55 protein-coding genes and 1 pseudogene (2 of these 56 only partly in view) are annotated in these 57671 nt (G+C 55.0%); 31 read left to right on the top strand and 25 right to left on the bottom strand.

Features of this window, described 5'->3' with window-relative positions; translation table 11 throughout:
• The 4 genes in view from atpD to HF685_RS06585 are tightly spaced (at most 34 nt apart) and all read right to left on the bottom strand, a layout consistent with a single transcriptional unit that may run on beyond the window.
• On the bottom strand, window positions 1-724 hold the 5' portion of the coding sequence (gene atpD / locus HF685_RS06600; RefSeq protein ID WP_168818832.1) for a F0F1 ATP synthase subunit beta. The gene continues 722 nt to the left of window position 1, outside the view; only the first 724 of its 1446 coding nucleotides appear in the window; its start codon is at window positions 722-724; its stop codon lies off the left edge, out of view.
• A 25-nt stretch (window positions 725-749) separates the two neighbouring features.
• Window positions 750-1625, bottom strand: coding sequence for a F0F1 ATP synthase subunit gamma (locus HF685_RS06595; protein ID WP_168818831.1), 876 nt, complete (start codon window positions 1623-1625; stop codon window positions 750-752).
• A 30-nt stretch (window positions 1626-1655) separates the two neighbouring features.
• Entirely contained in the window at window positions 1656-3185 is a 1530-nt protein-coding gene (gene atpA / locus HF685_RS06590; RefSeq protein WP_168818830.1) for a F0F1 ATP synthase subunit alpha, read from the bottom strand.
• Between the two features lie 34 nt (window positions 3186-3219).
• The gene (locus HF685_RS06585) at window positions 3220-3774 is read right to left on the bottom strand and encodes a F0F1 ATP synthase subunit delta (protein WP_168818829.1); all 555 of its coding nucleotides are present in this window, start codon (window positions 3772-3774) and stop codon (window positions 3220-3222) included.
• Window positions 3775-4237: 463 nt separating this feature from the next.
• Between HF685_RS06585 and ada the strand changes: the two genes are divergently transcribed.
• Window positions 4238-5257: a bifunctional DNA-binding transcriptional regulator/O6-methylguanine-DNA methyltransferase Ada gene (gene ada, locus HF685_RS06580; protein ID WP_168818828.1), complete on the top strand. Its 1020-nt coding sequence runs from the start codon at window positions 4238-4240 to the stop codon at window positions 5255-5257.
• Window positions 5258-5279: 22 nt separating this feature from the next.
• On the opposite strand, the gene HF685_RS06575 is transcribed toward ada, so the two are convergent.
• Together HF685_RS06575 and HF685_RS06570 are read right to left on the bottom strand one after the other, a co-directional pair.
• Window positions 5280-6062, bottom strand: a complete 783-nt coding sequence (locus HF685_RS06575; protein WP_168818827.1) for a DUF2189 domain-containing protein — start codon at window positions 6060-6062, stop codon at window positions 5280-5282.
• A 239-nt stretch (window positions 6063-6301) separates the two neighbouring features.
• Complete coding sequence (locus tag HF685_RS06570; protein ID WP_168818826.1) at window positions 6302-6475, bottom strand: hypothetical protein; 174 nt, start codon at window positions 6473-6475, stop codon at window positions 6302-6304.
• 182 nt (window positions 6476-6657) lie between these two features.
• Between HF685_RS06570 and HF685_RS06565 the strand changes: the two genes are divergently transcribed.
• On the top strand, window positions 6658-7329 hold the full coding sequence (locus tag HF685_RS06565; RefSeq protein WP_168818825.1) for a nitroreductase: 672 nt from the start codon (window positions 6658-6660) through the stop codon (window positions 7327-7329).
• Between the two features lie 48 nt (window positions 7330-7377).
• Here HF685_RS06565 and HF685_RS06560 read toward each other — a convergent pair whose 3' ends face one another.
• Both HF685_RS06560 and HF685_RS06555 read right to left on the bottom strand, forming a co-directional pair.
• Window positions 7378-8919: a trypsin-like peptidase domain-containing protein gene (locus tag HF685_RS06560; RefSeq protein ID WP_168818824.1), complete on the bottom strand. Its 1542-nt coding sequence runs from the start codon at window positions 8917-8919 to the stop codon at window positions 7378-7380.
• A gap of 146 nt (window positions 8920-9065) precedes the next feature.
• Window positions 9066-11243, bottom strand: a complete 2178-nt coding sequence (locus HF685_RS06555; RefSeq protein WP_168818823.1) for a primosomal protein N' — start codon at window positions 11241-11243, stop codon at window positions 9066-9068.
• A gap of 76 nt (window positions 11244-11319) precedes the next feature.
• Between HF685_RS06555 and HF685_RS06550 the strand changes: the two genes are divergently transcribed.
• Together HF685_RS06550 and fsa are read left to right on the top strand one after the other, a co-directional pair.
• Entirely contained in the window at window positions 11320-11997 is a 678-nt protein-coding gene (locus tag HF685_RS06550; RefSeq protein WP_168818822.1) for a DUF4197 domain-containing protein, read from the top strand.
• A gap of 124 nt (window positions 11998-12121) precedes the next feature.
• Window positions 12122-12775: a fructose-6-phosphate aldolase gene (gene fsa, locus HF685_RS06545; protein ID WP_168818821.1), complete on the top strand. Its 654-nt coding sequence runs from the start codon at window positions 12122-12124 to the stop codon at window positions 12773-12775.
• Window positions 12776-12869: 94 nt separating this feature from the next.
• On the opposite strand, the gene HF685_RS06540 is transcribed toward fsa, so the two are convergent.
• Entirely contained in the window at window positions 12870-14060 is a 1191-nt protein-coding gene (locus HF685_RS06540; RefSeq protein ID WP_168818820.1) for a penicillin-binding protein activator, read from the bottom strand.
• Between the two features lie 9 nt (window positions 14061-14069).
• Between HF685_RS06540 and rsmI the strand changes: the two genes are divergently transcribed.
• From rsmI to HF685_RS06520, 4 genes are all read left to right on the top strand, one after another.
• Complete coding sequence (gene rsmI / locus HF685_RS06535) at window positions 14070-14909, top strand: 16S rRNA (cytidine(1402)-2'-O)-methyltransferase (protein ID WP_168818819.1); 840 nt, start codon at window positions 14070-14072, stop codon at window positions 14907-14909.
• 37 nt (window positions 14910-14946) lie between these two features.
• Window positions 14947-15300, top strand: coding sequence for a YraN family protein (locus HF685_RS06530; RefSeq protein WP_168818818.1), 354 nt, complete (start codon window positions 14947-14949; stop codon window positions 15298-15300).
• A gap of 117 nt (window positions 15301-15417) precedes the next feature.
• Window positions 15418-16368 (top strand): glutathione synthase, encoded by a 951-nt coding sequence (gene gshB, locus HF685_RS06525; protein WP_168818817.1) that lies wholly within the window; start codon window positions 15418-15420, stop codon window positions 16366-16368.
• Window positions 16368-16631, top strand: coding sequence for a hypothetical protein (locus HF685_RS06520; protein ID WP_168818816.1), 264 nt, complete (start codon window positions 16368-16370; stop codon window positions 16629-16631). The genes gshB and HF685_RS06520 overlap by 1 nt, the downstream gene beginning before the upstream one ends.
• A gap of 270 nt (window positions 16632-16901) precedes the next feature.
• Here the strand turns inward: HF685_RS06520 and HF685_RS06515 are convergent, their stop codons facing one another.
• The 4 genes from HF685_RS06515 to HF685_RS06500 all read right to left on the bottom strand — a co-directional run bounded on the left by HF685_RS06515 (window position 16902) and on the right by HF685_RS06500 (window position 19764).
• Entirely contained in the window at window positions 16902-17213 is a 312-nt protein-coding gene (locus tag HF685_RS06515; protein WP_168818815.1) for a GIY-YIG nuclease family protein, read from the bottom strand.
• Between the two features lie 74 nt (window positions 17214-17287).
• Window positions 17288-18187 carry a tyrosine recombinase XerC gene (locus HF685_RS06510; protein ID WP_168818814.1) on the bottom strand — a complete coding sequence of 300 codons (900 nt, stop codon included), beginning with the start codon at window positions 18185-18187 and terminating at the stop codon, window positions 17288-17290.
• Between the two features lie 195 nt (window positions 18188-18382).
• A complete protein-coding gene (hemW, locus tag HF685_RS06505; protein ID WP_168818813.1) occupies window positions 18383-19567 on the bottom strand; it encodes a radical SAM family heme chaperone HemW in 1185 nt (394 codons plus the stop codon).
• Window positions 19567-19764: a hypothetical protein gene (locus HF685_RS06500; protein WP_168818812.1), complete on the bottom strand. Its 198-nt coding sequence runs from the start codon at window positions 19762-19764 to the stop codon at window positions 19567-19569. Before HF685_RS06500 ends, hemW begins: the two co-directional genes overlap by 1 nt.
• A gap of 27 nt (window positions 19765-19791) precedes the next feature.
• On the opposite strand from HF685_RS06500, the gene HF685_RS06495 reads away from it, so the two are divergent.
• A complete protein-coding gene (locus HF685_RS06495; protein WP_168818811.1) occupies window positions 19792-20223 on the top strand; it encodes a CAP domain-containing protein in 432 nt (143 codons plus the stop codon).
• 134 nt (window positions 20224-20357) lie between these two features.
• Here the strand turns inward: HF685_RS06495 and rdgB are convergent, their stop codons facing one another.
• Both rdgB and rph read right to left on the bottom strand, forming a co-directional pair.
• Complete coding sequence (rdgB, locus tag HF685_RS06490) at window positions 20358-20987, bottom strand: RdgB/HAM1 family non-canonical purine NTP pyrophosphatase (RefSeq protein WP_168818810.1); 630 nt, start codon at window positions 20985-20987, stop codon at window positions 20358-20360.
• A 119-nt stretch (window positions 20988-21106) separates the two neighbouring features.
• Window positions 21107-21820 carry a ribonuclease PH gene (rph, locus tag HF685_RS06485; RefSeq protein ID WP_168818809.1) on the bottom strand — a complete coding sequence of 238 codons (714 nt, stop codon included), beginning with the start codon at window positions 21818-21820 and terminating at the stop codon, window positions 21107-21109.
• A 266-nt stretch (window positions 21821-22086) separates the two neighbouring features.
• On the opposite strand from rph, the gene hrcA reads away from it, so the two are divergent.
• The 5 genes from hrcA to HF685_RS06460 all read left to right on the top strand — a co-directional run bounded on the left by hrcA (window position 22087) and on the right by HF685_RS06460 (window position 25995).
• Window positions 22087-23133: a heat-inducible transcriptional repressor HrcA gene (gene hrcA / locus HF685_RS06480; RefSeq protein ID WP_168818808.1), complete on the top strand. Its 1047-nt coding sequence runs from the start codon at window positions 22087-22089 to the stop codon at window positions 23131-23133.
• 23 nt (window positions 23134-23156) lie between these two features.
• Window positions 23157-23759, top strand: a complete 603-nt coding sequence (grpE, locus tag HF685_RS06475; protein ID WP_168818807.1) for a nucleotide exchange factor GrpE — start codon at window positions 23157-23159, stop codon at window positions 23757-23759.
• An 8-nt stretch (window positions 23760-23767) separates the two neighbouring features.
• Window positions 23768-24547, top strand: a complete 780-nt coding sequence (locus HF685_RS06470; RefSeq protein ID WP_168818806.1) for an MBL fold metallo-hydrolase — start codon at window positions 23768-23770, stop codon at window positions 24545-24547.
• Between the two features lie 12 nt (window positions 24548-24559).
• Entirely contained in the window at window positions 24560-25219 is a 660-nt protein-coding gene (locus HF685_RS16090; protein WP_211051407.1) for a Rieske (2Fe-2S) protein, read from the top strand.
• 179 nt (window positions 25220-25398) lie between these two features.
• On the top strand, window positions 25399-25995 hold the full coding sequence (locus HF685_RS06460; protein WP_168818805.1) for a PadR family transcriptional regulator: 597 nt from the start codon (window positions 25399-25401) through the stop codon (window positions 25993-25995).
• Window positions 25996-26012: 17 nt separating this feature from the next.
• Here the strand turns inward: HF685_RS06460 and HF685_RS06455 are convergent, their stop codons facing one another.
• Entirely contained in the window at window positions 26013-27062 is a 1050-nt protein-coding gene (locus HF685_RS06455) for a zinc-dependent alcohol dehydrogenase (RefSeq protein ID WP_168818804.1), read from the bottom strand.
• 81 nt (window positions 27063-27143) lie between these two features.
• Here HF685_RS06455 and HF685_RS06450 point away from each other — a divergent pair, with 81 nt between their 5' ends.
• On the top strand, window positions 27144-27569 hold the full coding sequence (locus tag HF685_RS06450) for a MarR family winged helix-turn-helix transcriptional regulator (protein WP_168818803.1): 426 nt from the start codon (window positions 27144-27146) through the stop codon (window positions 27567-27569).
• Window positions 27570-27600: 31 nt separating this feature from the next.
• On the opposite strand, the gene HF685_RS06445 is transcribed toward HF685_RS06450, so the two are convergent.
• Together HF685_RS06445 and HF685_RS06440 are read right to left on the bottom strand one after the other, a co-directional pair.
• On the bottom strand, window positions 27601-28086 hold the full coding sequence (locus tag HF685_RS06445) for a GNAT family N-acetyltransferase (RefSeq protein ID WP_168818802.1): 486 nt from the start codon (window positions 28084-28086) through the stop codon (window positions 27601-27603).
• Window positions 28087-29442 (bottom strand): GntP family permease, encoded by a 1356-nt coding sequence (locus tag HF685_RS06440; protein ID WP_168818801.1) that lies wholly within the window; start codon window positions 29440-29442, stop codon window positions 28087-28089. It lies immediately after the preceding gene.
• 207 nt (window positions 29443-29649) lie between these two features.
• On the opposite strand from HF685_RS06440, the gene HF685_RS06435 reads away from it, so the two are divergent.
• Together HF685_RS06435 and HF685_RS06430 are read left to right on the top strand one after the other, a co-directional pair.
• Window positions 29650-29949 (top strand): YMGG-like glycine zipper-containing protein, encoded by a 300-nt coding sequence (locus tag HF685_RS06435; protein ID WP_168818800.1) that lies wholly within the window; start codon window positions 29650-29652, stop codon window positions 29947-29949.
• A gap of 61 nt (window positions 29950-30010) precedes the next feature.
• Entirely contained in the window at window positions 30011-31432 is a 1422-nt protein-coding gene (locus tag HF685_RS06430) for an MATE family efflux transporter (protein WP_168818799.1), read from the top strand.
• Here the strand turns inward: HF685_RS06430 and HF685_RS06425 are convergent.
• Together HF685_RS06425 and HF685_RS06420 are read right to left on the bottom strand one after the other, a co-directional pair.
• Window positions 31421-31873 carry a vgr related protein gene (locus HF685_RS06425; protein WP_168818798.1) on the bottom strand — a complete coding sequence of 151 codons (453 nt, stop codon included), beginning with the start codon at window positions 31871-31873 and terminating at the stop codon, window positions 31421-31423. The genes HF685_RS06430 and HF685_RS06425 overlap by 12 nt on opposite strands.
• On the bottom strand, window positions 31874-32338 hold the full coding sequence (locus HF685_RS06420; RefSeq protein WP_168818797.1) for a copper chaperone PCu(A)C: 465 nt from the start codon (window positions 32336-32338) through the stop codon (window positions 31874-31876).
• Between the two features lie 202 nt (window positions 32339-32540).
• Here HF685_RS06420 and dnaK point away from each other — a divergent pair, with 202 nt between their 5' ends.
• Both dnaK and dnaJ read left to right on the top strand, forming a co-directional pair.
• Complete coding sequence (gene dnaK, locus HF685_RS06415) at window positions 32541-34493, top strand: molecular chaperone DnaK (RefSeq protein ID WP_168818796.1); 1953 nt, start codon at window positions 32541-32543, stop codon at window positions 34491-34493.
• Window positions 34494-34580: 87 nt separating this feature from the next.
• On the top strand, window positions 34581-35735 hold the full coding sequence (dnaJ, locus tag HF685_RS06410; RefSeq protein WP_168818795.1) for a molecular chaperone DnaJ: 1155 nt from the start codon (window positions 34581-34583) through the stop codon (window positions 35733-35735).
• 7 nt (window positions 35736-35742) lie between these two features.
• On the opposite strand, the gene HF685_RS06405 is transcribed toward dnaJ, so the two are convergent.
• Both HF685_RS06405 and HF685_RS06400 read right to left on the bottom strand, forming a co-directional pair.
• Entirely contained in the window at window positions 35743-36189 is a 447-nt protein-coding gene (locus HF685_RS06405; protein ID WP_246218819.1) for a zinc-binding dehydrogenase, read from the bottom strand.
• Window positions 36186-36788, bottom strand: coding sequence for an MDR/zinc-dependent alcohol dehydrogenase-like family protein (locus tag HF685_RS06400; protein ID WP_168818793.1), 603 nt, complete (start codon window positions 36786-36788; stop codon window positions 36186-36188). Before HF685_RS06400 ends, HF685_RS06405 begins: the two co-directional genes overlap by 4 nt.
• Window positions 36789-36913: 125 nt before the next feature.
• Here HF685_RS06400 and HF685_RS16560 point away from each other — a divergent pair, with 125 nt between their 5' ends.
• The 7 genes from HF685_RS16560 to HF685_RS06370 all read left to right on the top strand — a co-directional run bounded on the left by HF685_RS16560 (window position 36914) and on the right by HF685_RS06370 (window position 49342).
• On the top strand, window positions 36914-37036 hold the full coding sequence (locus HF685_RS16560) for a hypothetical protein (protein ID WP_281352827.1): 123 nt from the start codon (window positions 36914-36916) through the stop codon (window positions 37034-37036).
• Between the two features lie 374 nt (window positions 37037-37410).
• A complete protein-coding gene (locus tag HF685_RS06395) occupies window positions 37411-39900 on the top strand; it encodes a beta strand repeat-containing protein (protein WP_168818792.1) in 2490 nt (829 codons plus the stop codon).
• Window positions 39855-44186, top strand: coding sequence for an autotransporter domain-containing protein (locus HF685_RS06390; protein ID WP_168818791.1), 4332 nt, complete (start codon window positions 39855-39857; stop codon window positions 44184-44186). Before HF685_RS06395 ends, HF685_RS06390 begins: the two co-directional genes overlap by 46 nt.
• Before the next feature lie 259 nt (window positions 44187-44445).
• Window positions 44446-44994 (top strand): ECF-type sigma factor, encoded by a 549-nt coding sequence (locus tag HF685_RS06385; RefSeq protein ID WP_246218786.1) that lies wholly within the window; start codon window positions 44446-44448, stop codon window positions 44992-44994.
• Window positions 44995-44997: 3 nt separating this feature from the next.
• Window positions 44998-47349, top strand: coding sequence for a serine/threonine protein kinase (locus HF685_RS06380; RefSeq protein ID WP_168818790.1), 2352 nt, complete (start codon window positions 44998-45000; stop codon window positions 47347-47349).
• A gap of 327 nt (window positions 47350-47676) precedes the next feature.
• A complete protein-coding gene (locus tag HF685_RS06375) occupies window positions 47677-48285 on the top strand; it encodes a DUF6445 family protein (RefSeq protein WP_168818789.1) in 609 nt (202 codons plus the stop codon).
• Window positions 48286-48403: 118 nt separating this feature from the next.
• Window positions 48404-49342 (top strand): MBL fold metallo-hydrolase, encoded by a 939-nt coding sequence (locus HF685_RS06370; protein ID WP_246218785.1) that lies wholly within the window; start codon window positions 48404-48406, stop codon window positions 49340-49342.
• Window positions 49343-49457: 115 nt separating this feature from the next.
• Here the strand turns inward: HF685_RS06370 and HF685_RS06365 are convergent, their stop codons facing one another.
• A complete protein-coding gene (locus HF685_RS06365; protein WP_168818788.1) occupies window positions 49458-51800 on the bottom strand; it encodes a patatin-like protein in 2343 nt (780 codons plus the stop codon).
• A gap of 122 nt (window positions 51801-51922) precedes the next feature.
• Window positions 51923-52519 (bottom strand): DUF1287 domain-containing protein, encoded by a 597-nt coding sequence (locus HF685_RS06360; protein WP_168818787.1) that lies wholly within the window; start codon window positions 52517-52519, stop codon window positions 51923-51925.
• A gap of 192 nt (window positions 52520-52711) precedes the next feature.
• On the opposite strand from HF685_RS06360, the gene HF685_RS06355 reads away from it, so the two are divergent.
• The 5 genes and pseudogenes from HF685_RS06355 (at window position 52712) to HF685_RS06335 (ending at window position 57387) form a co-directional block, all read left to right on the top strand.
• Window positions 52712-53170: a hypothetical protein gene (locus tag HF685_RS06355; RefSeq protein ID WP_168818786.1), complete on the top strand. Its 459-nt coding sequence runs from the start codon at window positions 52712-52714 to the stop codon at window positions 53168-53170.
• Between the two features lie 103 nt (window positions 53171-53273).
• Window positions 53274-54649: pseudogene (gene radA, locus HF685_RS06350) on the top strand (DNA repair protein RadA).
• A gap of 9 nt (window positions 54650-54658) precedes the next feature.
• Window positions 54659-55183, top strand: a complete 525-nt coding sequence (locus HF685_RS06345; RefSeq protein ID WP_168818785.1) for a CvpA family protein — start codon at window positions 54659-54661, stop codon at window positions 55181-55183.
• Entirely contained in the window at window positions 55180-55620 is a 441-nt protein-coding gene (locus tag HF685_RS06340) for an iron-sulfur cluster assembly scaffold protein (RefSeq protein ID WP_168818784.1), read from the top strand. The genes HF685_RS06345 and HF685_RS06340 overlap by 4 nt, the downstream gene beginning before the upstream one ends.
• Before the next feature lie 18 nt (window positions 55621-55638).
• A complete protein-coding gene (locus HF685_RS06335; protein WP_246218784.1) occupies window positions 55639-57387 on the top strand; it encodes a monovalent cation:proton antiporter-2 (CPA2) family protein in 1749 nt (582 codons plus the stop codon).
• A gap of 1 nt (window position 57388) precedes the next feature.
• Here HF685_RS06335 and aroB read toward each other — a convergent pair whose 3' ends face one another.
• Window positions 57389-57671, bottom strand: partial view of a 3-dehydroquinate synthase gene (aroB, locus tag HF685_RS06330; protein ID WP_168818782.1) — the 3' portion only. 818 nt of this gene lie beyond the right edge of the window; 283 of the gene's 1101 nt are visible here — the last part of the coding sequence; its start codon lies beyond the right edge, outside the window; it ends in the stop codon at window positions 57389-57391.

Raw genomic sequence — 57671 nt, 5'->3', positions numbered from 1 at the left:
GTGTCAGACCGGAAAGAGCCACACGCGCACGCGCGCCTGGAGGTTCGTTCATCTGGCCGAAGACCAGAGCCACTTTTGAGCCTTCCGACTTCGGATTGCCGTCGGCATCCTTGGCAATAACGCCAGCGTCGAGAAATTCGTGATAGAGATCGTTACCTTCGCGGGTACGCTCACCAACACCGGCGAACACGGATGTTCCGCCGTGGCCTTTTGCAATGTTGTTGATCAGTTCCTGAATAAGCACGGTCTTGCCCACGCCGGCACCGCCGAACAGGCCAATTTTACCGCCCTTTGCATAAGGGGCTAGCAGGTCGACCACTTTAATACCGGTCACCAGAATTTCATTCTCGGTGGACTGGTCGACAAAATCAGGGGCTTGCGCGTGAATAGGAGAGGTTGTCTTGTGACCGATTGGGCCACGTTCGTCGATGGGTTCCCCAATCACGTTCATGATGCGTCCCAGTGTTTCAGGGCCAACAGGCATCTGGATCTGCGAGCCGGTGGCGGTCACTTCCTGACCGCGGGTCAAACCTTCGGTCGCGTCCATTGCGATGGTACGAACGGTGTTTTCGCCGAGATGCTGTGCAACTTCTAACACGAGCCGGTTACCGTTATTGTCGGTTTCCAAAGCTGAGAGAATTGCCGGGATATCCGTATCAAAGGTCACGTCGACGACAGCGCCGATAACCTGTGAAATGCGGCCTACATTGTTGGTTTTTGCCATTTTGCTTCTTCCTTACGTAGATGCTTTAAAGCGCTTCTGCGCCAGCGATAATTTCAATCAATTCGGTGGTAATCGCGGCCTGACGGCTGCGGTTGTAGATGATGGTGAGGTTTTCGATCAGGTCGCCGGCATTGCGGGTTGCATTGTCCATTGCGGTCATCGACGCGCCTTGTTCCGATGCATTATTTTCTAGCAATGCGCCAAATAGCTGCGTGGTCAGGTTGCGCGGGAGCAATTCGGCGAGAATTTCTTCTTCGTCGGGCTCATAGTCAACCGCGCCGCCAGCTTCGGCAACTGCGCCGTCTTTGACTGCAATCGGGATGATCTGCTGAACCGTGGGTTCCTGCACCAATGCCGATTTGAATTTGCCGTAAAACAGATGCGCGACGTCAAATTTGCCTTCTTCAATCAGGCCCGTCAGTTCCAGCGCAATCGCCTTGGCTTCTTCAAAACCGGGAGCTTTGACCGCAGAGGTATCGAAATGCTTCAAAATCTGGTTGGGATATTGACGCTTGATGATCGGCAAGCCTTTGCGGCCAACCATGTAGAACAAAACCTTCTTGCCTTCAGCAAGAAGCGCGTCGGCTTTCAGCTTGGCTTCTTTCACGATATTCGCATTAAATGCACCGCAAAGCCCGCGATCAGAAGTCGCAACAACCAGCAAATGCGTGTCGTTCTTCCCAGTGCCGGCCAGCAGCTTCGATGAATTTTCATCCACCGTCACTTTGGAGGCGAGGTTGCCCATCACCTTTTCCATCTGCTCGGCATAAGGACGCGCAGCTTCGGCAGCCATCTGCGCGCGGCGCAGTTTCGCTGCGGCCACCATTTGCTTGGCCTTGGTGATCTTCTGGGTCGATTTAACCGACCCGATCCGATCTTTCAGTTCCTTAAGATTAGCCATATATTCTCTTTCCCGTAGGGTTAGTCAGGCTTAGCTAAAGGTTTTGCCGAAAGCAGCGAGGGCAGCTTCAAGAGATGCTTTGGTGTCGTCTGCCAAGTCACCGCTATCACGGATCGTTTTAAGAACATCAGCATGCTCATTACGCATATGAGAAAGCATGGCTTCTTCATAACGCACAACGTCATTCACCGCGACGCCGTCCAGGTGACCATTGGTACCGGCATAGATAGAAGCGGTTTGCTCTTCGAATGGAAGAGGCGAATATTGTGCTTGTTTCAGCAACTGCGTCAAACGCTCACCACGAGAAAGCAACTTCTGTGTCGAGGCATCCAGATCGGAACCAAACTGCGCAAACGCGGCCATTTCACGATATTGCGCAAGATCGAGTTTAATCGAACCGGACACTTTCTTCATCGCCTTGGTCTGCGCGGCGGAACCAACACGGGACACCGATAGACCCACGTTAATTGCAGGACGGATGCCTTGGTTAAAGAGGTCGGTTTCCAAGAAAATCTGGCCATCGGTAATCGAAATCACGTTGGTTGGGATGTACGCCGAAACGTCACCAGCCTGCGTTTCAATGATCGGCAGAGCGGTCAAAGAACCAGAGCCATTGTCTTCGTTCATCTTCGCGGCACGTTCCAACAAACGACTGTGAAGATAGAAAACGTCACCAGGATAAGCCTCACGGCCCGGAGGACGACGAAGAAGCAAGGACATCTGGCGGTAAGCCACAGCCTGCTTGGAGAGATCGTCATAAACGATACAGGCGTGCATGCCGTTATCGCGGAAATATTCGCCCATCGTCACACCGGTGTAAGGCGCGAGATATTGCAACGGAGCAGGCTCCGAAGCGGTGGCGGCAACAACGATGGTATATTCCATCGCGCCATTTTCTTCGAGGCTCTTAACAATCTGCGCAACTGTCGAACGCTTCTGACCGATGGCAACATAGATGCAGTAGAGCTTTTTGCTCTCGTCATCGCCAGCGTTGACGTTCTTCTGGTTGATGAAGGTATCAATCGCAACAGCGGTTTTACCGGTTTGCCGGTCACCAATGATCAATTCGCGTTGACCGCGACCAACAGGAACCAGAGCATCAAGCGCTTTCAGGCCGGTTTGCACAGGCTCGTGCACAGATTTACGCGGGATAATGCCCGGCGCCTTCACTTCAACACGGCTACGTTTCTTGGTTTTGATCGGGCCTTTGCCGTCAATAGGATTGCCCAGACCATCAACAACGCGGCCAAGCAATTCCGGACCAATGGGAACATCCACAATCGTACCGGTCCGCTTAACAACGTCGCCTTCTTTAATCTCAGCATCAGAGCCGAAGATCACAACGCCGACATTGTCAGCTTCCAGGTTCAGCGCCATGCCCTGAATACCGTTGGAAAATTCAACCATCTCACCGGCTTGCACCTGATCGAGACCGTGGATACGGGCGATACCGTCACCCACTGCCAAAACGGTTCCGACTTCGGAAACCTGCGCTTCGTTACCGAAGTTGGCGATCTGGTCCTTGATGACCTTTGAAATTTCTGCTGCGCGAATATCCATGTGTCTTCCTTTTAGTCCTTTATGGCTTGAGCCATTAGCCTTTCATGGCTTGGGAAAGCGTGTTCAAACGGGTTTTAATTGAGTTGTCGATCATCTGGCTGCCAATTTTGACGACGAGGCCGCCAAGAATGGAAGGATCAACAGCGGTGGAAACGCTCACATCGCTTCCTACGCGTTTTTTGAGCTGCGCTTTGAGCGCATCAATCTGTTTGTCGTCCAGCGGATGAGCCGAGGTCACTTCGGCGGTAATTTCACCGCGATGGCCTGAGGCCAGGGTCGAGAAGGCGCGGATCATGGCAGGTATCTGGTTAAGTCGCCGGTTGGCCGCGAGCACACCCAAAACATTGGTGGTCAGCGTATCAAGCTTCAAACTTTTCGCAGTGGCGGCAATTGCCTTGCCAGCCGCATCGCGGGAAAGAACTGGGCTTGTGGTCAGCGCCCTGAGGTCTTCCGATTCGGCGAGTACCTGAGAAAGCGTACCAAGGCTGGCCTCCACTTTATCAATCGCTTTATTTTCTTCTGCAAGCGCGAACAAAGCCGTGGCGTAACGCCCCGCTAAGCTAGCTCTAATGCCGCTGGAATTCTCCACGCGTTAAATACTCCCTGACCGAATATCGGGTCTGAAAACCGTTGATGATTTCATCTGTGGAATGTGCCGAAATCCTGCGATTCCGCCCACGGATGCGCGGCGTCTAGCAACCATTTTGCTGCGATGCAAGATTGCTTTGGGAAAGATTTTGTAGATTTATATAAATGGCAGTTTTTCGGGATAATCACGCCGCATCACACTGTTCGTGCTGAGCCTGTCGAAAAATGCTAGCCAAGACCTCTTGACGGACTCAGGGCGAACGGATTTTCATCTCCCGTCATTGCGAGGAGCGGAGCGACGCGGCAATCCAGAGAGACTTAAAGACGCTCTGGATTGCCGCGCTGCGCTCGCAATGACGAATGTTCGTCCGAAACATTTGCTTTGATCGCAAGATACGGGAAGCGGCTCTGTGCGAAGCATGTCAAAAAGGCTACATCAATCACAACGAATCCGGACGGTAAATATGATCGACGACAAGACAGCATGGCAGGCAATGTCCAATCGCGACCGGTCCTTCGACGGGAAGTTTGTCACTGGTGTATTGAGCACAGGTATATATTGCCGCCCATCCTGCGCGGCGCGTCATCCCAAGCGCGAGAATGTGCGTTTTTTTGCCAAACCGGAACAGGCAGAGGAGGCCGGATTGCGCGCTTGTCTGCGTTGTTTGCCGAAAGATGTGGCGCGCGATGATGCGGCAGTGAAGGCGGTGATCGATGTTATCCGCATGGCCGAGACTGCGCCTAAACTGGAAGAACTCGGCGCGCTGACCGGCTATTCGCCCACTCATGTGCAGCGTATATTCAAGCGTGAAACGGGACTGTCGCCAGCAGCCTATGCGCGTGCAATAAGGTCAGAACGGGTGAAGGATGCGCTAGAGAACGGTGCAACAGTTACCGAGGCCATATATGACGCGGGCTATGGGTCTGCATCACGATTTTACGAAGATGCAGGAAAGAGAATGGGTATGAATGCGAGCGTTTGGAAAAACGGCGGGGCAGGGGTGGTTGTACATTGGGCCAATGTCGAAACCTCGCTCGGCACGATGATGGTTGCCGCAACCGACAAAGGCGTTTGCTGTCTGTCGTTCAATGAAGGCGATAAGGAACTGCGCGAGCGCTTCCCGAAAGCCGATCTGCTGCAGGGCGGCGATGAACTTCAAAAATTGCTCGGCGATGTCATCGCGCAAGTCGAAATGCCCGGTCGTCCCCACAACATCCCGCTCGATGTGGCGGGCACCGCCTTTCAGGAAGCCGTCTGGCAGGAACTCCGCAAAATACCCGAAGGCGAAACCCGCAGCTATGCTCATATTGCCGCCGCCATCGGCAAACCCAAAGCGGTCCGCGCGGTGGGAAGCGCCAACGGTGCCAATAATGTCGCCGTGCTGATCCCCTGCCACCGTGTGGTGCGCAGTGACGGGACGATGGGTGGTTATGCTTATGGGTTGGAGATTAAAGAGAAGTTGTTGGAGAAGGAGAGGATATAGTATATTTTACTATTTCCCGACGTTAAGCGCTGGGATGGCTCACCGCCCGCTTATACAAATGCCAGGTCGCATGCCCCAGAACCGGCAGCACAATAAACAGCCCCAGAAACCCCGGGATCATCGCTACAAACAATGCCACCGCGATAAAGACCGCCCAGCCCAGCAATACGAACTTGTTTGACCGAACCGTCGCCAGACTGACAATAATAGCGGTGATAAAATCGACTTCCCGATCAACCAGCATCGGCAGGCTGACCACCGTGATGGCGTAAAAGGCCAGCGCCATAAGCCCGCCGACCATACTACCCACTACCAGCATCGCCAGCCCCGGGGCGGTTGTAAAAAATTCGATATGGGTGGTTCCTGTACCAACCTCTGCCATAAAGATCGCGAAAACGCCGTGGGCTACCAGCAGCCAGAAACCGAAGGCGACAAACAGGATCACGCCCATGCTCATGATTTGTTCGTCACCATGCCCGCGCAACGCTCCGAGGACCGCTTTCCAGCTCATTGGCATACCGGCTTCGCGGCGGCGGCTGATTTCGTACAGGCCGACTGCTGTGAACGGCGCTAATAGCGGAAACCCTGCTGAAGTCAGAACCAGCCAAAAAAACTCGCCCCACTCCAAGAGCGCGTAAGTGATAAATACACCCGCCAGCACATAGATCGCCGCGAAAAACAGACCAAATATCGGATGTGTTTTGAAGTCGCTCCAACCAGCCGCCAGTGCGGCGCGCAGGTCACTTGCGGTTAGATCGCTGGCAACCGTTGCCGGAGCGATTGGCGCCTGTTTGGTTATGCTCATGACATATTTTTTCCTGGCCCTCCTGCGGCAGCACGCGGGAATGTTTCTAATCCATGCGCGACATCAATCTTTGCCCGGACATGGCTGCATAGCATCCATATAGCATCCGTTATCAGGAGGTGGTCCGGTATGAGCTAAGTAATATTACGGAAGGCAAGGTCCCCCACCCGTTTTATCGGCTTGAGATCAGTCAGCGATTGCAGGAAAAACAGTGCATCGTGTCGGCTGGTCGGTCTGACTTAGCCCTCCATAACTTTCGCCGCCACTTCCTCAATGCTTCCGGTCACCAGCAGCGGAGATCCGCCAACCATACCAACGTTGGTTTGGCCATTTTCTCCGGTCCGCAGCCAGGCAATATTCTGTATTGCGACCATATAGTTGCCGCCGCGTGATTCCAGTAATACGAATTTCATTCTGAGTCTCCTGATAGCCACTGCATTAGACGGCGAAGCTCTTTTTTCGATTAACAACTTTCTATATTTACATCGGGCGCGCTATTTATTGACCGAGGAATTTTGGCCGAACATCGGTACGGGGTTTTCATATCCATTTTTATACCCTAGCCAACATCGATTATTTTAGGATGGAGTTACGAATGCAGTTTGATGAAGTTGTCCTCGGTCGCCGCAGCATACGTGGATATAAACAGGAACCGGTTGCGCGGGAACTGATCGAAGAAATCATTGGATTGGCGATGCGTGCGCCTTCATCGATGAACACGCAGCCCTGGAGTTTCTATGTTATCACCGGTGAACCGCTGGAAAAGATAAGGAATGGCAACACCGAACGGATGCTGGCCGGCGTGCCGCAATCTCGCGAGTTCCGAACCGGCGAGGCCTTTGCGGGGCAGCATCGTGACCGGCAAATCGGTGTCGCCAAGCAATTGTTTTCCGCGATGGAAATCGAACGTGATGACAAGGAGGCACGACAGGATTGGGTTATGCGCGGGTTCCGTCAGTTTGATGCGCCGGTGTGCGTGATCATTACTTATGACCGCGTTCTCGACGGAAGCGACGACACCCCGTTTGATTGCGGCGCTGTGGCAACCGCTCTGGTGAACGCGGCATGGTCGCGAGGATTGGGCACCGTCATCAACAGCCAAGGCATCATGCAATCGCCTGTGGTGCGTGAGCATGCCGGTATTGCCGATGATCAAGTGATCATGAAAAGCATAGCTCTCGGCTGGCCGGACGAGAGCTTTCCGGCGAATGCAGTGGTTTCCACACGAAAGCCCATTGAAGAGGCGGCGGTATTTGTGGGTTTTTAAAGTTAACCGAACTCTGAACGCTGGTTATCGAAGCTATTGTGCAACCGTTCAATCCTTCACCCGCGCGCACTCGTAAACCAGCCGCTCATTTACCGAACCGGGTAATTCGGCGCGGATTGCTTTCACCATATCCTCGACATCGGCCAACACCTTTGCGTCTGCCGTGCAGGCCTTGTTGCCATATTTCTGCCGGATAGCGCGGGCCTTGGTCATCGCATCGAGTCCCAGCAGATAGCGCTCCTCGGTAAATTCGCTGCGGTCGGGCTGAAAACTGTTGATGGTGACGGTCTGCTCTTCGTTAGGCACAAAAATCCGTGACCATTTCGCACCGTCACGGCCATATTGGGTGCGACCATTGACGCAGCCGCCGTCCGTCCATTCCAGCGGCAGTTCATTTTGTTGCGATACGGTAATCCGGCTGCGGTCGGGATTGATCGTGCATTGATATTTACCCGATGAAGCGACGGTTATGGCCTGTTGCTGGTTCTCGCTGCCTTCCTTCATGGCCAATGCCACCCGATCTTCAATCTCGCTAAACGAAGGGCGTGATAGAAATACAATCACCGCGCCGAGCAGCAAAACCGCCGCTCCGCCAAATGCAGCAATCGCCGGATTGCGTTTGGATTGGGTCATCAGATAGAAACCGCCACTGACGGCAACCAGCGACAAAACAAGCAAGAGCGCCGCAATCGCCATCTGGTTCTCCCGTTCTGCAATAATGTCCTGTGAAACGGTAGTGCGGAGTTTCTCTGTCTTGGCTCCTCGTTCAGCGGTTTCGGCTTTTTCTAATGCCTCGACCTTGGCGCGTTCAGCATTTTCGCGTTCCTGTTCCTCGCGGCTAATCTCAGCGGCGGAACGACAAGGCGTAGCGGTAGCGCCTACTTTTACACCGGCCTTGCGTAGAAAGGACAAGATTTCCTTCGCAGAAACGGCAAAACCGAATTCGGCATCATTGCCATCGCTAAGCGAGCCAAAACTGTTAGCGCCCAGTATCCTTCCGCAATTGTCGATCAGGGGCCCGCCGCTGTTACCGCTCGCGATTGGCGCTGTGTGGAGAATAGTATCAAATTGCTTGGTCGAGCGGCCGCCAGAAATGGAACCGCGGGTTTTCACCGGAGACATCGGCGTGATCATATCATCAAGATTAAGTCCCTGCGCCCGGTCCACGGATCCAGGATAGCCGATGGCAACCACATCTGCTCCGTCCGCCACATTCCCGCCGAAAATGGTCATCGGCGGCAGACGCCCGCCATCGAGCACCTGAATAAGCGCCAGATCATTGTCCGGTGAAAAAGCAATGACCCGCCCACCGTAGCTTTTTCCGCCCTGCGAGGGGATAATGCCAATCACTACGGAGGGCTCCTGCCGGGCGATTTCAATCACGTGGGCATTGGTGACAATCTTGTCCGGCGCGACGGCAAAGCCGCTGCCATGGCCAACAAATGCGACTTTGTTGCCATCTTTAGCCGCGAGCACAACCCGCACAACCGAACGGCTCGCTGCGCTTATATCGGCGGGGTCAGCTTGCGCGGGACCGGTGAGAAGGGTTGCGCTGATGATGGTGACAAACAATATTAGCTTTTTGATCATGGTACGACTCATGCTTCAAATGATCGGGTTTTTCAAAGGCAATTTCTATGGCCGTTCGTGCCGAGCTTGTCGAAGTACGATCGGTAGCGGATAAAACGACCCTTCGACAGGCTCAGGGCGAACGGAATATTTCTGCTTATTATTGCCTACACGAAACTATAAGGATCAACATCCACCCCGACCCGCACGGCTCTTGGCCATTCCAGTTTCACCAGCCATTCGCGCATGATGTGCTGGAGATCCACCGAGCGATAGGCGTGGACCAGCAGCCGGTGCCGGTGGCGACCGCGCAACATGGAGAGCGGCGCAGGAGCGGGGCCATAGACATTAAAGCCATCGACTTTGGGTGCGGTCTGGCCGATCAGCCGGGCGGTTTCCATCGCCTCGCTATTGTCTTCCGACGAAACAATAATCGCCGCCAGCCTTGCGAAGGGCGGCGCACCGGCAGCGCGGCGGGATTCTGTTTCTGCTTCATAAAACCCGTCGCGGTCGCCTTCGACCAGTGCTTGGATGACCGGCGCATTCGGCATCCGGGTTTGTATATAAACATGCCCCGGTTTTTCTGCGCGGCCTGCGCGGCCTGAAACCTGAGCGATTTGCTGGAAGCTGCGTTCAGCTGCGCGCAGATCGCCGCCTTCCAATCCAATATCGGCATCCACCACACCGACGAGTGTAAGATTGGGGAAGTGATAGCCTTTGGTCACCAGCTGTGTGCCAACCACGATATCAATTCCGCCCGCTTCCATCTGGTGGACGAAATCAGCGGCCTTGGCGGGGGACCAGATGGTGTCGGATGTAACAATAGCCGTGCGCGCCTGCGGAAACAGCATTTTTACTTCATCGCAAATTCGTTCGACGCCGGGGCCGCAAGCAACCAGGCTATCCTCATCTTCGCATTCCGGGCATTTGTCCGGCTGCGGCATCACATGGCCACAATGATGACAGGCGAGGCGGCGGGTGAGGCGGTGTTCAACCATCCATGCCGTGCAATTGGGACATTGAATCCGGTGGCCGCAAGTGCGGCACAACGTCAGCGGCGCAAAGCCCCGGCGGTTAAGAAAGAGCAGGCTTTGCTCGCCCTTTTCGAGATTTTCCTCCAGCGCGTTGACCAGCGTGGGCGCGAGCCACGAGCCTTTGGGTGGAACATCCTGTGTCAGATCAAGCGCCTCGATTTCCGGCATGGTCGCTCCGCCAAACCGTGCCGGGAGAACGAGCTGCTCATAATTGCCCTGCTCAACCTGATGGCGGCTTTCAATGGCAGGCGTTGCCGATGCCAGCACAACGGGAATTTTCTCGTGTAGCCCGCGCATCACAGCAACATCGCGGGCATGATAGCGCACACCGTCTTCCTGTTTGAAGCTGTTTTCATGCGCCTCATCGACAATGATGAGACCGAGATTTTTGTAGGGCAGGAACAAAGCCGAGCGCGCACCGACGACGACTTTGGCTTCGCCGGATGCGAGCGTCTGCCAATTCCGTTTCCGCTCGGACTGCTTGAGACCGCTATGCCAAGACACGGGTTCAGTGCCAAAACGCGCTTTGAACCGATCCAGAAACGGCTCGGTCAGAGCGATTTCTGGGAGCAAAACCAATGTCTGACGGTCCTGCCGCAAGGCCTCTGCGACAGCCTCAAAATAGACCTCGGTTTTACCCGATCCGGTAACACCGTCGAGCAAATAGGGTTTGAAGGCACGGGCTTTCACCGCGTCCCTCAATACGGTGCTGACTGCCAATTGGTCCTGACTTAAATCGACCTTGGCGAAATCTGGTTGTGGTGGCGAGATATTTGAAAACGCGGAGACTTCGCTGCGATCAAAGGCACCCAGCTTTTCCAGCCCCCGGATTACCGCAATAGACACATCGGCCTTATAGGCGAGTTCGCTGATCGTGCCTTGCACGTCGACCAGTTTTGCAAACACCTGTTCGCGTTGCGGCGTCATCCGGTCAGGAACATTGCCGTTGAGTTGATATTCCACAATTGGCCGTTTGTCAGAAAAGGCCGCCCCGCTGGAGAGCACCATCCGCAAGACCGACGCTGGCGAGGCGAAATAATATTGCGCCGTCCATTCGATCAGCCGCCGCAATGGTGCAGATAGAGGCGGCAATTCCCGCACTTCGAGAATAGGACGCAGCTTGTTCGCATCAATTTCATCCGCCGGAAAACGCTCAGCTTCCCAGACCACGCCTGGAATTTTACGCGGACCTAGCGGGGCCATCACGATAGAGCCATATTCCACATGCATCCCTTCAGGAACGCTGTAGTCGAGCGGACCCAAGGCGGCGTTGAGGAGAAGAACTCTGACTCTGGAGTGGTCACGATTCATTGGGCGTGTATAGGTGCGGTTTGTGATTTCGTCATCAACTGCTATGCGACGTAAGACGAATTTGGAAAGTGGGACCATGCACCATATTGATCGCCGTAGTTTTCTTGTAACCGGCGCTGCCGCCAGTCTGCTTGCTTTGCCGGGCTGTGCGAGCCTTCCGGGATTGAGCCTCACCGAAGCGATCAAGCGATTGCTTACTATCTCATCACAAAATGCGTTCGCCGAATTGCTGCAACCCAATGGTTTCTTCGACAGTCAGGTTGCGCGCCTCACTGTACCGGATTCGCTTGGCGGTTCCCGCGTCACCAGCATTGCCTCGGCGCTGCTGCGCTCCAAACCGATTCAGGACCGTTTGCTCAAGCAGGTCAACCGCGCGGCGGAAAAAGGTGCGGAACTCGCCGCGCCGATAGTCGCTGACACCATCCGCAATATGAGCATTGCCGATGCCGCCGCGATCATCAGCGGCGGCCCGCGCGCTGCAACCCGTCTTTTGCAAGGCCAGCTCGGCAATACGCTGGTGGACCGGATGTTGCCCGGCGTGGGTAATGGCCTGAAGCTGTTTGACAACGAGATTATCAATCTGGTGCTTTCGCAAGCTTCCGGTGTTGATTTCAGCAGCATCAGCAACGATATTACCAATAAGGCCAATGATGCAATCTTCCGTTCGATTGGCGCGCAGGAAGAAGCCATCCGCGCCAATCCTCGCGCGACCAATGATCCGCTGCTGATTGCCGTGTTCGGGCTGACGAAGTAAAATTCCCCCAGCCTGTCCACAGGTTTCTGCACAGATAAATTGGTCTCGCTGTTTCGCGGATCGGTGAAAGGCGTTAGTCCACTCGCGAAACTCACAAAATCGTCAGACCTTGGAGTCCAATCCGATGAAATTCTTTGTTGATACCGCCGATACCGCCGAAATCGCCGATCTCGCCGCAACAGGTATGGTCGATGGCGTGACCACCAACCCGTCGCTGATCAAAAAATCGGGTCGGGATATCATGGAAGTCACTAAGGAAATTTGCGGTCTCACTGACGGCCCGGTTTCTGCCGAAGTCGTTGCGCTCGATCATGAGACGATGATGAAAGAGGCCGAAGTGCTGCGCAAAATCGCGAACAATGTCTGCATCAAGGTGCCGCTGACCATTGACGGTCTCAAGACCTGCAAGGCGCTCGCCAGCGAGGGCACGATGGTCAATGTCACGCTTTGCTTCTCGGCTAATCAGGCGCTGCTGGCGGCGAAGGCTGGTGCCTCGTTTATCTCACCTTTCGTTGGCCGGCATGATGACAACGGCCTGGATGGCATGAAGCTGATTGATGATATCCGCCTGATCTATGACAATTATGCCTTTGAAACAGAAATTCTCGTCGCCTCGATCCGCCATCCCATCCACGTGCTGGAATCAGCGCGCATCGGCGCAGATGTCGCGACCATGCCGCCCAATGTTATCCGCGGTCTGTTCAAGCATGTGCTGACGGACAAGGGCATTGAAGGATTTCTGGCGGACTGGAAAGATACCGGGCAGAATATCGGCTGACTTAACTTATTTTCATGTTGAACTTGTTTCAGGATCGCGTTGATCTGGTTACGGCATGAGATGCTGAAACAAGTCCAGGATGACGATTGTTTCGCTAAAACCCCTTAGGCGCAGGGTCTACCACGCCAAAGCTTCCCGCCCGCACTTCCTGCACTTCCAGCGCACGCTCGGAAATGCCGTTTGGCATGAACCGGAATACGCCATCAAGCCCAATAAATCCGCCTTTGTCCGTCAGTTGATTGATCGGGAACGGCGTGCCAACTTTCCAGTTTTGCGCGACTTTCACGGTCAGCAGCACCGAATCATAGCCCAAGCTTGAAAGCCGGAACGGCGCGGTGCCATAGCGGGCACGGTATTTGTCGGCATATTGCCGGTACAGGCCATCAGAAACACTCGCAAACCAGGCACCACGCATGGTCGCAGAGCCAGCCAGTTTGCTGCTTGTGTTCCATAAATCTGTGCCCAGAATCTGCGCGCTGCTGCTCGCATTTTTGCGAATATAGGGTGCCGCCTTGATCGCCATGTCGCCGTTATCTGCGATCAATACCGCTTGAAAATCACCGTTTTGCGCCAGCTTGCGCGTCGCCGCCTCGACCGAATTGGCATCGCGATTATAAGTCTGGACCGAAACCACCGTGCCGCCAACATCCCGGACCTTGCGGAGCAGCGTCGAGGAGGCCCGCTGGCCATAGACGCCATTGGGAACGAGCGCAGCAAATCGCGTCATACCTTTGGATTTGGAATAATCGATGACACGTTCGATCGATTGCGAGGGAATATGCCCGAGCAGGAATACATTATTGCCTGCCGCGCCCGCATCATTGGAGAAGCTCAAAATCGGCACGCCGGCTGGCCGCGCGATATTCGCAGTCGCGACAACATTGTCGCTCAGCAGTGGCCCGATGATCAGCTTGTTGCCGTCCCGGATTGCCTGCTGGGCAGCGGCGGTCACGCCTTTGGCGGTGTCATAGCTGGTCATACGGATATTTTCCGCTTTGGTATCCAGTAAAGCCATCGTTGTGGCATTTGCCAGCGACTGGCCCACGCCGGCGTTATTGCCCGAGAGTGGAACCAGCAGAGCAATCCTGTGATGGGTCTGGTCGGTCGGAATACCGGCGGTGACCGGCGCGGGGGTGGGTGCCGCCGTTGGCGGAGGCGGTGGTTCGGCACCGCGCGGCACAATCGATTGGCAGCCCGCCAGAAAAACGATGGACGACACGCCCGCCCATTTGAGCAAACTCCGCCGTCTGGTTTCGCTCTGTTCTAGTTTTATCTTTTCTGCCATGACCCGCTTATGTCCTCTCCATTGCAACCCGGTCTGTATATCGTTGCCACCCCAATCGGCAACCTCGGAGATTTGTCGCAACGCGCCCGGCATATCCTTGAACAAGCGGATATTATTTTAGTCGAAGATACAAGAGTGACCGGCAAGCTTTTGAATCATATAGGAATAAAGTCGAAAATGGTCGTCTATAACGACCACAAGGGCGAGCATGACCGCGCAAAAATTTTGGATGCTGTTAGATGTAAAATTGTCGCACTGGTCAGCGATGCCGGTACGCCGCTGGTCTCTGATCCGGGCTACAAACTGGTTCGCGATGCCCGAATGTCAGAACTTTATGTGACTACGATTCCCGGCGCGAGCGCGGTGATCGCTGCATTGACACTGTCGGGATTACCCAGTGACCGGTTCCTGTTTGAGGGGTTTCTGGCCAATAGAACCAAAGCGCGGCGCGAAACGCTGGAAGAATTAAGCGCGATTAGAGCGACCCTGGTTTTTTATGAAAATGGCGCGCGCCTTGGCGCTATGCTGGTTGATGCGCTAGGCGTTTTGGGAAATCGGCGGGGTGCCGTTATTCGCGAAATTACCAAGAAGTTCGAAGAAACGATGACGGGATCTCTGGACGAATTGGCCCAGCGCTATTCCAGCGAAAAGCCCAAGGGCGAGATTGTGGTGGTGATCGGCCCACCGGAGGCGGCTGGCCCGGCCAGTGCAGCGGATATCGAGCAGGCATTGCATGAGGCGCTGGAGCGTTTGCCCGCATCCAAAGCGGCGGGAGAAGTGGCGCGGAAATTTGGGGCCGACCGCAAGGAACTCTACGAACTGACGAACCGCTGGAAAGCGGAAAAGTGATCTGCGATCCACTCTCAGGACGAACGGTAATGGCGTTGTGAAACGGGAAGCAGCAGAAAAGCGCGGCCGCCATGCAGAAAAGACCGCAGCGCGCTGGCTGCGCATGCACGGCTGGCGGATATTGGCGGAACGGGTGCGGACGCCGCGTGGCGAAGTGGATTTAATCGCCAGGCGCTTCGGGCTGGTGGCGTTTATAGAAGTGAAGGGCCGCACCAAGATGGAAGACCTGGAGACCAGCATTGACCAAAGACGGCTCGCGCGGGTCGCGGCGGCGGCGGAAATTCTCTATCCCGAATATTGCCCGAAAGGGGAAGATATGCGGATCGACGTAATTTTGGTTGCGCCGCGCCGCAAGCCTATCCATCTGGTAAATGTATGGCACGGTTTTTGAACAATATTGCATCGTCATTGCGAGAAGCGTAGCGACGAAGCAATCCAGAGCGGTGAGCGAAACTCTGGATTGCTTCGCTTTGCTCGCAATGACGAACTGATTGGATAAGGACCCCGAATGACCCTGAAAATCGCCGTACAAATGGACCCGATGGAGACCGTGAATATCGCGGGCGACAGCAGCTTTGCCTTGATGCTCTCCGCCCAGAAACGCGGCCACCAGATATTCCATTACGATGTAAAGGGCCTCACGCTCCACGCCAATGGCCGCCTGACGACGCCCGCCCGTCCGGTGACGGTGCGGCCGGTCAAGGGTGACCATTTCACCTTTGGCGATCCGGTAAAGCTCGACCTCGGCAGCGATGTCGATGTCGTGCTGATGCGGCAGGATCCGCCCTTTCATGTTGGTTATATCACCGCAACGCATTTGCTGGAACGCATCGAAGGCGAGACTCTGGTGGTCAACAATCCCGTCTCCGTTCGTAATGCGCCGGAGAAGGTCTATGTGCTCGACTACGCGCAATTTATGCCGCCCACGCTGATCACCCGCGACCTTGACGAAGTGCGCGCCTTTCAGGCCGAACATGGCGGCATTGTGGTCAAACCGCTGCACGGCAATGGCGGCAAAGCGATTTTTCTTGTGCCAGAAGATGGCAGCAATTTGAGTGCTTTATTCGAGGTTTTTAACCAGACATGGCCAGAGCCGCATATGGTCCAGCCGTTTCTTCCCGAAGTGCATGAAGGCGACAAACGCATCGTGCTGATCGACGGCGAAGTGGCCGGCGCGATCAACCGCAAACCCGGCGAAGGCGAATTTCGCAGCAACCTGGCGCAAGGCGGCTATGCCGAACCGGCGGTGCTAACGGACCGAGAAAAAGAAATCTGCGCAGCGATGGGGCCGGACCTGAAACGGCTCGGCCTGATCTTCGTCGGCATCGACGTGATCGGCGGCAAATGGCTGACCGAGATCAACGTGACCTCGCCGACCGGAATTGTCGCGATTGATAATTTCAACGGCACGGATACGCCGGGGATGATCTGGGATGCGATTGAAGCGAGGGTGGGGTGATGGTCGATTTTAACAAATTGGAAGATACAAAAGTCTTTGAATTATTTCCGGTTCAATACGGATGTGGAACCCATCCCTACACTGGATATCACGTCAGGCTCCGCGAATGGATCAAACCCAACGGATTCGAAGATAAGGATGGCGTGATTTGCCTCACTTGTGATGCTGAAGATGCAACGGAATTTTGTCATCACATAGATGAATTGATCGAAGATCTTGAGAAGCTAAAAGCGGTTGCTAGACGAAAAATTTACGAAGCTTAGTGTGTTAGATCGCCCAGCCCAAAGATGCGCGTTGTTATAAACATCCAGCAAATGAGCCGCATCGACCAGCACTCTAATCCTCTCCCATAGGGAGAGGCAACTAAGGCTTGGTCCGAATGGACCCAGTCGCACTCGGTGAGGGATGTCGCCCTCTCGATCTGGGTTCCCGCGTTCGCGGGAATGACGGTGATGCCAGAAGGACGGCGCTGGAAGTGTATCCATTTTCGTCATCCCCGCGAAAGCGGGGACCCAGTCTAAAAGAAAACGCATTCACACTAGCGCGTCAAAGCCCAATTCTTCGGCCAGATCACGCCAGTCCGGATTATCCTTTTCGATCAATTCCAGTTTCCACGCCCGGTTCCACTGCTTGATGCGTTTTTCACGAATTATTGCGCTTTCCATGGTCGCGTGCTGTTCAAGCCACACCAGCGTTTTAACATCATATTGTTTAGTAAAACCAGAAAAGGTGCCATTGCGGTGCTCGAAAATGCGTTTCATCAGATCGGATGTAACACCAACATAAAGTGTGCCGTTTCTCTTCGATGCGAGGATATAGACTGTGGGTTGAAACGCTTTTGGCATCCGTTTCGTTTACTGGGTTCCCGCTTTCGCGGGAATGACGAAAGTGGGATTGGCATTGACAGTTTAGGCCTCAATCAACCTGCCCTGGGATGCGCGTTGTTATACACATCCAGCAAATGCGCAGCATCGACCGCCGTATAAACTTGCGTCGAGCTCAGGCTCGCGTGGCCCAGTAATTCCTGCAAACTTCGCAAATCGGCGCCGCCCGCTAGCAAATGCGTCGCAAAGCTGTGGCGCAGGGCATGGGGCGTGGTCTTGTCGGAAATGCCGAGTTTGGTCCGCGCTTGTTGCACAACCCGGCGGATCAGGTTGGGCGATAGCGGCCCGCCGCGTTTGCCGCGAAATATCGCTTTCTCCGGCTCCATCACATGAGGGCAGAGGTCGATATAATGCTCAATCGCCACGCGCACCTTGGGGAGCAAAGGCACGATACGTGTCTTGCCACGCTTGCCGGTAACGCGCAGCACATCGGACAGCGGCAGGGCATCGCCGGTCAGATCCAGCGCCTCGCTGATCCGCAGGCCTGATCCATAGAGCAACAACAATACCGCCCAATCGCGCGCGCCGATCCAGTCTTCACTGGCGCTGTCCTGCGTATCTTGCGCCAGTGCGATGATGTCGTCGGGCGAAGCGGGGCGGGGAACGCCGCGGGTGACTTTGGGGCCTTTGATTTTGGGTATCTGCGTCTCGTCTCCGCCGACGTGTTTGAGGAAGGCGCGTAATGCTGACAGTTCTCGAGCGGCGCTGTTGTTGGTCAGACCATCCGCCCGGCGATAGGCGAGATAGGAGCGGAAATCTGCTTGTTTGAGTGCCTTTATCTCTGCCGCGCCGACATTGCCGCCGAGATGCTCCATCAGAAATCCGCAGAACCGTTCCGCTGTAGTGACATAGGCCCGGACGGTATGATCCGAACGCCGTCGACCATCGCGCAGGTAGGCGGAGAAACCTTCAATGATGGCGTTCGTGCTAACCATGCTACGGAATCTAGCAGACTCGGAATCAATATCCAAATTTCCTCTCCCCTTGAGGGAGAGGACTACAGAGACTTGGAAACTTGTTTCCTAGTCGGAGTCGGTGAGGGGTATTTCTGTCGCTTACCCCTCACCGCGTTTCGCTAACCAGCAAGCTGGTAAGTTTCACTTGTCCTCTCCCTCTAGGGGATAGGATTTTTAGATAGCGATAATCTCGGGTAAAATGCCATCGAGCAGGGGCATGCCCTTTGGTGAAACGGTCAATCGATCATCGGTTTGGGAAACAAGGCCCAATTCAGTCAACCGCTGGACCGCTTTATCATCAATCATTTGCGATCTGGCCAATCCCGTCTTCGCTTCCAGCGCGGCCAAATCAACACCCTCTGCCAGCCGCAACCCCATCATCAGCGCCTCCATCGCCCGCACCTGCGAGGACAGCGCCTGCTCAACCTTCAAACCGTTGCCATTACGCTCAACAGCCGACAGGAAATTCTCCGGCTTCTTATGCCGCTCCGTAGCCGTCTCCAGCCGCCGCCCATGCGCGCCGGGGCCGATACCGATATAATCCTCATAGCGCCAGTAGGTCAGATTGTGGCGGCTCTCCTGACCGGGCCTGGCATGATTGCTAATCTCATAAGCGGGGAGGCCAGCCGCAGCCGTTATCTCCTGCGTCAGTTCAAACAGATCGGCGCAATGGTCATCATCGGCGGGGATCAGCGCGCCGGTGCGGACAAGGGTTTCAAACCGCGTCCCCGGCTCGATGGTGAGCTGATAGAGCGACAGATGATCCGTGCCAAAAGCCAGCGCGCGTTCCAGTTCAGAGCGCCAATTTTCGACGGATTGGCCGGGCCGTGCATAAATCAGGTCGAAACTGACGCGCTTGAAATTTGCTTGCGCGGTGGCAAGCGCAGCCAAACCTTCATCGACATCATGGGCACGGCCGAGAAACTCTAAAGTTTGATTATCAAATGACTGTAATCCCAATGAAACCCGGTTAACCCCTGCGGCTGCCAGATCAGCGAAGCGCGCCGCCTCTACCGATGATGGATTGGCCTCCAAAGTGATCTCGCAAGCCTCACTCAATCCCCATAGCCGGTCCGCCTCTTGAATCAGTTTTGCGACGAGCCGAGGTGGCATCAGCGATGGAGTGCCACCGCCGAAAAATATCGAGCTGAGTTGCGGACCCGGATTAACTTTATGTTCATGCTTCAGGTCAAAAATTAGCGCGGTAAGCCATGCCTCGTTATCAATAGCATCGCGGACATGGCTGTTGAAGTCGCAATAGGGACATTTTGAAACGCAAAATGGCCAGTGGATGTAGAGCGCTAGTCCGCCTGCATCGGTCAGCTTGGAAGCAACGGTAGAGGACGGGTCATGGAGCATCACAGCAGCACTAGGTTTCCCCGGATTATCATGCAAGCGGCAATGGTCGCGCTTTTGGTTGGTTGTGGTGGCGGCGGAGGCGGTGGTTCGGCGAGCGCGCCACCTGCGGTCACATTGCCACCATCCGCGCCCCCGAATACCCCGCCGGGACCTGCGCCCGCGCCGACACCCGCTCCGGCACCCGCACCTACCCCCACTCCAACCCGCCGCCGACCGGCAGCGCGATGCTGGATGTCATGCTTGCCGAACATAATGCGGCGCGCGCCGAGGTTGGTGTTGGGCCGGTTGTGCTGGATGCCGATCTAAACGCGGCGGCGCTCGCCTATGCCGAAGTTTTGATTGCCAATGGCAAGTTTGAGCACAGCCCGGGCGCTTCGCGGCCCAATCAGGGCGAGAATCTATGGGCGGGAACGGCAAGCGCGTTTTCGTTCAAACAAATGGTGGACGGCTGGATCAATGAAAAACAGTTTTTCAGGGACGGCGTGTTTCCTGATGTGAGCACGACCGGCCAATGGCAGGATGTGGGGCATTACACGCAGATTATCTGGCGCAATACGACCAAGATAGGTTGCGGGATTGCCAGCAATGCCCAGCGCGATGTTCTGGTGTGTCGCTATAGTCCGCCGGGTAATTTTATCGGCCAGCGGGTTTTCTAAGACCTGGCGCTTCGAACTTGATCGGGAGCTTTGGCAAATATTAGCAATACCTTTGCATAACCGCTCATCCTGAGCTTGTCGAAGGATGGTTCGGCAGGCTCACCATGAGCGGGGAGATAACGATAAGCACAGGGTTAGAAGCAGGCCGCCACCAATTTCTCAAACGCATCCGCCCGGTGGCTCATGTTGTGTTTCTGCTGCGGGTCGAGTTCGGCAAACGTTTGTTCAAAGCCGACCGGCTGAAACACCGGATCATAACCAAAGCCCAATGTCCCGCGTGGTGGCCAGATCAAATTGCCGGAAACGCGACCTTCGAAAACTTCCGAATGTCCATCGGGCCAAGCCAGCGCCAACGTGCAGATGAAATATGCGCTACGGTCAGCATCCGGGCCTTGCTCAGCGAGTTTTCCCTCCACCTTACCCATCGCCATATACCAGTCGCGGCCTTTTTCCCCCTCAAACCACTGCCGTTCAGCCCAGTCTGCGGTGTATACGCCGGGACGGCCATCCAGCGCTTTAACACAAAGCCCGCTGTCATCAGCGAGCGCCACGCAACCCGCGCCCTCCGCGCTGGCGCGGGCCTTGAGCAGTGCATTTTCGGCGAAGGTGGTGCCGGTTTCTTCGGGTTCGGGCAGGTTCAGATCGCCCGCCGAAACAGGTTCGATGCCATAGGGTTCCAGCAAGCCGCGGATTTCGCGGACCTTGCCTTGGTTATGGCTGGCGATGATAAGCTTGCCGGGAGTGAGTTTGCGTGGAGAAGTCATGTTATATTTCCCACCGCGTCATCCTGAACTTGTTTCAGGATCCATTTCAAGGCCTGCGCGGACCGAAAGGTGGATGCTGAAACAAGTTCAGCATGACGAGTATTTTTTCTCAATAAAACTTAGCTAACAGCCTTATCCTGCGCTTCAAAAATCTGGCCGCAACCGATTTTGGCCAGCCGCATGAGTCTCATAAGCCCTTCATCATCAAACGTTTCACCCTCCGCCGTCGCTTGCGCCTCCGCGATATTGCCATCACCCGTCAGCACGAAATTCGCATCGGCCCCGGCGTTGCTATCCTCGTCATAATCCAGATCAAGCACCGGTGTGCCGTCAAAAATACCGCAGCTAATCGCAGCGATCTTTTGCTGGATAGGGTCTTCGCTCAACACTTTCTGATCCATCAAACCATTGACCGCGAGCCGCAGCGCAACCCATGCGCCGCTGATTGAGGCGGTACGGGTGCCGCCATCGGCCTGTATCACATCGCAATCCAGCGTGATCTGCCGCTCGCCGAGTTTTTTCAAATCGACCACACTGCGTAAAGAGCGTCCGATAAGACGTTGAATTTCCTGTGTTCTACCCGATTGCTTGCCGCGTGCCGCTTCGCGTGAACCGCGGGTGTGGGTGGCGCGCGGGAGCATGGAATATTCGCCGGTGACCCAGCCGGTGCCTTTACCGCGCATCCACGGCGGCAAGCTTGTTTCGACGCTGGCAGTGCACAGCACCCGCGTATCACCAAATGAAATCAGGCATGATCCCTCGGCGTGTTTGGTGAAACCTGTTTCGATAGAAATAGCGCGCATCTCGTCCGGCGCGCGTCCTGATGGGCGCATGTGTGATTCTCCTGTGGCTTGTTGGGGGTGTGTTTAGAAGAGTTGCCAATTTGCGCAACCCTCCTCTCCCCTTGAGGGAGAGGACATCGAAGACTTAGCAGCTTGTCTGCTTAGTCGGAGTAGGTGAGGGAAATCTGGCGCAGCGCGCAGCCGCCACCCCTCACCAAGAATTGCTAGCGAACAAGTTCGCAACCAAATCTATCCTCTCCCTCAAGGGGAGAGGAGTAGTGCTGGAATCAAATCAACAAACTCTCTATCTACAACCCATGACCACCACACCCATCACCGAAATGAACGACCGCACCCGCGATATTTTCCGCGTGGTTGTGGAGGCGTATCTGGAATCAGGTGCGCCGGTGGGGTCTCGCACTATCTCCAAAATTTCGCCGCTGGAGCTATCCCCCGCCTCGATCCGCAATGTGATGCAGGATCTGGAGGAACTGGGCCTGCTCGCCGCGCCGCATACCAGCGCGGGGCGGATGCCGACCGAATTGGGGCTGCGGCTGTTTGTCGATGGCATGATGCAGGCGGCGGAGCCTTCGCAGGAAGAGCGCGACGCGATTGAGAGCCAGATTACCGAACAAGGCCCGGTCGAGGATGCTTTGCGCGCCACCACTTCAATCCTCTCCGGCTTATCTTCCTGTGCGGGCCTCGTGCTCGTGCCGAAGCGCGAGCCGGTGCTCAAACAATTCAGTTTCGTCAAATTATCCGAAGGGCAGGGGCTGGCGATCCTGGTTAGTCAAGACGGTAGCGTGGAAAACCGCGTGCTCGATCTGCCGCCGGGTATTTCGGAATCCGCGCTTGTCGAGGCCGGCAATTATCTCACCGCGCGCTATGGCGGGCAAACGCTGTCACAGGCGCTGGCTGTGCTCGACCGGGAGATTAGCGCGGGTGAACTGGCCATCGACAAGGCTTCGGAAGAACTGGTCAAAGCCGGTCTCGTCACCTGGAGCCGCGATCCGGCCGACCGGCCGGTGCTGATCGTGCGCGGACAGGCGAAGCTGCTGGAGGATGGCAATCTGGGCGATTTGGAGCGCGTGCGCGGGCTGCTGGATGAACTGGAGGGCAAGCAGGAGATTGCGCGGCTGCTCGACAGCGCCCGTGATGCGGTGGCGGCGAAAATTTTCATCGGCGCGGAAAATAAATTATTCTCGCTTTCCGGCTCATCTGTGATAGCGGCGCCCTATAAAGATGGCGACGGACAGGTGGTTGGCGTGGTCGGCGTGATTGGCCCGACAAGGTTGAATTACGCGCGCGTGGTCCCCATGGTAGACTTCACTGCGCAGACACTATCCCGTCTGCTTGGCAAATAACTGAAAATGAGTGAATTAAAGTAATGAGCGATACGAAACCTGACGTAAAAGACGAAGAAAAGATCGACGCAGCTGTAGAGGCCGAACTGGAAGGCGTGCCGGAAAGCATGAAACAGGGCGGAGAGGGCGAAGCGGCTGAAGAAGCGGACAGCGCTGAAAACCGGATTGAAAACCTTGAGCGCGAACTCGCCGAGGCCAAGCAGCAGGTGCTATACGCGCAGGCTGAAACCCAGAATGTCCGCCGCCGCCTGGAAAAAGACGCGCAGGATGCCCGCGCTTATGCCGCCACCGGGTTTGCCCGCGATATGCTCAGTGTCATGGATAATATGCAGCGCGCATTGACCGCCATCCCCGAGGAGGTGAAGGACGAAGAAAAGTGGAAAGGTCTGATCAACGGGATTGAAGCCACTGGCCGCGAACTGGAAACCGTGTTCGAGAAAAATGGCGTGAAGCGCGTCGCATCGGTCGGCCTGCCGCTCGACCCGAACCAGCATCAGGCGATGATCGAAATTCCCACCGAAGAGCATGAACCCGGTACTATTGTGCAGGAAATGCAGGCCGGTTATGTGATCAAGGACCGCTTGTTGCGGCCTGCATTTGTCGGGGTTGCGAAGAAGCCCGAATAGGAGACCAGATGACTCTCTTGCCAATTGCAGACCGCTGGTTTGAACGGCGCTCGATTGGCGATGGTGTCACGCTGCTGTGGGAACCCCATGTTCATCCGCTGCTACGCTGCAATATCTGGCACGTCGCGGGCCGCGAGACCGACCTGTTGATCGATACAGGCATGGGCATCGGCAGCCTGGCTGAAGCGGCAGCGGACCTTTTTGACAAGACGCTCACCGTGGTGCTTACCCACACCCATATGGATCATATGGGCGGCGCATGTGAGTTTGACACTTGCTGTGTCCATCCAGCAGAAGCGCCAGATATGGAAAGCGCGTCCAACCATCTGCCGCTCAATATTGAGGCTTATGATGCCGATACGCGGGCGTGGTTTGCGTCGATGGGCTATGATATTTCAGGTGGCCTGCTCACCGCCATCCCGCACGACGGCTTTGATCCCGAAACCCATCAGATGCAGGCAGCGGAAGCTTCGCGGCTGTTGAACGAGGGTGATATTGTCGATACCGGCGATCGCGCGTTCGAGGTGTTGCATCTGCCAGGCCATTCGCCGGGGAGCATTGCTCTGTGGGAACCCGGCACCGGGACGCTGTTCTCCGGTGATGCCATATATGATGGCGCGTTGCTCGACGCGATTCCGGGATCGGATATCCCGCAATATATCAAGACGATGGAACGGCTGCGCGAAATGCCGGTGGAGATTGTCCATGCCGGGCATGATCCCAGTTTCGGTCGCGAACGACTGGTTGAACTGGCCGATGCGTATCTGGCATCCAAAGCTGCTGCTTAAGGAGGGAAGCAAATGGATATGATCGAGGTTGGCCAGCTAGAGCGCGATATCGGTGCCAGTGCCGCGCGCGCAATTGAAGATGAGCTGGACTGGGAACATCTACCCCACACGCACCGAACCACCTTTTCTGCCGCCGAAGTCATTCATGCGGGTCGCAACGGCTGGGAGGCGGATGTGGTGCTTGTGGATGGCACACCGATGCGCATGCGGGTGACACTGGACGATGACCGGATGGGTTATACCAACGCGACATTCGCCGATGGTATCGAAAATGGCCGGGCAGTGGCACGGCTGGAAGACACTGGCGAAGATAGCTGCCGGATGTCGTTACGGTTCTTTGTGCCGGAAGTGGCGGGGACGGATTATGAGGCCGTAGGGGAATTTTACGTTGCGCTGTTCGGCAATTTGATCGACGAAGACGAACCGAAAATGATCTATCGGACGAACGCCCTGCGCGCCGGCGCCGCGCCGCACAAGCAGCGCCGTACGGCAATGCTGGCGGATGGCAGTGCATGCGCGGTCCCGGTGGTTTGTCCGCATCAGGGACTACCACTGGATTGCGAGCCGGATGGGGACGGGGTCATGACCTGCCCTTGGCACGGCTATCGTTTCGATGCACGAACGGGTGCGTGTCTCAGCGGCCAGATCAAGGGATGGCGGGCATTGGGCTGATGGGTTTGTTGGTATTTTGATTTTGTTCGGTGTTTTTTAGATCAGCTACTGCGATCCAGTTTCCACGATAATTTTTCCCGTTAAATCAGGATTCTAAACAAATTGTTGTGTTCAAGGCTTGAAGGAGGGAGAATTAAGATATATCTTAAACGTAGCTAAGATACAAATAGGATATTCTAATGATGCATGGAAAACAATTCGGACACAGAGGATCAAGAGGCCGTCGCGGTCGCGGATGGAATGCAGAGTTCGGGCAAAAATTCGCTCGCGCCTTTGCTGAAGCCGCCTTTGATGGTGTAAAGTCCAAGCGCCGCGCGCGGATGTTCGGGCGCGGCGAGCTGAAGTTGATTGCGCTCCACCTGATCGCTGAAGAGCCGCGGCATGGCTATGACCTGATCAAACAGATCGAGGAATTGACCGGTGGCCATTATGCGCCCAGTCCCGGCATTGTTTACCCGACGCTGACGTTGATGGCAGAAATGGATCTGATCGATGAGGAAATCGATGATGATGGCAAGAAAGTCTATTCGATCACCGAACGCGGAACTGAAAAATTGGCCGATGAGAAGGAGCATATCGAGCATATTCTCGAACGGCTCGACGGCGTCTCCAAAATGGGAGAAGCATCGGACGGCGCATCGGTCAAACGGGCGATGCACAACCTGAAAAGCGCAATCCGCATCCGATTGGCCGATGAGGACAAACGATCGGACAAAATTTTGGATGTCACCGCAATTATCGATGAGGCGGCCGGCAAGATTGAACGGTTGAAATAGGTAACCAAAACGAGTGTCTAACCGGCTTCGAATACTATTTTAATGTCAGGATCGGTCATCACATCTTGTGCCTGTGAAAAGGGTACGTGGGTTGTAATGATATGCCCATGATCAATATGCCCGTCGCAACAGCTTTGTAAGACGGTCTCGATTTCTGCGCGCGCGTGAACGCGGCTGATTTCGTAAGTTATCCCCTTCATATACATGGATGCGATCGGCAGATTGTCCATAGTGCGTCCGGATGCAGAAATGCCGGTGCAATATCCGCAAGGCGCAGTGGAAAGCAGCGCGTAAATCAACCCGGCGGGAATATTGGAAGCATCGACAACGACGGGAAATTGGCCGTCCAGTGGCATTTCCGCCGTGTAGGTCCGCTCCAGGACCTCCGCACCCAGCGATTTTGCATGGGCGACGCGGGCCTTGTCAAAATCGGTATAGACAACCCGGCTGCTGCCAAGTGCGATTGCGGCCTGAACGGCAAATAGGCCGACGCTTTGCGCCAAACCGCCGACAATCAGCACCTCTGCATTGGGCCATTTTTTCAGCGGCTCCGCCACCGTCCGATAGCCGTCGCTGGCATTGTCCGAAATCGCAGCTGCAACCGTCAGCGAAACCTGTTGAGGTATCTTGACCAGCATCGCCTCGGCATAAGGCACCAGCACATAGTCGCTCAGCCCGCCGCCCCATTCGGTTCCGCTGCTTTGCGCCAGGCCATAAGCGGAAAAGGGCGGAACACTGGTGCATCCGTTGGTCAATCCCCGCCGGCAATATTTGCAAGTCCCGCAGTTGATCTGGAACGGTACAATAACCCTGTCACCAATGCTAAAACTGGTAACATCATCGCCAATCTCAACGACCTCACCAGCAATTTCATGGCCAAAAGCAAACGGCTCATTCTTCATCGGGACGAGACCATTGGCAATGTACAGATCAAGATCGCAGCGCGTGACGGCCAGCGGTTTGACAATCGCTTGCCCCCGGTTCTGAATTTTTGGCGCCGTAACTTCGCGCCATTCGAGATGATTGGCCGCGACAAAGGTCAGCTGCTGCATGGTTGTTGATATCATGGGGTTGCTCCTGTCATATACTTCACTAGTGAACTATATTCAAAGAGACATTACCATGCAACAACGATATTGGACCGGATCATGTCGGCATCCAAATTAAGGTTATACTGGCGCCTGCAACTGGCAGCGCACTTCATGCAGAAGCAGGCCGATCGTGACCTTTTGGATAATGACAATATCACCACCGCTCAATTTGGGGTGCTTTCGGCCATTGCCAACCGAGAAGATGTTACCCAGAAAGATGTCGCCCAAGCCCTCGGCCTCAATCCGTCGGCCGTCACCGCGATGGTCAAACGATTGATGAAACTTGGCTATATTCAGCGGGAAGGCAGCCAGAGCGATGGGCGGGCAAAAATCCTTACCCTTAGTGAAGAGGGCGAGCGCATTGTCAAAAACACCCAGCCACCTTTTCAGAAGATCAATGAGCAAATTGAGAATATTTTGAGCGATGACGAGATTGAAAATCTTGGCGATTATATGGAGCGGTTGATCAAGGCTTTCAGATGACGAGGTTCGGTGACCTCCTCCTCGCGTGAAGTCAGAGCTCCAGCACCATCTGCACATTACATCGTGCATAGGGCGTGGGCCAAAGCTCATTATCGCTCAAATGGCGAAAGCCCAGGCGTTCATACAATCCGATCGCTGCCTTCAAATCGCCGTTAGTTTCCAGCCAGATTGCATCAGCGGCCATTTCCCGCCCCTGAGTAATCAGCGCTTCCAGAACGGCCCGGCCAATGCCTCGACCACGCAAATCCTTTTGCGCCGACATTTTGATGATTTCCAACCATGTGCGGCCATCATCGGGATCATGATGCGGCGATAAAATAGCGCCGGTTCCAACAACCGCCCCATCCAGTTCTGCAATAACAATCCGCCCATTCTTGCCCAGAATCGAAGTCTCCAACCGTTCCAATTGCTCGCGATCGCTGGGCTCGACCTTGAAATATTCCTCAATCCAATCGAGATTGAGATCGATGAATCTTTGCCGGTCTGAGGGCAGATAAAGACGGGTCGTTACGGGCATCTAGAATATCGCGAACAGCACTACCGCTATGATTGTCCCAATCACTGGAATAACCACAGTTAACGCGCCGACTGCGCCATAGGCGTCCTTGTGCGTTTCCCCGCATACCGCGCGGATGGTCGTCACAACATAACCATTATGCGGAAGACTATCGAGCGCGCCGGAGGAGATGGCCACAACGCGGTGCAACTCGTCGGGTTGCGCGCCAACATCAAGATAATGGGGTGCAATTAACGGAAGCGCGATGCTCTGTCCGCCGCTGGCAGAACCGGTCAGGCCCGCGATCACCGTCACCGCTATCGCTGCGCCGATCAATGGGCTGCCGGGAATATTCTGCACTATGACAAGCGCTTCCTGAAAAGCCGGCGAGATCTTCGCCACCGAACCAAATCCCACCACCGCGCAGGTATTGGTGATGGCGACCACTGCGCTGGTAGCGCCACGCGAAAAGGCTTCGGGCATGGTTTTCAGCTTCTGATAGCCGACAGCGAGCGCGACCAGCGCACCGGTTCCGAGCGCGGCGACCAAAGCCCATTTGTCGAGCGACTCTTGTGGTAGAATGACCGAAAGAGGTCCCATGTCTTGCGGATACTGGAAGATCAGGAATATGCCGAGGACGGCCACAAGCGGCATCACGCACAGCAGCGGCGCAGGGAGGTTGCTGTAGTCGGTATTCGTATCATCGGTTTCGCGGCCAACAAAATGTTCACCCTTGGCCACCGCGCGCTTGACCATATGGTTGAGCCAGAAATGCCCGCTGATTGCCATGAACAAGGCCACAACCAAGCTGACTTCCCAACCGGCATAGGCCGTGGTTCCCAGAAATTCCATCGGGATGAGGTTCTGGATTTCCGGGCTTCCGGCGCTGGTCATGGTGAAAGTCACCGACCCAAAGGCCAGTGCGCCGGGAATGAATCTCCGCGGCAAATCGGCCTCGCGAAATAGATGCACCGCGAGCGAATAGACGCTGAACGAGACGATGAACACGCTCACGCCGCCGTAGGTCAATATCGCGCAGGCAGCGACCACTGCTAGCACTGCGTGTTTTATTCCGATTTTCTCTATAACCCAGTGGGCAACGCTGGCCGCAGCCCCGCTCGCTCCCATGATCTCGCCGAATATCGCGCCGAGCAGGAACATGAAAAACCAACTGGCGAAAAATCCTACAAAGCCGTCCATATAGGCAGTCGCAAAATCGGGAGCGCCTTCAGCGGCAAGGGGGGGTAGCCAGGCGAGGCCGCTGGTCAGCGCGACAACGGCTGCGGCTACAGGGCCAGCGATCAGGATGTTAACCCCCCGCACCGTCATCCAGATGAGCAGTGCCAGTCCGCCGATTAGCCCGATTGCCGATAGCATTAGTGCGCGTCCCCCTATTTAACTTTTCTGTCTCTTGGCAGACAGAGTGTCATCGCCGCAAGAGACAATATTATCGCAGTTCTGCACCAATCGGCCCGTGGATGGCGCGCTTTACCGTGTCTGACCGGATTGTTCAGGAACCATAGCGCTTGCGGCGTGTTTTATCCAAGCAAGGGGGCAACGGACTTGAAATCAGGAGTATTCTTCATGCTTGGAACTGCAAAAAAATCTATCGCCGCATCGACTTTGGCCCTTTCATCATTATCGCTGTCTGCATGCGCGGGCAATTATGCCGCTGAAGGCGCGGGTGCCGGAGCCGTGGCGGGTGCTGCGGTCGGTGCGATTACCGGAGGCGATGTGTTGACAGGCGCTGCCATTGGCGCTGCTGCAGGCGCAGCGGGTGGTTATTTCATCGATAAAAATGACGGCTGCGATGGTTATGATCGCAATGGCAGGCTCGATGATGATTGCTACGGCACGGCAGGCTATCCCGACGATCCGCGCTGATCGGAGATCGGTGGGGCGGTTTTTCTAGCGCGGGCCACCGCTCTCGGCTATCGAGCCGCGCATGGACCGCCCGGCACAAATATCTGATAGTAAATTACCGCCCGGTAATCCATGGCGTGCTGAGTTGCGCGCCACCGCTTCATTGGCTTGGCCGCTGATCCTGACCAATCTTACCATGTCGCTGATTGGTGCGACCGATGTTCTGATGGTCGGTTGGCTCGGAGCGGAGGAACTGGCGGCATCGTCCCTTGGCTTCAACCTTGCCATGATCTGCGCGATTTTCTGCATGGGGCTGGTGACAGCATCTGCCCCGATGATGGCCAGCGAAATTGGCCGGATGGCCCATAGCGTGCGCGATCTGCGCCGGACTTTTCGGCAGGCGATGTGGGCTGCCTTTACCGTCATGATCCCGTTCTGGATTTTCCTGTGGAATACCGAGGCGGTGCTGCTCTTCATGGGGCAAGTGCCGGAGCTGGCCGCAAAGGCGGCGGTCTACGTTCGTGCTTACATGTGGTCGATCCTGTTCTTTCTGTTCACCTTGGTCGCGCGCAATTTTTTGTCGACGCTGGAGAAACCGATATGGTCGCTGATCATTGGCGTCGCGGGTGTCATCGGCAATGCGATTTTTAACTATATTCTCATCTTCGGCAAACTGGGCTTCCCCGCCTTGGGGTTGATGGGCGCTGGCATCGGCAGCGTGCTGACCAATATGCTGATGTTTGGCGGTATGGTTCTGGTATTGCTGTTCCATCCCAAATTCCGGAGATACCAATTATTTGGCCGGTTCTGGCGGCCCGACTGGCACAGATATGCACAACTTTGGCGGCTCGGCTTGCCGATTGCCGTGACCATGGGGCTCGAAGGGGGTATTTTCGCAGGCGCTGTGCTGCTCATGGGTCTGATTGATACAGCATCAGTTGCCGCGCACGCGATCGCGCTGCAAATCGCCTCGCTCACTTTCATGGTGCCGATGGGGCTGGCGCAAGCAGCAACGGTGCGGGTCGGCATTGGTTTCGGCAAGCGTGATCCGGTATGGATACAGCGCGCGGGATGGACGAGTTTTGTCCTCGGTACCGGCTTTATGTCGGTCATGGCATTATTTATCTGGATGTTTCCATGGCAACTCGCGGGCTTGTTTATGGAGGGCAATACACCGCAAAACATGGAAGTGCTGCAACTGGCGGTGAGCTTTCTTGCCATTGCTGCGCTATTCCAGATTTTTGATGGCGCGCAGGTTGTCGGCGCGGGTATGCTACGCGGATTGCATGATACCAAAATCCCGATGATCATCGCCGCCTTTGGTTATTGGGTGATCGGCATTGGCGTTGGAGCGGGGCTGGCGTTCTGGCTGGATTGGCGAGGGCTAGGCATCTGGATCGGCCTCGCCAGCGGTTTGGGCATTGTTGCGGTGCTGATGCTATCGCGCTGGATGATGCGTGAGAGGATTGGGTTGTTGCCCGCTCAGTCGCTGTCAAAAAGGTAGCAAATTGGCATATTGCATTAACGTATAGCCATTTTTCAATCGCACACCCTGTTTCAACAAAAACACATGACTAACAATCTCCGCCTGCTGCTCAATACCATATTTGCGGAACGGTTTTTCCGGCAGAAGTTCGTAATCGTAGCTACAGAACGGATGGCGCGCGAGAGGAAGAAAGACGCCCTGCTGATGCTGCCAGACGTGGACCATTTCATGAATGAACAGCGCTTGGATGTTATTTTGCGCGCCGCAAAAATCGTCGCAAAATAACCCATTGTTGGGATGGAACCAGATATTGCCATCCGGTGCCATGGTTACCTTTCGCGGTTGAAAGGGCCACCATTTGCGGTTGAACACCCGTACCCGGCGATAGTCTATCGCATCGTTAAATATGCTGCGACACAAGTTAATCTCCGCGTCCGTCAGCGGGCGGCCTTGGGTCAATTAACCGGCGTCCTTTTTGCTGTCTTCATCGGGCGTACCCGGTTTTTTCACCACCGCCTGAATTTTTATCCGGTCATCATTGGAATAGATCAAGGTCATGTCGAGCAATCCGCGCTTCACTGATCCGCCGCCGACACCCCAGACCATGAGATGCTTGCCGCCGGGCTCGAATTTCACCGTTTTGCCGCGCGGAATTTTTACCGATTTGATCGGCTTCATCGTCGCCATGCCGTTTTCTTCAACTGTTTCGTGCATTTCCATGCGCAGAACGTCGTCTGATGTAACGCCAACCAGTTCCACATCCAAGCGACCGCCGTGCAAATCCATATAGCCGGATGCCGGGTTGCCCTCGACGGGAGAGAGGTTGATCACCGCATTATCGGCAAATAAAACATCGCCCTGGCCGCATGATGCCAGAAAAACACTCGCTGTCAGGGCGGAAAAAATGGAAAGCGGTTTCATCATATTACTCCATAAAATCCTGTAATCTCTCCAATATATGGGACTGCCACCCATAATTTTCAATTCAAACTTGTCCCATGCCTTGTCCAAAGAAAAATGCCACCTATATCCAAAGCCGAAGCCGTATCGGTGCTGAAAACAATGGGCCGGGCGGTATTTTTTGCCCAATTACGGGAAACAACGACTACAATTGATTGAGGGATTTATGGCTAAAGTTATCGGTATTGATTTGGGAACCACCAACTCATGTGTGGCGGTTATGGACGGCGGCAAGCCGAAAGTTATTGAAAATGCAGAAGGCGCGCGGACAACGCCGTCGGTTGTTGCTTTTACCAAAGACGGTGAGCGTCTGATTGGTCAGCCAGCGAAACGCCAGGCCGTAACCAATCCCGAAAGCACGATTTTTGCAGTGAAGCGCCTTATCGGTCGCCGGTTCGATGATCCGATGACAAAGAAGGATATGGAACTGGTTCCTTATCCCATAGTCAAAGGCGGCAACGGCGATGCTTGGGTGAAAGCGGGCGGTGAAGATTATTCTCCTGCCCAGATTTCCGCCTATATTTTGCAGAAAATGAAAGAAACCGCCGAGAGCTATCTTGGTGAAACCGTAACCCAGGCGGTCATTACCGTTCCTGCCTATTTCAACGACGCCCAGCGTCAGGCGACCAAAGATGCCGGTAAAGTGGCCGGTCTGGAAGTGCTGCGGATTATCAACGAGCCAACCGCTGCAGCCTTGGCATATGGCCTCGACAAGAATGACGGCAAGACCATCGCTGTTTATGACCTTGGCGGCGGTACGTTTGATATTTCGATCCTTGAAATCGGCGACGGTGTTTTCGAAGTGAAATCAACCAACGGCGATACCTTCCTCGGCGGTGAAGATTTTGATGCCAAGCTGGTTGAGTTTCTCGCAGCTGATTTCAAAAAAGCGGAAAGCATCGACCTCACCAAAGACAAGCTTGCGCTGCAACGCTTGAAAGAAGCGGCTGAAAAAGCAAAAATCGAGCTTTCCAGCGCGCAGACAACCGAAGTCAACCTGCCATTCATTACCGCTGACCAAAATGGTCCCAAGCACCTGGTGAAATCCATCAGCCGTAGCGACCTGGAAAAGCTGGTTGGTGATCTTGTCAAACGTACGCTTGATCCGTGCAAGAAGGCACTGAAAGACGCAGGCGTTGATGCCAAAGAAATTGACGAAGTTGTGATGGTTGGCGGTATGACCCGTATGCCGCTGGTTCGCGAAACAGTTGAGAAATTCTTCGGCAAGGAAGTGCACACAGGCGTGAACCCGGACGAAGTGGTCGCCATGGGCGCTGCCATTCAAGCTGGTGTTTTGCAGGGCGATGTCAAAGACGTCCTCCTGCTTGATGTAACGCCATTGTCGTTGGGTATCGAAACCCTCGGCGGTGTGTTCACCCGCATGATCGACCGCAACACGACGATCCCGACGAAGAAATCGCAGGTCTATTCGACCGCTGATGATAATCAGCAGGCGGTTACGATCCGGGTTTTCCAGGGTGAGCGTGAAATGGCAGCGGACAACAAGATGCTAGGCCAGTTTGATCTGGTTGGTATTCCGCCAGCACCACGCGGCGTGCCTCAGATTGATGTGACGTTTGATATTGACGCCAACGGTATCGTCAACGTGTCTGCGAAAGACAAAGGCACCGGCAAGGAACAGCAGATCAAGATCCAGGCTTCGGGTGGATTGTCCGATAACGACATCGAGCAGATGGTTCAGGATGCTGAAAAATTTGCCGAAGAAGATAAAAAACGCCGCGCGGATGCAGAAGCGAAAAACAACGCGGAAAGCCTTGTCCACACGACCGAGAAACAGCTTGCCGAGCACGGCGACAAGATTGATGCTGATCTCAAAGGCCAGATCGAAGAAGCGGTCACCAAGACCAAGGAAGCGATTGAAGGCGGCGATGCGGAAGCGATGAAGACGCAGTCCGAAGCGCTGGCGCAGGTTTCCATGCAAATGGGTCAGAAAATCTATGAAGCCGAGCAAGCTGCGGGCGGTGATGCCGATGATTCAGCTGCTGCGGACGCGGCGGCCAAGGCTGACGATGATGTTGTCGATGCAGAATTTTCCGAAGTGGACGATTCTGATGATGATGACGACAAGAAAAAAGAAGACGCCAAAGCGGCTGAGTAATATTGTGAACAAGCCCGTCGCTCCTATTTTCAGGGGTGGCGGGTTTTTCATTTTCAATATGGTCAGCTGGGGGGCTGAGGGATAATCATGGCAACCGAAATCGATTATTATGAGCAGCTCGGCGTATCGCGCGATTGTGACGGCGCGACGCTGAAGTCCTCCTATCGCAAGCTGGCCATGCAATGGCACCCGGATAAAAATCAGGGCGATGCCGAAGCAGAAGCCAAGTTTAAAAACATCAGTGAAGCCTATGAAGTTCTGAAAGACCCGCAGAAACGTGCCGCTTATGATCGCTATGGTCATGCGGCGTTTACCAACGGCGGTGGCAATAACGCGGGCGGCGGCGGATTTGGCGGCGGTCAGCAGGGCTTCAGTGACATTGGCGATATTTTCGAGACGATATTCGGCGGTGGTGGTGGTGGACTTGGCGGCCAGCAACGACAGCGCGGTCCCGCACGCGGCGCGGATTTGCGTTACGATATGGAAATCAGTCTCGAAGACGCTTTCCACGGCAAAAAGACCGAGATCGAAATTGATGTTTCGGTCGGCTGCGACGAATGCGATGGCTCCGGCGCGGAACCGGGCACTGGCGTCAAACAATGTGGCACCTGCCACGGCCATGGTAAAGTCCGGGCGCAGCAAGGTTTCTTCGTGGTCGAACGCACCTGCGCAAGCTGTCAGGGCCGCGGAGAAGTTATCGAAAACCCGTGTCATGTCTGTTACGGCGAGGGACGGGTGGACAAGGCGCAGGCACTGGAAGTGGAAATTCCTGCCGGTGTTGATAGCGGAACGCGTATCCGATTAACCGGCAAAGGCGAGGCCGGCGCACGCGGCGCGCCTCCCGGCGATTTATATATTTTCATCCACCTTGAACGGCACAATATCTTCGAGCGTGAAGGCACAACTTTGTTCACCCGCGCGCCGATCAGTTTCACTTTGGCCGCGCTCGGTGGTGAAATCACCATTCCCGGCCTCGACGGCGTCCAGCATGAAATCCGTATTCCGGCAGGCATCCAGTCCGGCAAACAGATCCGTCAGCGCGGCGCTGGCATGCCGGTTCTGCGCGGACGCGGTAATGGCGATATGGTGGTGCAAATTGAAGTCGAAACGCCTACCAAGCTGACCAAACAACAGCGCCTCATCCTCCGCGAGTTTCAGGAAACCGAAACCGGTGACGAAACCCCTAATTCGACAGGCTTTTTTGGTAAACTGAAAGATGCGTGGGAAGACCTGACAGAGTGATTGCGCCTTATGGTTTCACGACCAGATTACCATGATGACCACCGTTAAAGAGCATGAACAGGGCTTCTGGGAAGCGATCAATCCCATCCACAACATGTTCCGGCAGGGTCAGTTTACCTGATCGCATAAGTTCGGAAATCTCCGCAGCGGCGCGGGGAAATTCAGAAGCATAGTGACTGACTACAAAGCCCTTCATCATGGCATTCCGTTCTGCCAATCGCAGATATAATTTGGGCCCTCGCACATCTTCGAGATGCTGATATTGCGAGATCGCGCCGCAGATCGCGACGCGCGCCCCGGCGGGGGCCAGATTATCGAGCACGATATCGAGCAATTCGCCGCCGACATTGTCAAAAAATACATCCACGCCATCGGGCGCGGCTTTCGCAAGTTGCTCGGCAATATCGGAATTTTTATAATCCACTGCGGCATCGGCTCCGAGTTTCCCGGTCAGATAAGCACATTTTTCAGCGCCACCGGCAATGCCGATAACTTTAGCCCCCGCGCTTTGGCGAGTTGCACGACCACTGATCCCACCGCACCGGCGGCACCGGAAACAACGACCGTTTCCCCTTCCTTGACCTCTCCCACCATCACCAATCCAACCCACGCGGTTAGACCGGTCGTGATGCCCAGTGGTCCCACAAAAGCACTCGGTTCTATATCTTTTTCCGGCTCCACTTTTGTCACCGCAGCATCAGGCACAAGTGCATGGGTTTGCGCGGATAATATACCATAGACCCAGTCGCCAACCGCCAGTTTGTCACTTTTACTTTCCACGACTTGTCCAACGCCAAAGGCCCGGATGGTCGTGCCGATATCACCTGTCTTGTGCATACCGGCGTCGTTCAACGTCGTGCGGATCCATGCATCCATCGAAAGCGTATCCACCTTTGCGACGACATGCCCGTCGGGAATGTTATTGATCGTGACATCTTCTACGCCAAAGTCGTCGATGGTCGGCATGCCATTGGGGCGCTGCCTGATAAAAACTCTGCGGTTTTGAATAGAGATATTCGGCTCCTGCACTTCAATTTGGTGGGAGATTTTCAATATGCGTCGCTGACAAGTTCACAAGTAGCATTTTGGGTAGCAAGCACCGCCATCCTTTGGGAAAGCGTTCGATAGTTGCGGGCAATAGCATCTCATCCCTCGCGAGTTCCGGTAAACCGAAGTCGATGTCCCGCACCAAGGAAGATGTTCCCGTGCAGATTGCCGCAGCGCCGGTGGTTAAGCCTGTCATGGCCGTTCCAGAAGTTGGAGTTCAAGAAGTTGTCGCAGAGGGCTCCGCATCGGAGTGATTGAGTCCGCATAAGTTTCGAAGCCTCCGCTGACAATATCGGCGGGGGCTTTTTTTGATGATCGGTGCGTAGGCCGCACAATGGTAATGCAGGTCGCTTTATATAGGGGTAATTACACCTGTCGCCGTGATTGTTTGATAACCAATGGCTATTATTGGGTGGATTCCTGACTGTCTGCCTTTCAAAAAATTTATCGGGAAAGCAGTCATCCGAATGAGTGGCTACGTCTAATTTAGAGAATATTACTGCCTCAATCAGAGCAAGGCTTCTGCCTCGGTACAATTTTTTTCGATAAATTGATCTACTTTCTCCGATTTTTGCGCCTTGCTTAATGAGGTCGCGAGAATGCTGGGTTTTTACCTGTGGGGGAAAACATGATTATACCATTCCGTTCTGCCGGGCGTTCAGCCGTATCTTCCTTCAACAATTCAGCTAGCATCGCCGCCATGGCCACGGCCTTCATGTTCGCAGCCAGTCCGGCTGCGGCGCAGCAGACGGTGCCGGGCGTCAGCGGTAATTGTCCGATTGTTGCCGGCGTTGCTGATTGCTCCGGCGATCTCTCAGGCGGGATTACAACCGGACCGGGCGAACCCGGTTTTGGCACGCTCAACATCAATCCGACCGGACCCATCGCTCCCAATGGCTATTTCGCGATTGGCGTGATCAAGGATGACCAGGATATCACAATCAATATCGCCGATGGCACGGTGATTGATGTTTTTGACGACCCGAACATTGGCGGCTTTGCGCAGGCGCTGATCGCAGTCATCGGCAACGGATTTGATCTGAATATCAATACCGGTGCAAACATTACTGCCGATGGACGAGACAGCTTTGGCCTTGGTATTGAGGCTGTGGTTCAGGGCGGTGCCGGTAATCTCGACATAACCAATCGCGGCAATATTACTGCCTTTGCCGACGGCGATAGTGCAATTGCATTGCAAGGACGTTCGGAAAACAGCACCGGCAATATCCTGATTGCCAATAGCGGCACCCTATCGGCAATGTCGGGCGGGACGGGAGAGCGTGACCGGATTACAGCGGGCATTTTCGGCTTTCACCAGCTTGGCGGCAATCTGACCGTCAACAATAGCGGTGCCATCAGCGTCTCGCCTGGCGCCGACACTCTCGATGCTGTTCCCAATGGATTTGCCTCGGCGATTGTTACCACTGCATTTGGCAATGCATCCGCAACGGCGATCACAAACAGCGGCACTTTGACCGCCACGGGACCCTATACCAATGGCATCACAGGCGTCACGACCAATAATGGCAGTGCAGCCTCCACCATGGTCATCGACAATGATGGCGCGCTCAATATCGACAGCCTGTTTGGTTATGGCATATTTGCGCAGAGCAGCGGCACAGCGGTCAATATGAATATCGACAATAGCGCCGCTATAGACATCACCTCGACCGGTGCGATCACTGGCATATTCAGCCTGAACGGGGCGCAGAATGCGGCATCCTCGCTCGTCAACACGGGTGATATCACCGGCAGCGGTTTCAACCTGCGCGGCCTGGGGATATCCAGCTTTGGCGCACCAGCGGGCGGCACCTATAATTACACCGTGACTAACAGCGGCGACATGACATTTGACGCAATGGCCGCGACCGGCATCTCGGTTTTCGCCACGGCAGAAGACAATGTCACCGCGAATGTGACGAATAGCGGGAATTTTAATTTTGCTTCTTCCGTCGGCGCGCTCTCCCGGGGGATAAGCGCAACTTTTGATTTCGTCGATGCCAGCGCCGGGGGAGCGGACGGCAACAGCGATCTGACTTTGTTCAACAGTGGCAACATCATTCTCGGCGCTGGTATCGGGATTTTCACTGCCGCCGATATGATAGACATTACCAACGAAGGCATGATCACGATTAACGCCGACAATTTCGACGGCATCGTCATGCACGGCGAGAATGTCAGGCTGAATAATAGCGGCGACATCATCATAAACGGTGAAAATGGCGTTGCGATTTTCAACGAAATTCTGACCGATAAGGGAAGCAACTTCAACTTGACCAATAGCGGCGACATCACGCTAGGTGGTTCAGTTGGCGGCGGGATCGGCAGCATCTCAATCGACGCCGGGGCCTCCGCCGTAAACATTGTGGCCGGAATCAACAGCGGTAACATCACTGGCGCAGCCGACGGAACCGGGATCGCGGTGCTGGCGCTTAATTCGCAAACCGCCGCTGCTGCGCTTACCAACAGCGGCAATATCAATTTTGCCAACAGCACGCAGCTCGACTCGGCTGGCATCAACATCAATCTGGAGGCCGACAGCGGCAATCCGGACAATAGCGAACTCAGCCAAATTGCGGTGTCCAGCGACGGCGACATCACGATGGGGGTTGGCAATGCCATCGTACTGAAGGCCGACACGGTGGTGGCGAGCGTCGAAGGTAATGTTTCGACCACCGGCGATAGCTCTACCGTGCTGATGTTCGAAGCTTCGAACAGTCTGTCTGTTGATGTTGACGGTACCGTCACTGCCAGCGGTCAGGATTCCAACGGTGTGGTGATCGGTAGTGGAGGGAATGGACAGAGCGGCACCGTATCCATGTCGAACAGCGGCGTAATTTCCGCAACCGGCGCAGGCGCGACGGGAGTCTTGTCAGCCAGTGGCTTTGATACGCTGGACAACAGTGGCACAATCACGGGCGCGGTGAACGCAATAGCCATCGTGCAAGGCTCCGGTGGCTCGCTCGGCGCTGCGGCCAGCAATGAAGGCTTGCGCAATTCCGGTCGGATTGAAAGCCTCGCTGTCGGCGGTGTCGCAATCAGGGGGACGAAACAACCGCCGTTGCGGATGCTGTGCGTAACTTGGCTACTGGTACGATTATCGGCGATATTGCGTTAGGCGGCGGGAATGACATCCTCGCCAATCAGGGTGCAATCACAGGCGACGTCGCACTCGGAACCGGAAGCGACTCCTTCATAATGACCGCTGGCGGGAGCCTTACCGGCACAATTGACGGGGGCGACGGGGATGATCTGTTTGCACTCGATGGCGCGGCGGGTACCAGTGCGACTTTCAATCATGATACCATCCCGTTGTCCGGCTTCGAACGGTTTGAAAAGCGCGGCGCGGGTAGCTGGACGCTGGCGGGGGCGGGCAACATGACCTTCCCGACCGACGGTTTGATCAGCGGTGGTTCGCTCTTCGTCAATGGCATTTATGCGGGGCTTAGCCTGCAGGTAAATGCGGGTGCGCGGCTGGGCGGCACCGGCAGCGTCGGTGCGGCAACCCTGACCGGCGCTACGCTGGCCCCCGGCAACAGCATCGGTACGATGACGTTTAATGGCGACCTGACCTTTGATGGCACCTCGACGCTGGAGATCGAGGTCAATGACCAGGGGCTGAGTGACCGGATCATCGTCAACGGGTTGGTCAATCTGGGCGGTGCGGGGCTGAGCGTGCTCGACATGAATGGCGGAAGTTTTGGCGGCAGCAATCCGTTTGTCTATACGATCATCGACAATGACGCGGCCGATGCAATTAACGGCGTGTTTGGTAGCGTGACGAACCAGCTTGCTTTCCTGACACCCAGCGTCAACTATGCGGGCGGCGACGGCAACGACGTGGTGGTCACGCTGACGCCGAATAACAATCCTCCAACGAACGGCTGTACCAACAATACTCCCGTGGCGAATGAGAGTGTCACTTGTACCGGAACCGACACGGTGGGCATTTTTGATGCCGGTCAGGTGATCACCAGCTTGCCCAGTGGTGTTTCCGTTGATGTCCGGCCCGATGCGATTGTGCCGCACATATTCCTGGGCGCGAATGCGACCGTGGTGACCGGAACCGGAAGCCAGATTTTGGGCACCACGATGGACAACCGCGTCATTCATATTGAAGGCGGCTCAATAGATATTGCAGGTACAGTAACTGGGAATGCCGCCGCCATCCTCGCCGGTTCTTCCAATATGTCGCCTACGGGTTCCACTGTGATGATTCGTCAACCCGGCACGGTTACATCTAATGTCGGTGCGGGCGCGATCTTTGTGCAGAGTGACAATGGGACAATTCAGGTTGACGGCACGATTATAACCAATGGCAATTTCTTTGATGCCAATGGAAATGGGGCATCTGTGGTCGCGCTGGCCGACAATTTTTCCACCACCATCGGCGAAACCGGTAGCGTAACGACCGACGGCAATCGGGTGTCAGCTGTCGTGACGCGGGGAAATGACAATCGCATCAGCTCTGCTGGAACGATCATAACGAGCGGGGATTTGGCAGCCGGCATTTCACTGATCGAGGACGGTGCGGCGGGGGCAACCGGAGGACAGGTAATGCTCACCAGCACTGGGCAGATAACCACTTCGGGAAGCCAGTCGCACGGGATTTTTGTCAGTCTCGGAGGCGGCTCAACCACAACCAGTCAAATCACTGTTGATGGGTCAATCAGCACGAGCGGCACCGACGCTTCAGCGATTTACCTGACAGCAACCCAGAACAGCGTCGGCAATGCCAATATCTTAATTTCGCAAGGCGCCCGCGTTTTTTCCTCGCAGTACGAAGTAATTGGCGAAGGCGATACAGGTGGAACACCCGGTATTGTCAACACGACGGTAACGATTGCTGGCGAGGTTGCACGCAGCAATGCCACAGATGTGGCAATTGAACTGGGTACCGGAAATGACAGCGTAATCCTGCTGTCGACCTATGCAATCACCGGCACAATTGACGCCGGCGATGGCGATGATCTGTTCGCGCTCGACGGCGCGGCGGGGACCAGCGCGATCTTCAATCATGACAATAATGCGCTCGCCAATTTCGAACGCTTTGAAAAACGCGGTGCCGGGCTATGGGCGCTGGCGGGCGCGGGCAATATGACCTTCCCGACCAATGGCCTGATCAGCGGCGGTACTTTGGCGGTGAACGGTACTTATGCCGGGCTGAACCTGAATGTTCAATCCGGCGGACGCCTGGGTGGCTCCGGTTCGGTTGGTGCGGTCACGCTCACTGGCGGGACGCTGGCTCCGGGCGCTGGGAGCGGGTCTGCTCCAACACAAACAGCGGCAGTGCATGCAACTCCGGTTTCAGCAGTTCCTGTTGCTGGCGTGTCGGCTCCGACTGCGCCGATAGCGAGTGCTCCTGTGCCTGCACCCCTTCCGCTCCCGCCAAAACTGAGCGGCGGAATGCTTGCAGAAGCGCAGCGGGCAGCGGGAGGGATGATCACCGGCGGTGAGAACTCCCCGCACCGGGTCAATGCTGGCAATATGATCACGGGCGGCGACAATATTGCGCATGGCAACCTATCTGGGAATATGATCGCTGGCGGAGAAAATAGTCCCCATGCCGAGTTAATCATGGGTGGTGAAAACACGCCCCACGCAGAAATAATCGCAGGCGGTGAAAACACGCCTTATGCCGAAATGATCAGTGGCGGTGAAAACGCGCCATTCGAGGGCTTCATATTGGGTGGGGAGAATATCGCCCTTGTTGATGGGACTTCAATCCCGGGCGCTGTGAATGTTCCAATCAGCACCTTGATCCAGGGTGGCGACAACAGCCCCTTTGCCGCTGGCCAGAATATCGGCACGCTGACGATCAACGGCGATCTGACATTCGACGCGAGCAGCATATTTGAGGTTGAAGTCGACGATCAGGGCAATAGCGACAGGGTCATCGTGTTCGGTTCGGTAACGCTGGGCGGCGCGAGATTGTCGGTGCTCGACATGATTGGCGGCGGCTTCATGGGAACCGATCCGTTCAACTATATCATCATCGATAATGACGCGATGGACGCAGTGATGGGAATTTTTGGCAATATCACCAATGAGCTCGCCTTTCTCACCCCTACCGTGACCTATGCAGCAGGTGACGGCAATGATGTGCAATTAACGCTGACCCCCAATAACGCGCCACCTCCACCTCCACCTCCACCACCACCTCCTCCTCCTCCACCGCCTCCTCCACCACCTCCTCCTCCTCCTCCACCGCCACCGCCTCCTCCTCCTCCAACGCCGACTCCGACCCCGACCCCCACACCGGTGCCGACACCTACCCCGACGCCCACGCCTCCGCCGGTGGTCGTAACGCCGCCAGCAGGACCCTTGTTCCCAACCGTGGCGCGGACATTTAACCAGACGAGCGCAGCGCGAGGCTTGGACGGATTCGACCGGACAGCGGGCAGTGATTCAAACACGGTCTACATGAATGTTCTGTTCACCACCGTTCCTCAGGCATTGCAGGCTTTCGATACGTCGTCAGGCGAGATCTATCCGACGCTTCTGGCCGATACGCTGGACGCAGGGATGGTCCGAACGGACCGGCTCGTTGCGCGCAGCCACGAATCCTTCCGCGATGGCTGGGGTATCTGGGGCGGGATCAACGGCCGCACGGGCAACGTCGATGGTGACGGCAATGCCGCCGCCGTCAGTCAGGATGATTATGGCTTTGATATTGGCATTGATTATCGCGGCAAAGACAACGCCTGGGCCTTTGGTGCATCGGTTGGCTATATTAATAGCGATCTGGAAATCACTGCGCGCAATAGCCGCGCCGACAGCGATGGCTGGCATCTGGGTGCTTATGGCCGATATGGTTCGGGCGGCAAAGGCGTTACCGCAACCGCTGCGATCAGCTATTCCGATATCAGTTCCGATGTAATGCGCGCCATTCAGGTTAACCGACTTTCGCGGGCTGCCACGTCCAATGTCAACGTGACGACGTTCGCCATCGAAGGCGAACTGCGGTACGGCATCGAATCCGGTCCAGGCTGGTCGATGGGACCTGTCGTCTCGATCCATCATGCCAGTGCTGATTTGGGTCGCTTTTCCGAAAATGGTGCCCAAAGCCTCAACCTTTCGAGCAATGGCGGCTCCGACAAGCTAACCCGCTTTGGCGGCGGTGTCTTTGCCAACTGGCAGGGGACAAAAGGCGGTCTCGATGCCAGTGCACAATATGTTGGCGGCAGCAATAATTTTACGCAGGTCGGCATGGCGCTGGATGGTGCACCGGGTATCACCTTCCCGATCCGCTCTCCCCGAGTCAACAATTCGAGCGGACTGTTCACCGTCTCCGGCGAATATGAACTGGGCGGCGGCTGGACCATCGGCGGCAATATCCGCAGCCTGATCAGCAAGGATGAAAAAAGCGCCTCGGGCAGTGTTAACGTCGGGTGGAGATTCTAGACCAGAGGAAAAGATCGTGTTCGCGGTCCGGCAAATTGGAAATGGCGAGAAGAAACTGCCGCTTCTGAATGTCCGCGAACAAAGACATTTCAATTGTCCGGGTAAGCGACCCAGCCGGACAGGCCGTGCGACGAGAGTTGCGCGGCCAATTGGCTCGCTTCTATTTTTCAAGCCTCCTGACGTTAAAGAGCGAACCCATGCAAATTGCTGGCAACTTCCTATCGAATGCAATATCAGTTGCACAGTTGAGGAGTGGTACTTGGCTGGGGCAATTAATCACAAGGAATTGATGGCGCGTTGGCAGGCGGGAAATCGCGGGGCCGGTAATCAACTATTTGTCGATCTTGAATACGAATTGCAGAAAATTGCAGCCGCCAAGCTGGCGGGAGAGAAGAATTCCTCTCTTTCTACCGGCGATTTGATTAACGAAGCAGTCATTCGACTCTCCAATCTCAAGGCAATTGCGCTTCAGAGCAAAGCGCATATTCTGGCGCTGGCGTCTCGCATCATGCGCCAGGTGCTCGTCGATCAGGCGCGGAAGCGGAACAGCGATAAGCGTGAACATGCAAAGGTCACACTGGTAACAAATATCGGGGTTTGGGACCGGCCGATTGAACTCTTGTCACTTGAACTGCTGCTGGAAGAACTGACCGAAATCGATGCGCAACGAGCGGATATTGTCGAAATGCGTTTTTTTGGCGGAATGTCGATAAGTGATATTGCGACTGTGCTGGATGTTTCCGAGGCGACCGTGAAGCGGAGATGGATGTCAACCAGGGTGTGGTTACATGACCGCCTACAACAGTGAACCATGACGGAGACACTTTCATCGATTGAATTGGCCGCCATGGAATTGTTCGAGCTGGCGATGGAACGCTCTCAGGAAGATCGTGAGGACTTTATTTCCGGCGTTCCTGAAGCCAGCGAGTTGGTCAAGCTGCGGGCACTAAAACTGCTATTGGTTGATCGTACGGCGTTTCAATCGCTAAAAACCGGCGGAGCTGCGGAGCTGGACGAGGAGGATGAACCGCAGCCGGAAACCATCGGTGCTTACCGGATATTACACCTATTGGGACGCGGTGGCATGGGGGCGGTCTATCTTGCTGAGCGTATGGCGAGCGACTTTGACCAAATCGTTGCAATCAAGGTCATAAAGAAGCGACTGATAAACCCGGAGATTGTTGAACGGTTTCGTCGCGAGCGCCAAATTCTGGCGGATCTTAATCACCCTCATATTGCCCGGCTTTTTGACGGTGGTGAAACGGATGAAGGTGCGCCCTATTTTGTAATGGAATTTGTTGATGGCCAACCGCTAGACGAGTGGCGGATAACAGCCAATCCGAGTGTAGATGACCTACTCAAAATCTTTGTTTCAATTTGTGAGGCGGTTGAATTTGCGCATCAGCATCTGATCATTCACCGAGATATAACGCCTGCCAATATCCTCGTGGGAGAAGGCGGCTATCCAAAACTTATTGATTTTGGGATCGCGCGTGTTGGCATTGAGGAGGATGATCCCACCGAGCAATCCAGCCTTAGTTTCACACCTGGATATGCTGCGCCAGAACGGAAATATGACGGCGCTGCCAATGTCCTGACGGATATCTATTCGCTCGGCAAACTCTTTGATATGCTGATCGCGGGCAATCGGGAGCCAGAACTACGGGCAATTGCTGACAAAGCTGCCAGCATCAATTCCGCTGATCGCTATCAAGGCGCGACTGCAATGCTCGGGGATATCTCGGACTTTATCGAAAACAAACCGATCTCGGCCTTCGCCAGTTCACCGCTTTATATTGGCAAAAAATTTGTCCAGAGGCAGAAACTTGCTGTGGGTGCAGGCGCAATTCTGATAATCGGTGTGCTGCTTTCACTCATTATCGTCACACTGGCCTATCGGCAGGTCGAGGCTTCTCGGGCGGAAACTGAACAACGATTTGCCGACACCCGCGATATTGCCAACACGATGATGTTCGATGTTTTTGACGAGGTCAGCATGGTGCCGGGCAATACCGCCGCGCGCTTGTTGATAGTGCAAAATGCGCAAAAATATCTTGAAGCGCTTGCGGCTGAACCAGACTCTTCGATGGACATTCGACTGGCTGCTGGCCGGGGCTATTCCCGCCTCGCTGAAGTTACCGGATCATTGGCGAGCGGTAATATTGGTGAACTGGAAAAAGGATTGGCGCTATATGAGCGCGCGGCAGAATTATTGGAAGGCATTTACGAGGCAAAACCTGATGATGAGGTTCGTCTTGCATTAGCCGAAGTTCATAAAAACCTGGCGCGCGACAAACTACTTACGTTTGTTGATACCGAGACAGCACAAATACACGCCAAAAAAGCGATAGCACTGGTTCAGGAAATCCGAACGCCCTCCTCGGAAAGCTATGCTGTTCTTGGACAGAGTTATCGTTTTCTGGCAGATGGGCTGGCATGTTGCGGTTCTGACGCGGCAGGTGGACAACGAGCTATCAAAAGCGGAATTCAGGCAATTAACAAAGCGCCCGAACAAGTACGTGAAACACTGCCAGTTCAAAGAGCTTTGAATGATTTGCAAAACCTCCAAGCGGGATTGTACAGTTTTAACGGGAAAACTAATCTGGCTTTACGAGAATTTGAAAAAGCCTATCGCGATCAAATGGCGCTCATCGATTTCTACGGGGAAAACCCGGAAGATCGGCGATTATTAGCAACCATCGCGACCAATTATGCCCGCACGCTTTTAATGTCTGGACAGCAGGATCAAGCGGAACGGATCATTGGGCCAGCGTACGGCGAGCTGGTCGTTGCGAGCAAATCCGACGAGCTCGACTACGATTTAAACCGATCGGTGAGTATCGTTTCTTTGCTTCGTGCAGAAGTTGCATTGGCGCGGAAACAAAACAATGACGCGGAGAAATATTTTGAACAAGGGCTACGCGCAGCACTTATTAGTGAGGACGTTGATGAGGTGGATCAAGGAAACTCCATGGACTTCGCTTTTCGCTTGAACGAAGCTGCACGTGTGGCATCTTCATTGGGCAAGACGGCCCAAGCGTGCGATCTGACATCGCAATCGCTACGAATAATGCGACGCTATCTGCAGCGCTTCAAGCTTCCCGAGACTACAAAGAAATACCGATTTGAACCGATGGTGAAAAACATGAGACGATGTCGATAAGTCAAGTTACGCAAGATCAGCTCATTTTTTCAGCATTTCAATCGCGGACAATGACAGCTTCTTTGAAGCTCAATTGGGCCTGTGAACTTCCGCAATCGGGGCGGAAGCGGAAATAGGACTTTGGGCGATCCCAAACCTCAACCCCCAATAAAATAATTGGCTGTCCTACAGTTTATCCTGCGGTTACACTCCCGCTATGATGGAAAACTGTGCCATGTCTGCCGGAAAATTTGTAAGCAGAAAGAGAAATCCGGTTTTTGCAGCCATTCCGGCTTTGCCTTTCTTCTCCTTGTTCAGAATTATCCAAATAAAAATGAACGAATCACTATGATATTACCCTCTCTCCTGATCATCGATGATTTTATTGCCGACCCGCTGGCGGCCCGCACCGCGGCGCTGGCGCTTAATTATGATCCTGATAACAAGCATGGCAATTATCCCGGGCATATCTCGACCAAGCCGCTCGACATACAAGGACTCAACGAGCGGGTGTCGACGATTATCAACGCGCCGGTGAAGGCTGCGCCCGATACCAGCCATGGCCATTGCCGGGTCACGCTGAAAGGCGACAAGGGGCGCAGCGGGGTGCATATTGATCCGGCGTTCTATTCCGGCATTTTATATCTCTCGCTGTCAGAACATTGTAAAGGTGGAACAGAATTTTTCCGGCACAAGCGGACCGGACTGGAGCGGGTGCCAACGGATCCGGCTGCCATTGCCAAGGCAGGTTATTCCGATATCAACGCGCTGATCGAGGACGTCGTCAACAAGGATACCACCCACCCCGCGAAATGGATGAAGGTGATGACGGTGCCGATGCGATTTAACCGGCTGATCCTGTTTAGCCCTTGGATGTTCCATAATAGCGGGATGGCGTTTGGGACGACGCCGGAAGATGGGCGATTGGTAAATCTGATGTTTTTTGCGAAGGGATGAAGAAACCAGAATAGTTTTCCGTTCATGCCGGGCTTGTCGAAGCACATGTGCTTCTACATAATGGCCCTTCGACAAGCTCAGGACGAACGGCGCGTTTAAATGAAAAAGGGAATTGGAAATGAATGCAGTTAGAATGAAGCTGGTAGCAGCGAGCCTACTCATGGCTTCCCCTCTGGCATTGTCCTGCTCGCAGGCGCAGGAAACAGATCGCTTCGCAAAAGTCGAGATCAAGGCGGAGAAGCTGGCGGATGGCGTCGCTGTATTATTCGGTGCGGGCGGCAATATCGGCGTTTCTTATGGTCCCGATGGTACGGTGCTCATCGACGACCAGTTCGCGCCGCTGACGCCAAAAATTCAGGCGGCAATTGCAGATCTCGGCGCTAGTGAAGTTAAATATCTGATTAACACCCACTGGCACGGCGATCATAGCGGCGGGAACGAAAACTTCGGCAAGGCGGGCGCGCTGATCATGGCGCATGACCATGTGCGTGAGCGGATGCTCGGTATCCAGAAAACCGGCAAGGGCAATGATCCCGCTTCGCCGAAAGAAGCGCTGCCGACGGTGACATATCATGATGGCATCAAGCTGCATCTCAACGGCGATGAAGTGCACGTGAAGCATATGAAGCACGGGCATACCGATGGCGACAGTATCATCTTCTGGAAAAACGCCAATGTGCTGCATATGGGCGATCTCTATTTCAACAAGGTGACATTGCCATTTATTGATCTGAATAGCGGCGGCAACGCGCGCGGCGTTTTGGCAGCGGCTGAGAAAGCGCTTGAGATGGCGGACGACAATACGAAAATCATCCCTGGTCATGGTCCGATGGCGACCAAGGCAGACCTGATGGCCTATCGCGACATGATGAAAAGCGTGATTGGCGCCATTGAAAAAGCGCAGGGTGAAGGCAAGACGCTGGAGCAGGTGCAGGCGATGAAACCGGCGGCGGAGTGGGACACCAATCCCGATGCGTTCATCAAGGGTGATGCCTTTGTCGAGGCGGTGTACAAGAGCTTGCAAATGCCGGAGCATGCCGAGGAACATGCGCATTAGAGATAGCGTCAGTTGGCCGTTCTATTTTCCCGTTCCTGGTGAGCCTGTCGAACCAATTTGTCGCCAATAAAAATCCTTCGACAAGCTCAGGACGAGCGGGTTGGAACCCACGATTTTAGCTTGTTGCCCGTTCAATTTCCGTTCGTAGCGAAGCGATTAGCGGCGCTATCCGGGTCAGCCGTTCTTCCTCTTCATCGACGATCTTGCGGAAGATGGTTTTTTTGAATTCGAGCGTGGTAGCGTCGTCGGGACGCTTTGCAGCGGGCAAGGTGGAAAATACGATATCGATCATCCGTTCCGCCCCGTGGAGGCGCCCCCAAAGATAATCATTCTCGCGATAGGATCGGCTGAAAAACGCGCCAAAATTGTTGAATTCAATGCCCTTCAGTGTCGCGGCAACGCCGCCTTTTCTGATGGTGCGTGCGTCCTCCGGCGAGATGCGGTCAACCTTGATCGGATCAAATTCGTCCAGCCCTTCGCCTTGCAGCAGCGGCAGGGTGGCAATGTCGTAAAAAGGAAAACCGAGAAAGGCGAGCAGCATCGAGCGCTTTTCCGATTTGGGTAGTCCGGCAAGGGCTTGCGCCAATTTGCCATCGACAACGTCGTCGGCGGCTTGCAAGTCGCGCGCCTTGGCCAGTGCGTCGAGTGTTGCCGATGGACTGGTTTCGGCATGTTCGGCAAGTCCGGCAAATTCGTCGCCAAGATATTCGATGGTTTCGCGCTCGATGTAGAGCGACAGGCAGTCATAAATCACATCATGCATGGCCTCAATCGCTTCATACTCCTCGGTTTTGGCGCTATCGAGATCCTCAGCCAGCCGCCTTGCCAGGAAGCGCAACCGGCGGATGCGGTAGCCCAGATCATGCGCCCCGAAGAAATCCGCCGCCAGTTTGGAAGGGCCTGCACCACCTTTTTTGCCGACGCTGTCGAGTCCGCGTCGCCTGATTTCCGTCCATAATGCATCGCGCAGGGCGGGATGATTATGGGCATTCGGATCGGCCTTGGTGCGGCGGATGGTGGTCGCGATATCTTCAATCACGCTGGCCAGCTTGAGATGCCCGTAAGCGCTGTAGGAAAAGCCCGCGAGCTTGGCCGCTTTTTCGCGAGATTTGCGCCGCCACCCCGCCACTCGCGCAGCTGTGGGCCGATCGAGAAACAGGGTCCGGCCAAATAATGTTTCCACGTTGCGTTCAACCTCGGTGCGCAGATTATCAGTGATTTTGCGCATCTGGATGATCCGGTTGGAGCGCCCGGCAATGGTATTGAGATTGTCGCGGATCGGTTGCTCGCGCGGGATATTGGAAATCGCACCAAAAATGGTCGAGAAGAAACCGGGAAGGCTTTCATCTTCTGCCTGCAAGCGTTGCAGCGCCTTGTCGCTCTTCGCTACATCCAGATCAGGACGCGGATCGATATAGACAAAGCGCCGGTCGACCTCGCGCTTGGCCGGCCGGTTTTTTAGCGCTTCGATCGCCTGCGCAAATGGCGCGTTGGCGAGCACGGAACCATCAATAAGCACCGTATCGTCGGCAGTGCCAGCGCGAAACTGGTTGGGCAAAATATGTTTTAGAAACGCTTTGCGGCCGGACCAGACGTATTCATGGTCCGCGAGCACCTCATCCAGCTCCTTCACCGTAAATGGCGGGAAGGCGCCGGGGAAGCTTGCGGTGGCGCGCGCAGCAAATGTGAGCTCCGCCAGATCAGCAATGGCTCCATCCCTTTTTCCGCGCGTGGAAAAGCCGATGGTGATGCGATGTTCCATCTCCATCGCCTCGGGTGGGCTGTGGAGTTGTAGCTTTTCAGGATGCCCGACAAAATCGGTGACAGTAACAAAAAGATCAAGCGGTTGGCCGGGTGGCAGCAATCTGGGTCCGGCTTCGGTTGCGCGGACGGCATTCAACGCATCGAATATCAATCCGGAAAAAACCTTCCCACCAAAAGGCGGGGCAAACCAGCGGGCGCGGACGAAGCGGGAGAGCTTCATTTTCACTTCCTCGCGCGCTTCCTTGGAAACCGTTTGCTCCACCGCGCCGCCCTTGCGCCCCAGCGCCATCCACGCAATCGGTTCGGCCCAGAATTTGGAAAAGCGCGACAGGGGCCGTGCGTCTGGATCAAGCAATTTGTCGACATCGGCGGTCTCGAGCCAAAGCTCCGTCAACGGTTCGAGAGAGCGTCCCGAAAGAATGGCCTGCGAGAGAAAAATCCCGTTAATCCCGCCAGCGCTGGCCCCGGCAATAATATCCGGCAACACCCGAAGCTTGACGCCGGTTTCCTGCTCCATCCATTGCAATATGTCGTAATAAGTCCCGCGACTGCACGTATCGACCTTCGCGCCATCATGAAAATCCCGGCTCGCCTGTGCCAGCTTCCAGATTTCCTTGGTAATCCCGTGCATATAGATGGCCAGACTAACGCCGCCGTAGCAGATCAGGGCCAGTCGAAGTTCTTTTTGCCGCATGGGTTTTTAACTACAGGATGGCGGGGAGGGCGCAAGGGGGGAGTTTGCGATTGACTGTCATTGCGGGTCAAGTATCGCCAGTTATACTCGGCACTTGGTGCAGAAAAGCAATGACGGACCTGTCAGACAGCCCAGCGATAATGGCCGGTGATCGGCCAGGCGAACAGTCGGTTTTCTTCCCGGGTGCCGGCTCCGACATTGTGGATCAGCAGAGGGAGATTGCCGGTCTTGCGATCCGAAACAATACCGCAATGCGCCAGTTTACCGCCGATAATGCTGGTGACAATATCACCGGGCAGCCAGTCGTTCGGGTCCTTGGAAAACGGCTCCACCGCGCCGCGGCGCTTAAAAAACGTCCGCATATTCGGCACGCGGCGGTGGTCAATATTGCGGTCGGTCGCGTGGAGGCCCCAGATTTTGGGATAGGCGGAAAAGGCCTTTTCCATATCGAGATGGATGAGCTTTTGCAGATCCAGCCCCAGCCCGTCGCGATAGGCGCGGATGATGACATCGGTGCAGGCCCCCGATTTGCGCGGAAAATCACCATTCGGGTAGTCGATGCCGTGATAGGCCTGACTGTAGATGGTGGTCACCCCAACCTGACTGCGCGCGGCTTTGACGAGGTGAGTTGCGCGGCTGGTGCGCTGCGCGAGCAAAGGTGTGGGGGTGAGGAGGGTGATGCCTGCGGCGGCTAGGAGGGTCCGGCGGGTGGGTTGCATGAGTCGAGATTGGGGAAGGGCAGGTGAATTTTGGGTGAATGGGAGGAATGAGTTAAACTCAGTTTCATCCCGGTTGCAGAAATCGCTTTATTGCAAACCAGACGAATTGAATCCACATAGCGAATGCACGAGCGAACATTGCGTGAGAATTTCCCACATAGTGGAACAAGGCCAGAATAGAGGGCAACATTGGTGGCAAAAAACACACTGATTTGGAAAATTTCGGATTCAATCCAAGGTGTTATAGATGAACTTATTTTAGATTATCGGCTAATGAAGTCGCTGAACGCGTTAAAAAGGAATAATACTTTCCGATCCCGTGTTTATCTGAATAAGGTATTGGCCGTTTACGACAATTCATGTGATTTCTACATTTTCGTAGTAGCATTCGATGCAATGGTTATGAATGCCGAGAATCGTCACGACGAATCTTTAGAAAGATTGAGGGAGTGTAAGAGCTTATTAGAAGGTAAGTACGATGCGGACAGTCAATATGCCAGACTGTTTTGCAAATTCTATGAATGCTTATACGTCGGAGGAAAACATTGCAAAAAATATCAAGAAGAGTCTCAGTCATTAGATGCAAATTCAACGATTAGAAGATTTCTGAAATTTCCCAAAACATGGCCAAAAGCGGACACCAACGGTTAACCGAAAGATCGATAGACCTGAAGCCTATGGGTCCATCATAGAATAGAAGAAGTATAAACAATAAAACTCTAGCGTTCCTCATTTGTTCTGCTAAACATCCCCAATGGCCAAGCCGAAGAAGAAATATGTTTGTCAGTTATGCGGGTCGATTTCGTTTCGCTGGCAGGGGCAGTGTCCGGATTGCGGGGAGTGGAATACGCTGGTTGAAGAAGCGGGCGAAACCGTTTTTGCGTCCAAGCATAATTTGCAGACCGGTGGGCGTGAAGTGCGGCTGGTTGGCCTCGACAGCGAGATTGCGCTGCCCGATCGGCGCAAAACCGGGATCGATGAATTTGACCGCGCCGTAGGGGCGGGCTGGTTGCCGGGTCCGCGACGCTGATGGGTGGCGATCCGGGGATCGGGAAATCGACGCTCTTGTTGCAAGTTTCGGCGCGGCTGGCGGAGGCGGGGCTGTCCGTAGCCTATATTTCGGGCGAGGAAGCTGCGGATCAAGTGCGGCTGCGGGCGCGACGTCTAGGGCTGGGCAAGGCACCGGTGAAGCTGGCCGCCGCAACTTCGGTGCGCGATATTTTGACAACTTTGGGCCGCGATGCTCCTGATTTTGTCGTGATTGATTCGATCCAGACCATGCACAGTGATTTGATTGAAGGCGCGCCGGGGACGGTCAGCCAGGTGCGCGCCTCCGCGCAGGAAATCATCAAATTCGCCAAGGAACATGGCACGATGGTGATGCTTGTCGGCCATGTCACCAAGGATGGCAATATCGCTGGTCCGCGCGTGCTAGAACATATGGTTGATACGGTGATGAGCTTTGAAGGCGAGCGCAGCCATCAATACAGGATTTTGCGCGCGATCAAGAATCGCTTTGGCGGGACCGATGAAATCGGCGTGTTCGCGATGGAAGAAGCCGGGCTGACCGAAGTTTCCAATCCCTCGGCTCTATTCCTCACCGACCGCAGTGAGGAAGTGACCGGAGCGACGGTGTTCCCGGCGCTCGAAGGAACGCGGCCTGTATTGGTCGAGATTCAGGCGCTGACCGTGCGGTTAGCCAGTGGCGCAACTCCCCGACGGTCCGTTGTAGGTTGGGACAGCTCCCGCCTGGCTATGATTCTGGCCGTGTTGGAAGCCCGCTGCGGCCTCAGCTTTTCCGGCGCAGAAGTGTACCTTAATGTCGCAGGCGGATACCGCTTGACCGACCCCGCCGCCGACCTTGCTGTTGCCGCCGCGCTGATTTCCGCCCATGCTGAAAAACCGATGCCCAGCGATGCCGTTATTTTCGGAGAAATCGCGCTCTCCGGCGAGGTACGTCCGGTTTCCAACACGCCCCTGCGCCTCAAGGAAGCCTCCAAATTGGGCTTTAATCGGGCGTATATTCCGGCATCCAGTGAAAAGGCCGCTGGGGGTGTGATTGGGGGTGTGAATATTGTGAACTTCGGGAAGCTCGCCAATCTCGTTGACCATATGCTTAGTCGTGACTAGCTAGGCGCAATGACGTCGTTAGATATTTTTGTGCTGCTACTGATGGGTGGTGGTGCCGTTTTGGGCTTTTTGCGCGGGTTTGTGCAGGAAGTGCTATCGCTTATCGCATGGGTGCTAATCATCATCGGCGTCCGCACGCTGCATACGCCGATTACTGATCGCTTGATCGCACCCATTGGTAATGAGGGCGGCGCATCTGTGCTCGCGTTCGCTGCGATTGTGATTGTTACCTATGCGCTGGGACGTTGGATCGCGAAGTCCATTGGCAGTAAATCCCGCAAATCGATGCTCGGCCCCATCGACCGCGTATTGGGCTTTGGCTTCGGCATGGTGAAAGGTTTGATTGCTGCGACGCTGGCTTATCTGCTGGTGGTTCTGGTTTATGATACGATCTATGGCGCGGGGACTGAGCGGCCTGAATGGTTGGAGGAATCGCGCACCTATCCGCTGCTCAACGCCAGCGGCACGGCTATGATGGAGTTTATCAATGAGCGCCGGGACGCGGTGCCCGAGACTCCGGATCAAACGTCGTGAGTGAAGCGCTTTACAGCCGGGATATTTTGCGCCTCGCGGTTTCGATCCCCAATCAGGGGCGACTTGATAATCCCCATGGCTCCTCTGAAAACCGCTCGCGCACCTGCGGCAGCCGCGTGATTGCCGACGTCTGCTTGTCGAGCGATGATCGCATCGCTGCACTTGGGCTGGAGATAAATGCCTGTGCCTTGGGTCAGGCCTCTGCAGCAATATTGGGCCGCGAAGCAATCGGCAAGCCGCTTGCAGAAATATCCCAGACCCGAGACCATCTGGCGGCATTTCTTGTCGGAACAGAAGCCCACGCAGGAGTTTGGGATCAGATGGGTTTGCTCGAAGCCGCGCGCGATCATCAAGGTCGCCATGCTGCCATCTTGCTCCCTTATGATGCCGTGATTGCCGCGACCAAGGCCGCTTTGGCCAAACAGAAAGCGATTTAGCAAATGGCCGAAACCCACATGATAGATCTTCTTGGTGGTGGTTTCATCATGCTGGGCGCAGCGCTTGTCATGGTGCTGATATTCCGGAAATTCGGTATTGGCGCGGTGCTGGGTTATTTGATCGCAGGAATATTGATCGGCCCGCAAGGCTTTGCACTCATCACCAACGGCGCAACGATTCTGGAGTTCTCCGAAATCGGGATCATCTTGCTGCTCTTCATTGTCGGTCTGGAGCTGGCGCCGGCGCGGCTGATGCGTCTCCGCAACGCGATTTTTGGTCTGGGATTGTCACAGGTCGCATTATGCGGAATTGCGCTTTTTCTGCTGATACTGGCGACCACGGAATTCAGTTGGGGAGCGGCGATCGCTATAGGCCTGCCGCTGGCTCTATCCTCCACCGCGCAAGTATTGCCGATGCTGCAATCATCCGGCAGGCTGAACACGCCGACCGGAGAAAAAGCCTTTTCGATCCTGTTGTTTCAGGACCTGTCGATCATTCCGCTGCTTACTATCATCGCGGCCTTGTCCCGCGCACCGGCCGAGGAAGGCGCCTTGCCGGGCTATTTGGTCGCGCTTTACGGCGTGCTGGCAATTGGTGGTTTGATATTGGCGGGGCGCTATTTGCTTCAGCCGTTGCTCAAGCTAATCGGGAAAATTGCTGAACGAGAACTATTCATTGTCGCCGGCCTGGTCGCGGTGTTAGGCGGCGCGGCGTTGATGGAGCTGATCGGCCTCTCTCCAGCTCTCGGCGCCTTTATTGCGGGCGTGATGCTCGCCAATTCGCCTTATCGACATGAGCTGGAAGCGGATATTGACCCCTTTCGATCGTTGCTGCTCGGGTTCTTCTTCCTGGCCGTAGGTATGATGCTTGACCTCAATGTTATTGCGGAAAATCCGGGTTTTGTAATCGGCGCAGCCTTTGCATTGGTCGCAGTCAAGATCGCGATTATATTCGGATTGGGAAAGCTGTTTGGCATGGCGACACGGCCTGCGCTGGTTATGGGAATGCTGCTCAGTCAGGGCGGTGAATTTGCGTTCGTGCTATTCGCTGAAGCGGAGAAATCACTGTTGATCGATCCTGCGGCGAGCAGCTTGTTTAGCGCTGTGGTTACGATCTCGATGGCAACAACTCCTTTTCTTATGTTGCTTGCACGGCGCTTCGGAAATGACTCCACAACAAGCGATGTCGATCTTGTTGATCCTTCGAAAGCAGATCGGGCGTCGGTTATTGTCGTCGGGCAGGGGCGCTTTGGCCAGACGGTTTCGCAAATGCTGCTCGGTGCCCAAGTCCCGTTGACACTGATTGATGTCAAGCCGGAACAGATCGATATCCATCAACAATTTGGCGCGAAGGTATTTTACGGAGACGGAACCCGCGTTGATCTACTCCGCCGTGCCGGGGCCGACGAAGCCGATGCGATCGTATTCTGCATGGACGACAAGGATTTTGGCCCGGAAAAGGTGCGGGCGATTGTGCAATCCTTTCCTGAGACCAAAGTGCTCGTCCGGGTTTACGACCGCCGCCAGTTGATTGAACTCAAAGGACTTGGCGTTGTGGGAATGAAACGGGAAGTTTTTGAGTCGGCAATCCACCTCGCCAAGCAGACGCTATACGCGATAGACGTTGATAACAGTTTGATTGACGAAATTGACGAAGAGTTTCGCCAGCGCGATTGCGATCGTCTGGAAGCCCAGATGAAATCGGGTGGTGATATGTTGGCAGGGGCAGAATTGCGGTTTGGGATCGATCTGCCGCCAAAAAACTGAGTTATTCGGAATGATCGAGAAATGCGGCGACGTCGTGGAGATCGACGTCTTGCGCCAGAAACGTTTGTCCGATTCCATTGGCCAGCAGGAAGGGCAAGGTACCGCCGCTCATTTTTTTGTCTAGTAACATATGATCTACTAGCCGCTGACCTGTTGCATGCACTGAAGCGCTGGAAAGACTATGTGGCAGGCTCGACTGTTTCAAATGTGCTTCAACACGCTCTGCAGCAGCATTATCACAATGTCCGCGCCGAACGGAATAGTGAAAGGCCAAAGCCATCCCG

Origin of the sequence: Parasphingorhabdus halotolerans (assembly GCF_012516475.1) — a bacterium.
Lineage (GTDB): Bacteria > Pseudomonadota > Alphaproteobacteria > Sphingomonadales > Sphingomonadaceae > Parasphingorhabdus > Parasphingorhabdus halotolerans.
Note: the sequence above shows the minus strand (reverse complement) of the source record. Positions and strands in the feature narration are given on the sequence as shown.

Coding starts and splice junctions, on each gene's coding strand:
- HF685_RS06595 (WP_168818831.1), bottom strand. CDS start 1,625: ATGGCTAATCTTAAGGAACTGAAAGATCGGATCGGGTCGGTTAAATCG.
- atpA (WP_168818830.1), bottom strand. CDS start 3,185: ATGGATATTCGCGCAGCAGAAATTTCAAAGGTCATCAAGGACCAGATC.
- ada (WP_168818828.1), top strand. CDS start 4,238: ATGATCGACGACAAGACAGCATGGCAGGCAATGTCCAATCGCGACCGG.
- HF685_RS06575 (WP_168818827.1), bottom strand. CDS start 6,062: ATGAGCATAACCAAACAGGCGCCAATCGCTCCGGCAACGGTTGCCAGC.
- HF685_RS06570 (WP_168818826.1), bottom strand. CDS start 6,475: ATGAAATTCGTATTACTGGAATCACGCGGCGGCAACTATATGGTCGCA.
- HF685_RS06565 (WP_168818825.1), top strand. CDS start 6,658: ATGCAGTTTGATGAAGTTGTCCTCGGTCGCCGCAGCATACGTGGATAT.
- HF685_RS06560 (WP_168818824.1), bottom strand. CDS start 8,919: ATGATCAAAAAGCTAATATTGTTTGTCACCATCATCAGCGCAACCCTT.
- HF685_RS06555 (WP_168818823.1), bottom strand. CDS start 11,243: ATGAATCGTGACCACTCCAGAGTCAGAGTTCTTCTCCTCAACGCCGCC.
- HF685_RS06550 (WP_168818822.1), top strand. CDS start 11,320: ATGCACCATATTGATCGCCGTAGTTTTCTTGTAACCGGCGCTGCCGCC.
- fsa (WP_168818821.1), top strand. CDS start 12,122: ATGAAATTCTTTGTTGATACCGCCGATACCGCCGAAATCGCCGATCTC.
- HF685_RS06540 (WP_168818820.1), bottom strand. CDS start 14,060: ATGGCAGAAAAGATAAAACTAGAACAGAGCGAAACCAGACGGCGGAGT.
- rsmI (WP_168818819.1), top strand. CDS start 14,070: ATGTCCTCTCCATTGCAACCCGGTCTGTATATCGTTGCCACCCCAATC.
- gshB (WP_168818817.1), top strand. CDS start 15,418: ATGACCCTGAAAATCGCCGTACAAATGGACCCGATGGAGACCGTGAAT.
- HF685_RS06520 (WP_168818816.1), top strand. CDS start 16,368: ATGGTCGATTTTAACAAATTGGAAGATACAAAAGTCTTTGAATTATTT.
- HF685_RS06515 (WP_168818815.1), bottom strand. CDS start 17,213: ATGCCAAAAGCGTTTCAACCCACAGTCTATATCCTCGCATCGAAGAGA.
- HF685_RS06510 (WP_168818814.1), bottom strand. CDS start 18,187: ATGGTTAGCACGAACGCCATCATTGAAGGTTTCTCCGCCTACCTGCGC.
- hemW (WP_168818813.1), bottom strand. CDS start 19,567: ATGCTCCATGACCCGTCCTCTACCGTTGCTTCCAAGCTGACCGATGCA.
- HF685_RS06495 (WP_168818811.1), top strand. CDS start 19,792: ATGCTGGATGTCATGCTTGCCGAACATAATGCGGCGCGCGCCGAGGTT.
- rdgB (WP_168818810.1), bottom strand. CDS start 20,987: ATGACTTCTCCACGCAAACTCACTCCCGGCAAGCTTATCATCGCCAGC.
- rph (WP_168818809.1), bottom strand. CDS start 21,820: ATGCGCCCATCAGGACGCGCGCCGGACGAGATGCGCGCTATTTCTATC.
- hrcA (WP_168818808.1), top strand. CDS start 22,087: ATGACCACCACACCCATCACCGAAATGAACGACCGCACCCGCGATATT.
- grpE (WP_168818807.1), top strand. CDS start 23,157: ATGAGCGATACGAAACCTGACGTAAAAGACGAAGAAAAGATCGACGCA.
- HF685_RS06470 (WP_168818806.1), top strand. CDS start 23,768: ATGACTCTCTTGCCAATTGCAGACCGCTGGTTTGAACGGCGCTCGATT.
- HF685_RS16090 (WP_211051407.1), top strand. CDS start 24,560: ATGGATATGATCGAGGTTGGCCAGCTAGAGCGCGATATCGGTGCCAGT.
- HF685_RS06460 (WP_168818805.1), top strand. CDS start 25,399: ATGATGCATGGAAAACAATTCGGACACAGAGGATCAAGAGGCCGTCGC.
- HF685_RS06455 (WP_168818804.1), bottom strand. CDS start 27,062: ATGATATCAACAACCATGCAGCAGCTGACCTTTGTCGCGGCCAATCAT.
- HF685_RS06450 (WP_168818803.1), top strand. CDS start 27,144: ATGTCGGCATCCAAATTAAGGTTATACTGGCGCCTGCAACTGGCAGCG.
- HF685_RS06445 (WP_168818802.1), bottom strand. CDS start 28,086: ATGCCCGTAACGACCCGTCTTTATCTGCCCTCAGACCGGCAAAGATTC.
- HF685_RS06440 (WP_168818801.1), bottom strand. CDS start 29,442: ATGCTATCGGCAATCGGGCTAATCGGCGGACTGGCACTGCTCATCTGG.
- HF685_RS06435 (WP_168818800.1), top strand. CDS start 29,650: ATGCTTGGAACTGCAAAAAAATCTATCGCCGCATCGACTTTGGCCCTT.
- HF685_RS06430 (WP_168818799.1), top strand. CDS start 30,011: ATGGACCGCCCGGCACAAATATCTGATAGTAAATTACCGCCCGGTAAT.
- HF685_RS06420 (WP_168818797.1), bottom strand. CDS start 32,338: ATGATGAAACCGCTTTCCATTTTTTCCGCCCTGACAGCGAGTGTTTTT.
- dnaK (WP_168818796.1), top strand. CDS start 32,541: ATGGCTAAAGTTATCGGTATTGATTTGGGAACCACCAACTCATGTGTG.
- dnaJ (WP_168818795.1), top strand. CDS start 34,581: ATGGCAACCGAAATCGATTATTATGAGCAGCTCGGCGTATCGCGCGAT.
- HF685_RS16560 (WP_281352827.1), top strand. CDS start 36,914: ATGTCCCGCACCAAGGAAGATGTTCCCGTGCAGATTGCCGCAGCGCCG.
- HF685_RS06395 (WP_168818792.1), top strand. CDS start 37,411: ATGATTATACCATTCCGTTCTGCCGGGCGTTCAGCCGTATCTTCCTTC.
- HF685_RS06380 (WP_168818790.1), top strand. CDS start 44,998: ATGACGGAGACACTTTCATCGATTGAATTGGCCGCCATGGAATTGTTC.
- HF685_RS06375 (WP_168818789.1), top strand. CDS start 47,677: ATGATATTACCCTCTCTCCTGATCATCGATGATTTTATTGCCGACCCG.
- HF685_RS06370 (WP_246218785.1), top strand. CDS start 48,404: ATGAATGCAGTTAGAATGAAGCTGGTAGCAGCGAGCCTACTCATGGCT.
- HF685_RS06365 (WP_168818788.1), bottom strand. CDS start 51,800: ATGCGGCAAAAAGAACTTCGACTGGCCCTGATCTGCTACGGCGGCGTT.
- HF685_RS06360 (WP_168818787.1), bottom strand. CDS start 52,519: ATGCAACCCACCCGCCGGACCCTCCTAGCCGCCGCAGGCATCACCCTC.
- HF685_RS06345 (WP_168818785.1), top strand. CDS start 54,659: ATGACGTCGTTAGATATTTTTGTGCTGCTACTGATGGGTGGTGGTGCC.
- HF685_RS06335 (WP_246218784.1), top strand. CDS start 55,639: ATGATAGATCTTCTTGGTGGTGGTTTCATCATGCTGGGCGCAGCGCTT.